This is a genomic window from Rhizobium sp. N621 (assembly GCF_001664325.1).
GTDB lineage: Bacteria > Pseudomonadota > Alphaproteobacteria > Rhizobiales > Rhizobiaceae > Rhizobium > Rhizobium esperanzae.
The window spans coordinates 1-57,671 of sequence record NZ_CP013498.1 but is presented as its reverse complement, the minus strand read 5'-3'; the positions used below and the strand labels follow the sequence as shown (position 1 = coordinate 57,671).

The following is a 57,671-nucleotide window of genomic DNA, read 5'->3' as shown; positions in this document are numbered from 1 at the left end:
CCACCACGGCGAAAGGCGGCAATATCCCCTTGATTGTCATCAGCTAGACACCCCGTTTGCGGTACGATAGTGTGCCCTAACGGGAACATAGAAGACTGGGGAATTTCATTGGTATGGCGTCCGCTGCCGATTTGTTGCGTATTGAGAACCTCGATGTCTCTTTCTCCGTTTTCGGCGACCGGCTGCGCGTCGTAAAGGAAGCCAATCTTCGTATCCTTCCGGGCAAGGTCACCGCTCTCGTCGGTGAGTCCGGTTCCGGCAAATCGGTGATCAGCCAGGCCATCATGGGCATTCTGCCCAACCCCGCCAGGGCCTCGGGCAGCATCCTCTTCACCGACCCGCTCGACGGCAGCACGACCGATATCCTGTCGCTCTCGCGCGACAGCGAGGAGATGCGCGATCTGCGCGGCAAGCGCATGGCGACGATCTTCCAGGAGCCGATGACCTCGCTCTCGCCGCTGCACACTGTCGGCAACCAGATCAGCGAGGTGCTGCTGATCCATACCGAGACCGACAAGCAGGAGGCGCGTCAAAAGACTGAGGAAATGCTCGGCCTCGTCGGCTTCTCCAATCCGCACCGCACCTACGACATGTATCCGTTCGAGTTGTCGGGCGGCATGCGCCAGCGCGCCATGATTGCCATGGCGTTGATATGCAAGCCGGCGCTGCTGATCGCCGACGAGCCGACGACGGCGCTCGACGTAACGATCCAGGCGCAGATCCTGGAGTTGCTGCGCGATCTTCAGGCCAAGCTCGGCATGGCGATGCTGCTCATCACCCACGATCTCGGGATCGTCGCCAACATGGCCGACGAGGTGGTCGTCATCTATCACGGCGAGATCATGGAAGCCGGGCCGGTCGAGGCGATCTTCCGAAACCCGCAGCATCCCTATCTCAAGGCCCTGATGGCCGCCGTTCCGCATTTCGACATGAAACCCGGCGAGCGGCTGAAGGCGCTGCGCGACGTGCCGGTCAATCTCGAGACTCTCGTCGGCAAGAAGAAGCTGCTGCAGGCGGAGGCGCCGGGCACGCTGCTGTCGGTCACCAATCTCTCGAAGACCTACAAGACGCGCAAGCGCAGTCTCCTGGGCAAGCATGAGGCCACCGTCCTGCGCGCCGTCGACGATGTCAGCTTCGACATCCGCCGCGGCGAATGTCTCGGCCTGGTCGGCGAATCCGGCTGCGGCAAGACGACGCTCAGCAAGATCCTGATGCGCGCCATCACACCCGACAGCGGCGCGGTCGTGTTCAACGACGGCAAGGAGGTCATCGACGTGCTTGCCGTCAAGGGCGACGAGCTGCAGGACATGCGCACCAAGATCCAGATGGTGTTCCAGGATCCGGTCTCCTCGCTGTCGCCGCGCATGACGGTGCGCAACATCCTCAGCGAACCGCTGGAGATCCACGATCGCGGTGACAGTGATGAGCGCAAGCGCAAGGTCGAGGGGCTGATGGGAGCGATCGGCCTCGACAAGCGCTACCTCAGCCGTTACCCGCACAGCTTTTCCGGCGGCCAGCGCCAGCGCATCGGCATTGCCCGCGCGCTGGCGCTCGGCCCGAAACTCGTCATCCTCGACGAGCCGGTCTCGGCCCTCGACGTCTCGGTGCAGGCACAGATCCTCAACCTGCTCAAGGATCTGCAGAAGGAGCTGGGGCTGACCTACCTGTTCATCTCGCACAACCTCGCCGTCGTCGATTACATGGCCGACCGCATCGCCGTCATGTGCAAGGGCCGCATCGTCGAGATCGCGCCGCGCGAGATCATCCTGCGCGATCCGGTGCACCCCTATACGAAATCGCTTCTCGCCGCCGTTCCCTTCCCCGATCTCGATCGGCCGCTCGATTTCAAGGCGCTCCGGGAAAACGGCGCCGCCGACAAGCAGAATTGGGGCGTGACCTTCACCGCCGAACATGACGATGCTTCCGAGCTTGCCTATGCCGATCTCGGCGACGGCCATTTGGTGCGCGCCCGCAAGGGCGCTACGGCCAAGGAGTTGCGCTGATGGTGACGCGTCGCACCTTTCTGGGCGGCCTCGTCGGTGCGGCGATCGCGCCGGCGGTGCTTCGCGCCGAGCAGATAGTCGAGCCGGAATTCCTCAAGGAGAAGCTGGCATCAGGCAGCTTGCCTCCAATGGCCGAGCGCATTCCCGCCCGTCCGCGCATCGTCAACCTGAAGGAGATGGGGCTCGAACCCGGCGCCTATGGCGGCACGGTGCGCACCATCATCGGCAGCCAGCGCGACATCCGCTTCATGACGATCTACGGCTATGCCCGCCTGATCGGCTACGACAAGCACCTTCAGTTCCAGCCTGACATTCTCGCCGATTTCCGCTCCGAGGACGACACGGTCTTCACCTTCACGCTGCGCGAGGGCCATAAATGGTCGGACGGGGCGCCGTTCACGGCCGATGATTTCCGCTACTGGTGGGAAGACGTCATCCTCAACGACAAGCTGACACCCGGCGGCGGTGCGCTCGAGCTTCGTCCGCACGGCAGCCTGCCGCGCTTCGAGATGCTCGATCCGCTGACCGTACGTTACACCTGGGAAAAACCCAACCCGATGTTCCTGCCGGCCCTGGCAGGACCCATACCGCTCGTTATCGTCGGGCCGGCGCACTACCTCAAGCAGTTCCACAAGAAGTATCAGCCCGACCAGGCGAAGATGGAACAGATGATGCAGGCCAACCGCGCCAAGAAATGGCAGGACCTGCACATCAAGATGGCGCGCTCCTACCGTCCCGAGAATCCGAACCTGCCGACACTGGATCCCTGGCACAATACCACCGCATTGCCGGCCGAGCAGTTCGTCTTCGAGCGTAACCCGTTCTTCCATCGCGTCGACGAAAACGGCAGGCAGCTTCCCTATCTCGACCGTTTCGTCCTCAACGTCTCTTCCTCGTCGATCATCGCCGCCAAGGCGGGTGCGGGCGAGGCCGACCTGCAGGCGACCGGCATCGATTTCAACGACTACACCTTCCTGAAAGAGGCGGAGAAGCGCTTTCCGGTGAAGGTCAATCTCTGGAAGGTCGCACGCGGATCGCGCATCACACTGTTGCCGAATCTCAACTGCGCCGACGAGGTGTGGCGGGGCCTGTTCCGTGACGTGCGGCTGCGCCGGGCGCTGTCGCTGGCGATCAATCGGCACGAGATCAATATGGTCGCCTTCTATGGCTTGGGCACGCCGAGCGCCGATACCGTGCTGCCCGACAGCCCGCTCTTCAAGCAGGAATATGCCGACGCCTTCGTCAAATTCGATCCCGACGAGGCCAATCGCCTGCTCGACGAGCTCGGCCTGACCAGGCGCGGCGACGACGGCATAAGGCTGCTGCCGGACGGGCGGCGCGCCGAGATCACCGTCGAGACCGCCGGCGAAAGCAATCTCGATACCGACGTACTGGAACTGGTGCACGATCACTGGGCCGATATCGGCCTTGCGCTTTATACCCGCACCTCGCAGCGCGACGTCTTCCGCAACCGCGCCATGAGCGGCACGATCATGATGTCGATCTGGTACGGCCTCGACAATGGCGTGCCGACGGCCGACATGTCGCCGTCCGGTCTTGCGCCGACGCTCGACGATCAGCTGCAGTGGCCGCTCTGGGGCATGCATTATCTCTCCGCCGGCCAGGAAGGTGTCGCTCCCGACCTGCCGGAAGCGGCCGAACTGGTCGATCTGCTCGGCCAGTGGGGCTCGACGGCGAAGTTCGAGGAGCGTCAGGCGATCTGGCACCGAATGCTGTCGCTCTATACGCAGCAGGTCTTCTCGATCGGCCTCATCAACAGCACGCTGCAGCCGATCCTGCGCGCCGCCAAGCTGCAGAACCTGCCGGAGAAAGCGCTCTACGGCTTCGATCCCACCTCCTATCTCGGCGTCTATATGCCGGATGTTTTCTGGTACAAGGAGGCCTGAGGCGTGCTCAGATATATTCTCTGGCGCATCGCCGCCATGGTGCCGACGCTCTTCGTCATTTCGGCGCTTGTCTTCACCATCATCGAGCTGCCGCCCGGCGACTTCTTCGAGAGCCAGATCGCCGAGCTGCGCGCCTCCGGCGAGACAGCCAACCTCCAGGAAATCGAGGAGATGCGCCAGCAATACGGCTTCGACAAGCCGGAGATCGTGCGCTATTTCTACTGGGTCGGCGGCATGCTGCACGGCGATTTCGGCTATTCCTTCGAATACCAGCTGCCGGTCTCGGACGTGGTCGGCGAACGGCTGTGGCTGACGATCCTCGTCTCCTTCACGACGATCCTGCTCACCTGGCTGATCGCCTTTCCGATCGGCATCTATTCGGCGACGCATCAGTATAGCTGGGGCGATTACGGGCTGACCTTTCTCGGCCTGCTCGGCATCGCCATTCCGAACTTCATGCTGGCGCTGATCCTGATGTATTTCGCCAATGTCTGGTTCGGGCTGTCGATCGGCCACCTGATGGACCAGCAATATCTCAACGCGCCGATGAGTTGGGAAAAAGCGAAGTCGATCCTCGCCCATCTGTGGATCCCCGTCATCATCGTCGGCACGGCCGGCACGGCCGGGATGATCCGGCGGCTGCGGGCCAATCTTCTCGACGAGATGCAGAAGCAATATGTGACGACGGCCCGCGCCAAGGGCCTGCATCCGATGCGGGCGCTGGTCAAATATCCGCTGCGCATGGCGCTCAATTTCTTCATCGCCGACATCGGTTCGATCCTGCCGTCGATCATCTCGGGCGCCGAAATCGTCGCCATCGTCCTGTCGCTGGAGACGACCGGGCCGATGCTGATCAAGGCGCTGCAGAGCCAGGACATGTATCTCGCCGGCTCCTTCCTGATGTTCCTCGCCTTTCTCAATGTCATCGGCGTGCTGATTTCCGATATCGCCCTTGGCTTCCTCGATCCCCGTATCCGTCTGCAAGGCAGGAGCACCAAATAATGTCGCCCCTTCCCGCACCCGGCGCGCCACTTCCCCATTACGTCTCGACCGCGCCTTTCGATCCGCATGCGACCGAAACCATGACGGCGGCGCAATCGCGCATCCATCTCGCTTCGCAGAAGCAGCTGATGTGGTGGAAGTTCAAGCAGCACAGGCTGGCCTTGATCTCCGGCATCTTTCTTGCCGCCGTCTACCTGATGATCCTGATCGTCGAATTCCTTGCGCCCTATGGCCTGCACACCCGCAATGTCGATTTCATCCATGCGCCGCCGCAGCGCGTCCACTTCTTCGACAAGGGAGAGTTCGTCGGCCCCTTCGTCTACGGCCGCTCCATGACGCTCGATCTCGACACGCTGCATCGCGTCTATACCGACCGGCCGAACGACGTGCAGCCGATCCGCTTCTTCTGCCGCGGCGATTCCTATAAATTCTGGGGCCTCGTCGCCTCGAATTACCATCTCATCTGCCCGGCGATCGGCGGCCAGATGTTCCTGCTCGGCACCGACCGGCTCGGCCGCGACGTGCTGTCGCGCATCCTCTACGGCGCACGCATATCGCTGACGATCGGCCTGATCGGTATTTCGATCAGCTTCGTGCTCGGCATCGTCATCGGCGGCCTTGCCGGCTACTGGGGCGGCGTCTTCGACCTCATCGTCCAGCGCCTGATCGAGGTGCTGCAGTCGCTGCCGAGCCTGCCGCTGTGGATGGCGCTCGCCGCCATCATGCCGGTGACCTGGAGCCCGATCGTCATCTATTTCGGCATCACCGTCATCCTCGGCATCATCGACTGGACCGGGCTGGCGCGTGCCGTGCGCTCCAAGCTGCTGGCGCTGCGCGAGGAGGATTACGTCCAGGCCGCGCAGCTGATGGGCGCCAGCACGCCGCGCATCATCGGCCGCCATCTGGTGCCGGGCTTCATGTCGCATCTCATCGCTTCGGCGACGATTTCGATCCCCGGCATGATCCTCGGCGAGACCGCGCTCTCCTTCCTCGGCCTCGGTCTTCGGCCGCCGATCACCAGCTGGGGCATTCTGCTGACGGAGGCAAAAAGCGTCAGCGTCATCGCCTTCTATCCCTGGCTGCTCTTTCCGATCATTCCTGTTGTTCTTGTCATTTTGGCGTTCAACTTTCTGGGAGACGGCTTGCGCGATGCGGCAGATCCCTACAAATAGCGGGAAGCTCGGCGGCGCCTTCCGGCACCGCGCCCGCCTCTTGGCCTCCGGACGGTGGGGGTACTAATTCATGTTGTTCACCCCGGAGGGAACACCCATGGCCAGACGTCTCGAAGATGCTCGCATCCTCATGTACAGCCACGACACGTTCGGTCTCGGCCATCTCAGGCGCTGTCGCACCATCGCCCATGCGCTGGTCGAAGACTATCGCGGCCTCAACATCCTGATCATTTCGGGGGCGACGATCGCCGGCGCCTTCGATTACCGCGCCCGCGTCGATTTCGTGAAGATCCCGAGCGTCATCAAGCTGCGCAACGGCGAATATACGTCGCTCGCCAGCCATATCGATCTGCACGAGACGCTGAAGATGCGCGAATCGAGCATCCGCCATACGGCCGAGACTTTCCAGCCTGACATTTTCATCGTCGACAAAGAGCCGATGGGGTTGAAGGGCGAGGTCGAGGATACGCTCGCCTATCTCAAGGCCCGCGGCACCGTGCTGGTGCTGGGGCTGCGCGAAATCATGGACGCGCCGCATCTGCTCGAGGCCGAGTGGAAGAAGAACAGCGTCATGCAGAAGATCGACCAATATTACGACAGCGTCTGGGTCTACGGACCGCCGGATTTTTACGATCCGCTTGTTGGTCTCGACGTGCCGGCGAGCCTGCGCCGCAAGATGGATTTTGTCGGCTTCCTGCAGCGCAGCGTCTCCAAAGGCAAGAGCTCGATCAACGCCCGCAAGGATAATTACCTGCTGGTCACCACAGGCGGCGGCGGCGACGGCTCCGATCTCGTCCACGACGTCATGAACGCCTACGAGGCCGATCCGACGCTGACGCAGAAGGCGCTGGTCGTGCTCGGGCCCTATATGCCGGCCGCCGAGCGCGCCAAGCTGGTGCAGAAGGGCGAAGCCATTCCCTATATCGAGGTGATCGAATTCGACAATCACATGGAAGAGCTGATCGCCGACGCCACCGGCGTCGTCGCCATGGGCGGCTACAACACCTATTGCGAGATCCTCTCCTTCGACAAGCCGGCCCTTATCGTGCCTCGCGTCAAGCCGCGCGAGGAGCAGCTGCTGCGCGCAAAGCGGGCGAGCGAGCTCGGCCTCGTCGACATGCTGCTGCCGGAGCAATCGGTTGATCCCGCCATCATGGCCGCGGCGCTGAAGCGCCTGCCCTCCCGCCTGCCGCCGTCGAAAAGCGGCAGCAATATGCATCTCGAAGGGCTGGACCACATCTCGCAGACCGTCGGCCGATGGCTCGACGGCCGGGCCACCCACCTTGCCGTTGTCGGCGCAGAATAGGGCACAGAATTGCCGCCACGCCGCAAGATCCTCGTCGTGCTGAAAGGCTATCCCCGCCTTTCGGAAACCTTCATCGCCCAGGAACTGCTCGGCCTCGAAAGGGCCGGCTTCGACCTGACGCTGATTTCCATGCGCCGGCCGACCGACAAGAAGCGCCATCCCGTGCATGACGAGATCAAGGCGCGCGTCGTCTATCTGCCGGAATATCTGCACGAGGAACCGATCCGCGTGCTGAAAGGCCTCATCGCCGGCTTCGGCAAAACCGGCTTCAAGGCGCTGATGAAACGCTTCTTCGCCGACCTCAAGCGCGACCTCTCCCGCAACCGCTTCCGCCGCCTCGGCCAGGCGCTGGTACTGGCGCGCGAATGGCCGGATGGGGGCGAGTGGCTGCATGCCCATTTCATCCATACGCCGGCCTCGGTGACGGAATATACCAGCATCCTGACGGACACGCCCTGGACCTGTTCGGCCCATGCCAAGGACATCTGGACCTCGCCCGACTGGGAACTGAAGGAGAAGCTGGAGAGCGCCAGCTGGACCGTCACCTGCACCCGGACCGGCTACGAGCACATGCGCATGCTGACATCGCGCAAGCAGGCCGTCCATTTGAGCTATCACGGCCTCGATCTCGCCCGCTTCGGCCATTTTTCCGGCGCGCGTTCCGAGAGAACCGGCAACGACCCGGCTGATCCGGTCTTCATCCTCAGCGTCGGCCGCGCCGTCGAGAAGAAGGGCTATGACGTGTTGTTGCGGGCGCTGGCGCTGCTGCCCGCCGATCTCCATTGGCGCCTGGAGCATATCGGCGGCGGCGGCGAGCTTGCGACGCTGAAGGCGCTCGCCGCCGAGCTCGGCCTCTCCGGCCGCATCGTCTGGAAGGGCGCCATGGCGCAGGAAGACGTGCTCGATCACTACCGCCGCGCCGATCTCTTTGCGCTCGCCTGCCGCATCGCCGCCAACGGCGACCGCGACGGCCTGCCGAACGTGTTGGTCGAGGCCTCGAGCCAGCGCCTCGTCTGTATCTCCACGACAGTATCCGGCGTGCCGGAACTGCTGACGGACGGCGAGAACGGCCTCGTCGTGCCGCCGGAGGATCCGGCGCTGCTCGCCCGGGCGCTGGAGGCGGCGATCCGCGATCCGGCGCTGCGCCAGCGCCTCGGCGACGCCGCCGAAACGCGGGTGCGCGACGAGTTCGACTATCATTCCAGCATCAGACAGCTCACCGGCCTGTTCGAGGCCGAATGGCAGAAGGCCTCATGACGGCACCGCGCATCTTCTTCTACGTCCAGCATCTGCTCGGCATCGGCCACATCGCCCGCGCCAGCCGCATCGCCAATGCACTGGTCAGGGACGGCTTCGACGTCACCGTCGTGACCGGCGGCCTGCCGGTGCCGGGCTTTCCCGGCGAGGGTGTGAAGACTTTTGCCCTGCCGGCGGTCGTCGCCAGCAATGCCGGTTTCTCCGGCCTCGCCGATGCCGATGGCCGGCCGGCCGGCGAAGATTTCCTCGCCGACCGCCGGCAATTGCTGCTCGACGCCTTCCATGCAGCAAAACCCGATGTCGTCATCATCGAGGCCTTCCCCTTCGGCCGGCGGCAGATGCGCTTCGAACTCCTGCCCCTGCTTCAAGCGATCGAAGCGGCCGAACCGCGGCCAAAACTCGTAAGCTCGGTGCGCGACATCCTGCAGGAAAACCGCAAGGCCGGCCGCGACGCCGAAACGGTGGCGCTGGTCAGGGATCATTTCGACGCCGTGCTCGTCCATGGCGATCCCGGCTTCGTCAGGCTCGAGGATACGTTCCCGCAGACGCCAGAGATCGCCGACAGGCTGCGTTATACCGGCCTCGTCGCGCCGCCGCCGGCGCCCGAACCGACGGAAACCTTCGACATCATCGCATCGGCCGGCGGTGGCGCGGTCGGCGCCGAGCTGATCGGCGCGGCGAAGGAGGCCGCGGCGCTGCTGCCCGGCAATCTTCGCTGGCTGCTGATCTCAGGCCCCAACCTGCCGGAAGGCGATTTCGCCCGGTTGTCGCGGGACGCAGCCCCGAATGTGACGCTGGTGCGCTTCCGCAAGGATTTTCCCTCGCTCTTGCGTGGCGCCAGAGTATCGATCTCGCAGGCCGGCTACAACACGGTCGGTGACCTCTTGCGCACCGAGTGCAGGCCGATCCTCATCCCCTTCGTCGCTGGCGGCGAGACCGAACAGACGGTGCGCGCCGAACGGCTGCAGGCGCTGGGTCTTGCCGATATCCTGCCGGAACAAGGGCTGACCTCGACCCATGTGAAAGAGGCTGTCGAAAAGGCGCTGGCAGCGCCTCGGCAGGAGCCGGTCTCGCTCGATCTCGAAGGGGCGGAGAAGACGGCCGCCATCATTCGCTCGATGATTGCCGAATCGCTCGCCTAATTTAAAAATCCTGTGATATAAGCAGAGTTCGGGCGAGAATCGGCCTTTCTGCAGCCGGTCCCTGCGCCTTGTTTTCATTGCGATATCGGCGGTCCGGCTGCATGGTCCTGTTCTCGACAATTCCTGCCCTCCCCGCGCCCGGATCGCGCCTTCGGAATTTCCCAGCACGCTGACGGTTAGCCATGGAAAAGAGCCTCGCCCGCTATATCTGGAAGAACACGCGGCTGCAGCAGCTGTGGATCCTGGCTGTCGTCGCGGCCTCGATGGTCCCCTATTTCCTGTCCTTCGATTTGCCGAAGCAGATCGTCAACGGACCGATCCAGGGCGACGGCTTTGAAGGCCCCGGCGCAACCCAGACCTTCATGCACATCGCCTATGACATTCCGCTGATCGGCCATGTCGAATTCTTCAAGGGCGTGCAGCTCGACCGCTTCCAGATGCTGATGGCGCTCAGTCTGGTATTCCTGGCGCTGGTGGTGCTGAACGGGCTCTTCAAGTTCTACATCAACACCTATAAGGGCCGGCTCGGCGAACGCATGCTTCGGCGCATCCGCTTCGAGCTGATCGACCGGGTCCTGCGGTTTCCGCCGGCCCATTTCAAGCGGGTGAAATCGGCCGAGATCGCCACCATGATCAAGGACGAGGTGGAGCCGATGGGCGGCTTCACCGGCGACGCCTTCGTCTCGCCCGCCCTGCTCGGCGGCCAGGCGATCACCGCGCTCGCCTTCATCATCGTGCAGAATTTCTGGCTCGGCATGATCGCCGCCGCCATCGTCGGCGTCCAGGCGGTCGTCATTCCCCGCATGCGCAAACGCCTGCTGGATCTCGGCCGCCAGCGGCAGCTGACGGCGCGCGAGCTTTCCGGCCGCGTCGGCGAAATCGTCGACGGCATCGGCACGATCCACGGCAACGACACATCCAACCTCGAACGCGCCGATATCGCCTGGCGGCTCGGCCGCATCTTCTCGATCCGCTACGACCTTTACCAGTGGAAGTTCCTGGTGAAGTTCATCAATAACTTTCTCGCCCAGGTCACCCCCTTCCTGTTCTACGCGATCGGCGGTTATCTCGCGCTGCAGGGCCGGCTCGACATCGGCCAGCTCGTCGCCGTCATATCAGCCTACAAGGACCTGCCCGGGCCACTGAAGGAGCTGATCGACTGGGACCAGATGCGCCAGGACGTGCAGGTGAAGTATCAGCAGGTCTACGAGCAGTTCAACGTCGAGCCCTTGATCGAGAGCCACATCCAGGAATTGGCGACCGCACCCGTGGGTGCACTGACCAGCGCACTCCTTGTCACCAATCTGACGCTCTCCGACGATAGCGGCGCCCGCCTCGTCGACCACGTCTCGGTCGAAATCAAGCCGAACGAGACAGTTGCGATCGTCGGTCCGAACGGCAGCGGCGCCGAAGCCTTCGCCGAAGCGCTCGGCCGCATGATCTGGCCCGACTCCGGCCGCATCACCATCGACGGACGCGACCTGCTCGAGCTGCCGGAATCGATCACCGGCCGCCGCATCTCCTATGCCTCGGCCGACACCTTCTTCTTCCATGGCACGCTCGCGAGCAACCTGCTCTACGGCCTCAAGCACGCGCCGATGATCGACGCCGTCTACGACGAGAAGGAAGCGCAGGAGTATAAATGGCACTCCATCGAGGCGGTGAAGGCCGGCAACCCGACGCTCGACCTCAACAGCGACTGGGTGGATTACCAGGCGGCCGGCGCCAACGGACCGGATGATCTCCTGAAAGCGATCCGGCCGGTGCTCGACGCCGTGCTGATCTCGCAGGATATCCTCGACCTGGCGCTGCGCTCGAACGTCAATACCGAGGTGCATGTGGCGGTCAGCGACCATGTCGTGGCGCTGCGCGCCTCGCTGCGCGACCGGCTGCGCGACGAAGGTCTGGACGGCATCGTCGTGCCTTTCGATTTCGACGCCTACAACGCCCAGGCGACGGTCGGTGAGAACCTGCTCTTCGGCACGATGAAGCGGCCGCTGATGACCAATCGCCGGCTTGCCGCCCATCCCTATTTCCAGCAGCTGTTCCGCGAGACGGGCCTCAGCACCGATCTCTACGCCATGGGCCTCGAGATCGCCGAGAACGCCGTCGAACTCTTCCACGACCTGCCGCCGGATCATCCTTTCTTCCAGCAGCTGACCTTCATGACGGCGGACGACATTCCGACCTATCAGGCGCTGTTGCAGAAGCTGCAAAGCCGACGTTTCGAGGACGCCACACCCGAGGAGCGCTCCGCCATTATCCGGCTGAGCTTCGCCTATATCGAGCCGCGCCATCGCTTCGGCCTTTTGACCAACGAGCTGATGGACAAGATCGTCAGCGCCCGCAAGCAGTTCCATGCGCATATTCCGGCCGATCTCGCCGAGCTGATCGAGCGCTACGACGCCGAGCGCTTCACCCCATCGGCCAGCCTGATGGACAATGTGCTCTTCGGCCGCATCGCCTATCAGCAGGCCGACGCCTCCGACCGCATCCGCGCCATCATGGGCGAGCTCTTCGACGCGCTCGACCTTTATGACGATGTCCTGTCGATCGGCCTCGAATTCGACGTCGGCTCCGGCGGCAAGCGGCTGACCATGGTGCAGCGCCAGAAGCTGAACCTTGCCCGCGCTCTTCTGAAGCGTTCGGATTATTTCGTCTTCAACCGGCCGCTGTCCGCACTCGATCAGCGCGTTCAGGATCAAATCACCCGCAATATCATCGAAGACTTGCACAAGGAAGGTGAGCGCCCGGCGATCATCTGGGTGCTTTCGAATGCGCGACTTGCCGAGATGTTCGACCGGATTCTGCTCTTCGACCGCGGCGGGCTGGCGGAAGCCGGGAACTATCCGGAACTTTCCGAGAAAAACGGTATGTTCAAGGAACTGTTATCGTAATATTCTATTGGGGCGGCGATGGTAGGCGTTCCCGGGGGAACGCCCGGAATTGAGGCGCCTGGTTCCAAGAACCCTGCGTCAGGGGATTGAAACGCTCATGCTGTTGAGAGACGAAGTCGAAATGCTGCGCCGGGTGCCGATCTTTTCGAGGATTGCACCAGCGAAACTCAAGCTTTTGGCCTTCACCTCCGACCGTATGACCTACAAGGCCGGTCAGGATCTCTTCCATCAAGGTGATGTCGGCGACGCCGCCTATGTCATCCTTTCCGGCAGCGCCGATATCATCGTCTCCTCGCCGGCCGGCGAGATCAAGGTCGCCGATGTCGAACTCAATTCCATCGTCGGCGAAATCGCCATTCTCTGCGATGTCTCACGCACGGCAACGGTTCGCGCCACCTCGCCGCTTGAGGTGCTGCGCATCAGCAAGGAGCACTTCCTGAAGCTGCTCAGCGACTTCCCCGAAATGGCCGTCGAAATCATGCGCGTGCTCGCCGACCGCCTGAACCACACCACCGCGGAGCTGACCGCGGCGCGGGCGGCGAAGCAGCCGCAGATGGCGCAGTAAGGTTCTCAGTTGAGGATCTGGGCAGCAGCGCGATGAAGGGCGCACGGGCCTTCGTCCACAGGTGATGAAACCCCGCGCCCGTTCCCCGTCGACCGAAGATCAAGCTATCGCCTATCGCGCAAATGGCCGTCGGTTCGTCGATTTCGCGGATTGCGGCATCCACTCAGAACAAACCAGCACCATTCGCCCCCAACGATTACAGATCCGGCGGCCGGCCGGCGCCGGCCGAAGCGCCGCAATATGCGCTATGCAAAGAGGAAAGAGTCTTCGATGAACACGGCGATATCGGCCCGTAACGGCGATTCGGATGCAAGCGCCTCGATGCGGTAAAAATCGTGTTGCTTGCCAGCATAGGTTTTCCAGCGCTGGGGAACAGCGTGGTTCCAGCTTTCAGGCGGCCGATATGGATCAAGCTCTCCCCAGACTACCATTGTGGGTATATTCAATGGAGACGATTCGAAGCGCAATCTGGTTGACGACACGCAGATCAGAGCCTGAAGCTCCATGCCCTCTTTGACCGCATTCCACAAAGCGGTTCCACCGGCGCTGAAACCAATCCCCAAGCACCTGTGTCCGCCAACCTCGCGAAGTGCCCGAACCGCATGCCGCATGCCATCTTCGTTGAAAAGATGGTCGTGAAGCTCGTCTCCGCGCAGGCCAGGTCGACCGCTCAGCTCGGCCAGTTGTAATAGACGATGCTTAGAGCACCTGCCATCCAATCGTTCGTCGAAGGTTTCGGGAAAGCCGTGGATATCGCTAACAACCAACAAGTCTTGCATCAATTCGGCGGTGCCGTTCTTCGATACGATAAAGAATGAGACAGCACGCCGGACTTGCCGGCGTGCTGCTGTGGTTCGACCTATTCGCGCTGTTCCAGCGCCTTGCTGAAGGCCAGCGCCGCCAGCGTGCAGATGGCGCCGGAGAGCAGGTAGTAGCCGACGAAGGTCAGGCCGAAGCGGCTGGAGAGGCTGAGCGCCACCAGCGGTGCGAAGCCGGCGCCGATCAGCCAGGCGAGGTCCGAGGTGAAGGCAGCACCGGTATAGCGATAGCCGCGGCCGAAGCGCGACGAGATCGAACCGGTCGCCTGGCCGAAGGAGAGGCCGAGCACGCCGAAGCCGATGATGACGAAGGCATCGTGGCCGTTATTGCCGGATGCGATCAGGATGGGCCCGACAAAACTGAAGACGGCGATGATGACGGCGCAGATCGCGAGCTGGGCGCGCCGGCCGATGCGGTCGGCGATCAGGCCCGAGGCGATGATGGCGAAGACGCCGACCACGGCGCCGACCACCTGCACCACCATGAAGGTGCCGATCGGCTGGTTGCCGTAAAGGCTCATCCAGCCGAGCGGGAAGATGGTCACCAGGTGGAACATGGCGAAGCTCGCGAGCGGCACGAAGGCGCCGATCAGGATGTCGCGGCCGTGAACGCGCAGCACCTGGAGGATCGGTGCGGCCTCCAACTCATGTTGCTCGAGCAGCGTGCCGAATTCCTTGGTCATGACCAGGCGCAGACGCGCAAACAGCGCCACGACATTGATCGCGAAGGCGACGAAGAAGGGATAGCGCCAGCCCCAGGAAAGGAAATCCTCGCTGGAAAGGTTGGCGACGAAATAACCGAAGAGCGTGCTTGCCAGCGCAAAGCCGATCGGCGCGCCGAGCTGTGGGATCATCGCGTACCAGCCACGGTGATTGGGCGGCGCGTTAAGTGCGAGGAGCGACGCCAGGCCGTCCCAGGCGCCGCCGAGCGCGAAGCCCTGGCCGAGACGGAAGAGCGCCAAAAGGGCGATCGACCAGGCGCCGATCTCCGCGTAACCCGGCAGGAAAGCGATCGAGGCGGTCGAGCCGCCGAGCAGGAAGAGCGCGATCGTCAGCTTCGTGCCGCGCCCATACATTCGGTCGATGGTCATGAAGACGACGGAGCCGACGGGACGGGCGAGGAAAGCGAGCGAGAAGATGGCGAAGGAGTAGAGCGTGCCGGTCAGCCTGTCGGGCGCGAAAGGAAAGACGAGCTGCGGAAAGACCAGGACCGAGGCGAGGCCGTAGACGAAGAAATCGAAGAATTCCGACATGCGGCCGATCACCACGCCGATGGCGATGCTGCCCGGTGACACCGGCTTGTCGTCGTGAATGCGCCGTGCGTCGCGTTCAAGCGACGACGACGACGGTCCGTAATGCGATGCTGTTGCCATAAAACGCCTCCTCGTTAAGGCGCTTCCGGCAAGGCGCCTCAGGTCTGATCTTGATCAAACCGGCAGGCTTATCAAGTCCGTGAGACCGAAATAGTTCATCATCACGGCTCAAATGAAGCGCGGACGGAAAAAATGCGTGATCCGGAGGGTGATTTTCCCCTGCAAATGCTGGCCTGACCGGCAGTTGCGGATATATTGGACTGAAATATGCGCAGGCCTAAAATCCTTCTATATTTCATCAGGATTTCAAAGCACTAGCGCCCGATGATTTTGCCGCAGTGCGGCATGTTTGCTGCACTGCGACCTTCCGCCTCATGTCGCTATCCGGTTCAGTGCTTTAGTCGCGGACAAAACGAAACAACAAGAGCTTAGAGACGTGCCAAAACTCATGAAGTTTTCCCGCCTTCTATCCGTCTTGCCGCTGCTTTTCCTGGCAGGATGCAACATGGTGGTCATGGCGCCTTCCGGCGACATCGCCGCGCAACAGCGCGATCTGATCGTCATCTCGACGGTGCTGATGCTTCTGATCATCGTTCCGGTGATCTTCCTGACGCTGCTCTTCGCCTGGCGCTACCGCCGCTCCAACACGGCCGCGACTTACGCGCCGGAATGGCATCATTCGACCCGCCTCGAAATCGTTATCTGGGCGGCACCGCTGGCGATCATCATTGCGCTCGGCGCCGTCACCTGGATTTCCACGCATAAGCTCGATCCCTACCGCCCGCTCGACCGGCTCGATGCCGAGCGCGCACTCCCGGCCGATACCAAGCCGCTGACCGTCGAGGTCGTGGCGCTCGACTGGAAATGGCTGTTCTTCTATCCCGAACTCGGCATTGCCACCGTCAACGAGCTCGCCGCGCCCGTCGACATGCCGGTCAATTTCAAAATCACCTCCTCCTCGGTGATGAACTCCTTCTACATCCCCGCCCTTGCCGGTCAGATCTACGCCATGCCCGGCATGGAGACAAAGCTGCACGCCGTTATCAATCAGGAAGGCGAATATGAAGGCTTCTCCGCCAATTACAGCGGCGCCGGCTTCTCGCATATGCGCTTCAAGTTCCATGGCCTCACCCGCGAAGGCTTCGACGCCTGGGTGGCCAAGGTCAAGCAGCAGGGCACGATGCTCAACCGCGACGCCTATCTGAAGCTCGAGAAGCCGAGCGAGAAGGAGCCGGTGCGCTACTATGCCGGCGCCGACGCCGATCTCTACGACGCCATCCTCAACATGTGCGCCACGCCGGGCAAGATGTGCATGAACGAGATGATGCATATCGACATGACGGGCGGCGGCGGCAAGGAAAGCGCCGAAAACCGCGAGAAGCTGCAATACGACAACCGCCATGCCGGCGAAGACGTCGTCGAGCCTGGGGCTACCGTGCCGGCAACGGGCGTTCCGGCACAGGTCGAGCCGCCCAAGAACACCGATGGCAACGGCATGCAGCATGACATGCCCGGAATGGACAGCACGCCCGGCACGGACATGCGGCATGACGGTCATTCCATGCCCGGCACGGGCAACGGCCCGGCGCCGGCGCAGCTCAACAACAACAATTAACCTGGCGCTTTGCGTCGCAAGACATAATGAACGGGTTGTTCCATGTTTTCCAATCCTGACCTCCTGAAGTTGATCTTCGGCCGGTTGACCCTCGACGCCATCCCCTATCACGAGCCGATCCTGGTCGTGACCTTCATCGGCGTCGTCATCGGCGGTCTCGCCGTGTTTGGCGCCATCACCTATTTCAAGTTCTGGGGCTCGCTCTGGCACGACTGGATCTGCAGCGTCGATCACAAGAAGATCGGCATCATGTATGTGATCCTCGCCGTCATCATGCTGCTGCGCGGCTTTTCCGACGCGATCCTGATGCGCGTCCAGCAGGCGATCGCCTTCAACGGTTCGGAGGGCTACCTGCCGCCGCACCATTACGACCAGATCTTCACCGCCCACGGCGTCATCATGATCTTCTTCGTGGCGATGCCCTTCGTCACCGGCCTGATGAACTTCGTGGTGCCGCTGCAGATCGGGGCGCGCGACGTCTCCTTCCCCTTCCTCAACAACTTCTCGTTCTGGATGACCACCGCCGGCGCCATCATCATCATGCTGTCGCTGTTCATCGGCGAATTCGCCCAGACCGGCTGGCTCGCTTATCCGCCGCTGTCGGGGGCCGCCTACAGTCCGGGTGTCGGCGTCGACTATTATATCTGGGGCCTGCAGGTGGCCGGTGTCGGAACAACGCTGTCCGGCATCAACCTGATCGCCACCATCGTCAAGATGCGCGCGCCCGGCATGACCTTCATGAAGATGCCGGTCTTCACCTGGACGGCGCTCTGCACCAACGTGCTGATCGTCGCCTCCTTCCCGATCCTGACGGCAACGCTCGCGCTGCTGTCGCTCGACCGCTATGCCGGGACGAATTTCTTCACCAACGACCTCGGCGGCAATCCGATGATGTACATCAACCTCATCTGGATCTGGGGCCATCCGGAGGTCTACATCCTGGTGCTGCCGGCCTTTGGCATCTTCTCGGAAGTGGTCGCGACCTTTTCCGGCAAACGACTGTTCGGCTACGCCTCGATGGTCTACGCCACCTGCGTGATCATGATCCTGTCCTACATCGTCTGGCTGCATCACTTCTTCACCATGGGTTCGGGTGCTTCCGTCAACTCCTTCTTCGGCATCACCACGATGATCATCTCCATCCCCACGGGAGCGAAGATCTTCAACTGGCTCTTCACCATGTATCGCGGCCGCATCCGCTACGAGGTGCCGATGCTGTGGACGGTCGGCTTCATGGTGACTTTCGTTATCGGCGGCATGACCGGCGTCATGCTGGCCGTGCCGCCGGCCGACTTCGTGCTGCACAATTCGCTGTTCCTCATCGCCCATTTCCACAACGTCATCATCGGCGGCGTTCTGTTCGGCATGTTCGCCGGCGTGAACTACTGGTTCCCGAAGGCCTTCGGCTTCAAGCTCGATCCCTTCTGGGGCAAGACGAGCTTCTGGTTCTGGCAGATCGGCTTCTGGTTCGCCTTCATGCCGCTCTACGTGCTTGGCCTGATGGGCGTCACCCGCCGTATGAGCCAATTCGAGGACCCGTCGCTGCGGATCTGGTTCATCATTGCCGCCTTCGGCGTCGGCCTGATCGCGCTCGGCATCGCCGCCTTCCTGATCCAGATCGTCGTCAGCTTCATGAAACGCGAGGAATTGCGCGACGACAGCGGCGATCCCTGGGATGCCCGGACGCTGGAATGGTCGACCTCCTCGCCGCCACCGGACTACAACTTCGCCTTCACGCCCGTGGTCCACGACCATGACAGCTGGTACGACATGAAAAGGCGCGGCTACGAACGCCCCCTCGGCGGGTTCAAGCCGATCCACATGCCGAAGAATACCGGCACCGGCGCCATCCTGTCGGCGATCAGCGTCGCGCTTGCCTTCGGCCTGATCTGGTACATGTGGTGGCTGGTGATCCTCTCCGCCGTCGCACTGCTGGTGGTGGCGATCGGCCATACCTTCAACTACAAACGCGACTTCTACATCCCCGCCGGCAGGGTGACCGAAACGGAAGGCAAGCGCACGGCGCTGCTTGCCGAGCAGGTGTAATGACCATGAGCGATCAAACCATCGACACGGCGGAAAAGCCTGAATTCTATCTGACGGAAGACCATCATCCGGAAGGGAGCACCAATCTCGGCTTCTGGCTCTATCTGATGAGCGACTGCCTGATCTTCGCGGTGCTGTTTGCCACGCACGGCGTGCTCGGCCGCAACTATGCCGCCGGCCCGTCGCCGGCCGATCTCTTCGATCTGCCGATCGTCGCCCTCAACACCTCGATGCTGCTGTTCTCCTCGATCACCTACGGCTTCGCCATGCTGCAGATGGAGCGGAACGCCAAGGCGGAAACGCTGTTCTGGCTCGCCGTCACCGGTCTGTTCGGCGCGGCCTTCATCGGGCTCGAACTCTACGAGTTCATCCACCTGATCCACGAGGGCGCCGGGCCGACGCGCAGCGCCTTCCTTTCCTCCTTCTTCACGCTCGTCGGCACCCACGGGCTGCACGTCACCTTCGGTATCATCTGGCTGATCACGCTGATGGTGCAGGTGTCGATGCACGGGCTGGTCGAGGCCAACCGCCGCCGCCTGATGTGCCTTTCAATGTTCTGGCACTTCCTCGACGTCGTCTGGATCGGCGTCTTTTCCTTCGTCTATCTGCTCGGAGTTCTCGGATGAGTTCGCAAGCACCGACCCATGAGGATGCCCACGAGGCGCATCACGGCCACAGCCACGGCCACCAGGCCGGCCACGGCACGTTCCGCAGTTATATGGTGGGCTTCGCGCTCTCCGTCATCCTGACCGCCATTCCCTTCTGGCTTGTCATGTCAGGCGTCTTCGCCAGCCCGGCGCTGACGGCGGTGCTGGTGATGGGTATCGGCGCCATCCAGATCGTCGTCCACATGGTCTTCTTCCTGCACATGAACCCCAGGAGCGAAGGCGGCTGGACGATGATGGCGCTGATCTTCACCCTCATCATCGTCGCCATCGCGCTCTCCGGTTCGCTCTGGGTCATGCATCATCTCAACTCCAATATGATGCCGATGAGCCCTGAGATGATGAAGAACATGCCGTAACGGCAAACGAAGGGGCGGCCGCAGCGCCGCCCTGAGACCAATGAGCGAAGCCCCCACGGATAAATCGGAAAGACGGCATTTCCGGGCAAAACGCGCGCTCTTCGCCGTCTGTCTGACGCTGCTTGCCGCCATGCTCTTTGGTCTCGGCACCTGGCAGGTTCAACGCCTGGGCTGGAAGCGCGCTCTCATCGCCCGCGTCGACCAGCGCGTGCACGCGGCCGCCGTGCCGGCCCCGGCGCGCCCCGACTGGGACAAGGTCAATGCCGCAGAAGGCGAATATCGACGGGTGAGCGTCGAGGGAATGCTGGCAAACGACAAGGAAACGCTGGTCTACGCCTCGACCGTGCTCGGTCCGGGTTATTGGGTGATGACGCCGCTAATGCTCGCCGACGGCACCGCCATCCTCGTCAATCGCGGCTTCGTGCCGACGGACAGGCGCGACCCCGCCTCGCGCCGCGACGGTCAGATATCAGGCCCGATCGAGATCACCGGGCTCATGCGGATGACGGAGCCGAAGGGATCGCTGCTCCAATCCAATGACGTCGCCGCCGACCGCTGGTATTCGCGCGATGTCGCAGCGATCGCGCAAAAGCGCGGCCTCGGCGCGGTCGCGCCCTATTTCATCGATGCCGACGCCGCTGCAAATCCCGGCGGCCTGCCCGTCGGCGGCCTCACCGTCATCCGTTTTCCCAACAACCATCTCGTCTATGCGATCACCTGGTACGGACTGGCGGTGATGGTGCTGGCGTTGCTGATGTTTATTCTTCGCGGCAAGATCGGAACAAGGCGCCGAGACTAGAGCGGTCGCTTGCTTCATTCGAGCGCACCGGCAAGCAGCAGTTGCACACCGATGGCTTGCGCGCGCCGGATTAATCTCTTGTAAAGCGATGTCCGATACTGCTTGCCTGAACAGAACATTTCAAAGTTGTACATGAGCCGGCCGGATTACATCCCCAGTCTCGATGGTCTGCGCGGTATCGCCGCGCTTCTGGTCGTGCAGGCGCATATCGGGCTCATCTTTCCGAATACAGTCTTGCGTGACATGACGATGGGCAGCGAAGCCGTCGGCCTGTTCTTCGCCCTCAGCGGCTTTCTGATGGCCCATCTCTACGGCTCGCGACCGGTGACCAAGGAAACCGTCCTGGATTTTCTTGTAAGCCGCTTTGCCCGTATCTATCCGGTCTATCTGGCTGCTGTCCTGCTTGTGGCGATGCTGTCCGGAATGCGAAGTCTAAACTTCGTTCAGCCGATCATCGGCGGCACGGAATTTCTCCGCCACGTCTTTCTTCTGGGCTCGAGCGGGGTTTTCTGGTCAATTCCACCCGAAATTCAGTTCTATCTGTTCTTCCCGATCCTTTGGCTCTGCTTGACCCGCCCGCAGCGCTATAGCGGTGTGATCGTAGGCTTGGCGGTGCTGCTCGTGGTGGATGGTCTGCTTGAACTGCCGGGACCAGGCATACTGCTTCTTTCCAAGTTCCCCTATTTTCTGTTCGGCGCCCTTGCCGGAGCGATGCATTCCTGCTGGGACAGGTGGAGGCCATCCGCCTCCACAGGCGCTTTCACGCTATTCCTTCTGGCGGCGTTCTTTGTTTACAGGCATGTCTTGCCTGGTTTCTCCCCTGAATTCTGGAGCCTGCAAAGCGCGGCCGCCGCAGCCGTGATTGTGGCGCTCGTCGCTCGGCAGCCTCCCATCGCAGCCGATGTTCTGGCAGCGGCACCCGTGCGGTTCTTCGGCGCAATCAGCTTTTCGCTCTATCTTTTCCACGTCCCGATCATGTTCCTTGTACGCCGGGCTTTCGAGGCGCTGATGCCGGAACCGGTGCTCATCATGGTGGCGCTTTTTGTTGCGACGGCAGGAGCATGGTTCATTCACGAGACGATAGAAGTTCCGAGCCGACGCCTGCTCGTCGGCTTGTGGCGGCATTATCGGTGGCGCGCAGCCGCGCGCGAAACTCCGGCTGAGACGATTGAGCAGGCGATCCTCGACCTGCAAGAGACCGAAAAGCGCCTGCTGGACGGCACAACTCCGGCCACGACGGGTAAGCAGCAAATTCCGACGACCTCAGAACTCGGAGCCGACCACGCGGTCATCCAAGATAATGGCGACGAGAAGCTTCGCGCCTAGACTAGACCGGTTAACAAGCGATCCGGCTGATCGCTTCGGCCAACTGCGCCTGCGAGAAGGGCTTGCCGAGGCGGGGCAGATTGGCCGCGCCGGCGCCATCGGGCAGATCGGCGTAACCCGTGGCGAGAATGATCGGCATCTCAGGCCACTCGCTGCGGATCGCCTCGGCGAGCTGCGCTCCCGTCATCCGCGGCATGGCGTGATCGCAGATGACCAGATCGACCGGCTCCTTGCGTAGAATGTCGAGCGCCTCCGGACCGGCCATCGCCTCGAAAACGGTGTGGCCGAGATCCTCCAGCATCAGCGTCGTATTCATCAGCACCAGGCCGTCGTCATCGACGGCGACAATGCGCAGCCCCTGCGGTGCGTTATCTGGCTTTTGCGGCATGTCGGCCGGTGCTTCGGCAGTCTGTTCGGCAATGACGACCGGAAACCATAGCTCGGCCGTCGTGCCTTCGCCCAGCGTGCTCTTCAGGATGAGCCGGCCGCCGGACTGGCTTGCGAGACCCTGGACCATGGAAAGGCCAAGACCGGTGCCCTTGCCGACCCCCTTGGTGGTGAAGAACGGCGTGACCGCCTGCTCCAGCGTCTTTGCATCCATGCCCTCGCCTTCATCGATCACCGCGATTCGGATGTAGCGGCCGGCCGACAGCGGCCCCTTGCCTGCGGTTATCGTTTCCTCGGATGCGCGAAGCATGATACGGCCGCCGGAAGGCATGGCGTCGCGCGCGTTGACGACGAGATTGAGGATCGCCATCTCGAGCTGGTTGGGGTCGGTGAGGATTGTCGGCAGCCTGACCGGGAAGGAGGTCTGGATCGTGGTGAGGGGGCCGAGCGACCGGCTCAGAATGTCCATCATGCCGCGCACCAGGCCCGAGACGTCGATCGGCTCCAGGTGCAGCTCCTGCCGGCGGGAGAAGGCCAGCATGCGCTGCGTCAAGGCAGCACCCCGCTGGGCGCCCTGCATGGCATTGTCGACCAGCGACGTCAGCGAGCGGTCCTGCGGCATGCGCTTCTTCAGGAGTTCGAGACTGCCGAGCACGGCCATCAGCAGATTGTTGAAATCATGGGCGATACCGCCGGTCAATTGGCCGATCGCCTCCATCTTCTGCGATTGGAAAAGCTCTTCGCGCGCCTGCTCCAACGCCCGCTGCGTTTCCATTTTTTCGGTGATGTCGCGGGTGATCTTGGCGAAACCGAGTACTTCGCCGTCTTCGTCGCGGATAGCGTCGACGACGACGCTCGCCCAGAAGCGACTGCCATCCTTGCGGACACGCCAGCCCTCCCTTTCGAACCGGCCTTCGGCGCGCGCGACCCGGAGCGCCTTCTCCGGCAGGCCGGCCGCGCGATCCTCGGGTGTATAAAAGGTCGAGAAATGCCGGCCGATGATTTCATCAGGCCGATAACCCTTGATACGCTCGGCGCCGAAATTCCAACTGCTGACATTGCCGTCAGGATCGAGCATGTAGATCGCATAGTCCGAAACGCCCTGAACCAGACGGCGAAATTGCTCCTCACTCTGGCGGATCGCCTGTTCGGCGGCCCTGCGTTCGGTCAGATCGCGGGTGATCTTGGCAAAGCCGACAAGTTCGCCGGAGGGATGGCGGATCGGATCGATGACCACATGCGCCCAGAAGCGGCTGCCGTCCTTGCGCCGGCGCCAGCCCTCCCCCTCGTACCGGCCCTCTTCCACCGCCATGGCGAGGGCGCGCTCGGGAATGCCCGCGGCGCGATCCTCGTCCACATAGAAACGGGAAAAGTGCTCGCCGAGAATTTCCGAGGGCTTGTAACCTTTGAAACGTTGAGCGCCGGTATTCCAGCTGGTGACGATGCCTTCCGGGCTCAGCATGTAGATGGCATAGTCGGTGATGGCATCGACCAGAAGACGAAAGCGTCCCTCTTCATCAAGAGACGTATCATATCGATCCAGCACTTCCATCTGCCCCTCTCGGTTACCAGCGCTTTTAACGCGGCACCGAACAGATGGTTCCGAAAATATCACACTTTTCAGACTGCCCTGACCTGTGGATGGAACCGCTCACCGATACGCTCGGCAGCGGCATAGGCCTGCGAGACGATCTCCGGCACGAGATCGATATCGGGGAGACTGCCGAGGCCGAGCGGACCGACGGCAAAAAGTCCGGCAACCGTCGAACCGTCCTCCAGGAAGGGCTCGCCGCGCGCATTGACCGCCAGTCCGAGCGAAAGTTCGTCCGGCATGGCGAGATCGGCGGAAAACAGGCTCTGCATCAGCGGCGCTGAAAGATCCGGCGCCTGGCAGCGGCAATCGATGATGCGCTCGGCATGGATGACCTCTTCGACAGAGGAGCCGGCCGGCGTGAAGAACAGGCCGCTCAGCCCCTGGCGGCCGGCCCGGCCGCGGCGCAGCACCGTGCGACCTTCGACGAGCTCGCGTTTCAGGCGCAGGTGCATGGCCTCCGGCAGGCGATTGCGGTGGCTGTCGTAGATCGCCCGCAAATGGCGGTTGAACTGATGTTTGTCGCGGGCCGGCAGCGATCTCCACAGAGAGCGCGCATGTTTCCTCAGCCCGTTCATCACCGATTGCCAGCTTTGCCCCTCTTCTTCCGCCTCGCGGCAAGCCTGGCGGATGAAGCGCACGATGTCGGGCAGGCTTTCCGGCAGCGCTTCGGCCGGAAACACCGGATCGGCGGAATTCGGCGTATGGCTCTGCGGCAGGAAACCGCGCCGGGAAATGATCGTCACCTGGCCGGCATAACCGGAATCGCGCAGCTGCAGCAACTGGTCGACGACGCGAATGCCGCTGCCGAGCAACACGGCATGCGGCCGCGCGACGAGGCGCTGGGCCCTGACCGGCGACGCGCCCGGCTCCTCGGCATCCGGATCGCCCAGGCCATAGCCGGTCGCAAGAATCACCGTATCGAACAGTGGATTGGCCGGATTGGCGCTTTCGAGCAGGAAGCGGTTGCCATGGCTCCGGCGGATCGCCACCACGGGATCGTTGCAGACCTGAACGGTGATGTCCCGGCGCGCGGCGAGCGCTTCCGAAAAGCGCTGGTAGACGTAATCGCTGAAGATCTCCTTCGGCACGAAGATCTGCCGGAAACCGGGAATGGCGGCCGGCACGGCGGCGCGGAAAGCGGCGTTGCTACAGAGCCAGTCGTTGAAATCGTCGCTGTCGCCGACCGAAACCGAGAGATCACGCACGCGGGTGTTGAGGATCGTCGAGGCGCGGGCCGAGGCCAGCGCCTGGCCGCCGCTGACCGACGAATTCGGATCGAACAGCTGAAGATGGAAGGGTGCGCGCACCGTCTTCATCAGCGCAATGGCCGTCATCATTCCGGAGAAGCCGCGCCCGACAATCGCTATGCGCGGCACGGCCGAGATCTGTGCCGCCGCCTTGGCCCTTGCGGAAAAAAGTCCCTGAACCGTCATCGCAACTCCTTTGCGCTTCATCCGCAGCCTGGGGTCGATCGAGGTTTCAACGCATAAACAGCGGATCACGCGTTGATGAGGGTCACGCGGCCATTCACGCCGCAGCTCGGGTCCAACCGGGGAACCCGCCAAAAAAGAGGGGCCGATCTCTCGGCGATAGTCTATCAAACTGGTCGTGTATGAAAGCGCTAAACGGCACCCCTGGCAAGAGCTTTATTATCTCTTGTTCTAAACCATTGATCAGATTTTAGATTTTGTGCGACGCGCCAGCGGTCGCCTTCAGCCGCCCTCGCCCGGATATTGCTTCGCCTTCAGCAGGCCCGCCAGATGCGCCGTGTTGCGCGCCAGCATATCGACGGCTTTCGTCACGACCTTCGGCACCTTGTCGAGATCGACGAAATTGGTAGAGCCCATCGCCTCTCCGACCCAGTAGGCGACGGCATTCGCCGGAATGGTGAAGCCGACATCGTTCAGTGCCTGGTAGAGTTCGGCCGACACGTGATGGGCGCCGTCCTCGTTGCCGACGACGGCGACGGCCGCGACCCTGCCGTAAGACACCATACGGCCCTGATCGTCCGTCTCGTCGAGAAAGGCGTCCATGCGCTCGAGCACCCGCTTGCAGACGCTGGAGGGCTGGCCGAGCCAGATCGGCGTCGCCACCAACAGAATATCGGCGGCGAGCACCTTGGCGCGAATGTCGGGCCAGTCATCGCCGGCGCCTTCTTCCGACGTGACGCCCGGCTTGATGTTGAAATCGGCAAGCCGCAGCACTTCGGTCGTAACACCGAATTCAGCCATCGCCTTGTCGATGAGAGTGATCATCCGCTCGGTCGACGACGGATCCTTGGCGTCGCTCGCCTTCAGCGTCGCGTTGAGAGCAAGGGCTTTCAGCGGCATGGGTCTCTCCGTAGCGGTTGCCTGACGGGGGTCTGCTGCTGCAACCCACCCGCGCGCCGATTGTTCCCGCAGGGACGCGCGGGGAGCCTCACGTAAAAATAACCAGTTGGTGAATTCTTTACTTGAACGCCCAGTTGGAATCGGCAAAAATGACGGTGCTATCAATCCCTTCATGGATTTGCCGTCTTTTCGGGCCAGCGTCCGAGCACCACATCTATTGGAAAAATACCGTGAGCAGCGATGCGTCAACACGCGCGACGAAGCCTTCGGCTTCGATGGCGCTTGCAACTGCGGCAGGCTGGGGCAGAGGCCTCTATACACTGGTGCGCATCACCGTGATGGCCTTCCGCCACCCCTGGCAGGCCGGCTTTGCGATCGGCGCCACCCTCATCGCCTCCACCTTCCAGTTGATGATTCCCCGGCTTCTCGGCCGGGCCGTCGACCACACGCAGATGGCAATGGGCGGCGGCGCGGCCGGCCAGGCGGCGCAGGACGCGCTTCTGACCACGGCGCTGCTCTTGCTCGGCGCCAGCGTGCTGCGCGGCCTCTTCACCATGGTGCAGAACTATTTCAGTGAATCCGTCGGCCACCACATGGGCTACGAGCTGCGGTTGGCCTGCTACGAGAAGATCCAGCGCCTCTCCTTCAGCTTTCACGACACGGTCCATTCCGGCGATCTGATTACCGTCGGCCTGCTCGATCTCGAAGGCGTGCGCATGTATTTTTCGACAGCGCTGGTCCGCATGATCCTGCTGTCGGTCCTGATCGGCATCGGCGCCTATATGCTGCTGTCGACCGATGTCGTGCTCGGCCTGCTGGCGCTCTCCTTCGTGCCTTTCGTCGGCTGGCGTTCCTCGGCGACGCAGCTCAGGCTGCGCGCCACCTGGCTCGACCTGCAGGAGCGGCTTTCGGTGCTGACCCGGATCATGGAGGAGAATCTCGGCGGCATTCGCGTCGTGCGCGCCTTTGCCGCCCAGGAGCACGAACTGACGAAATTCGAGGCGGCATCGAAAAACGCGCTCGCGCTCGCCCATCAGCGCGTCGGCATCCGTGTCGTCAACACCAGCGCCATGACCTTCTCCTTCTTCGCCGCGATGGGTCTGGTGCTCTGGGTCGGCGGCGGCAAGGTGATGGCGGGCGAGATCACCGTCGGCACGCTCGCCTCGTTCCTGACCTTCATGACCATCCTGCAGATGCCGGTGCGCCAGCTCGGCCTGATGGTCAATGCCTTTGCCCGCGCCTCCACCTGCGGCTCGCGGCTCTTCAACCTGCTCGACCTCGACATCGCGATCAAGGATGCGCCGGATGCCAAAGAATTGGCGGTATCGGAGGGCGTGCTGCGCTTCGAGAATGTCAGCTTCGCCTATCCCGGCTCGGAAAAGCGCACCGTGCTCCACGACGTCTCCTTCGAAGCCCGGCGCGGTCAGACGATCGGCATCGTCGGCCCTCCCGGCAGCGGCAAGTCGACGATCGCCCATCTGATCCCGCGCTTCTACGATGTGACCGGCGGCAGGATCACCATCGACGGACAGGACATCCGCAAGGCGACGTTGCAGTCGCTGCGCCGTTCCGTTGCCGTCGTGCAGCAGGACTCCTTTCTGTTCACGACGACGATCGAGAACAACATCGCCTATGGCGATCCCTGGGCAAAGGAAAGCCGCATCGAACGCGCCAGCGAAAGCGCTCAGCTGCACAACTACGTGCTCGGCCTTCCCACCGGCTACGGCACCGTCGTCGGTGAGCGCGGCGTGTCGCTCTCCGGCGGTCAGCGGCAGCGGCTGTCGATCGCCCGGGCGCTGATGCTGAGGCCGGCGGTGATGGTGTTCGATGATTCGACGGCGGCAATCGACGCGGCCACCGAGCAGCGCATCCGCAGCGCCATGCGCCGCTATGCCGCCGACCGCGTGACCATCATCGTTGCCCACCGCCTGAGTTCGCTGATGCATGCCGACCTGATCCTGTTCGTCGAAGACGGAAGGATCGTCGAGCGCGGTACCCATCAGGCGCTGCTTTCGCTCGGCGGGCGCTACAAGGCGCTCTACGAGCTGCAGGTGCGGCCGGGCGACGAGGTGTTGAGCGCGTAGTTCCCCTCTTCTCCCCGCTGGAGAGAAGTGCCGAGCAAAGCGAGGCGATGAGGGGGCGAGGCGCGGTAGCGAAGGGCAAACGGAGGGCGTGCCGTGCGGCCCCCTCATCCGCCCTTCGGGCACCTTCTCCCCGCTGGGGAGAAGCGGACAAAGAATTCACGCGCGGACCACCTCAAGTGATGGCTGCAGGAGGAACGACGATGGCCGAGGAACTGGAAACCGAGCGTCCCGACATTCGCGAGGATGGACGCCGCCCGCCGCGGGCGGTGGTCGGCTCGCATCGCGTCGAGGAGGAGATGTTCGGCAGGGCCTTCGACGGCAACATCATCAAGCGGATCTGGGCTTTCGTTCGCCCCTACCGCACCCAGGTCCTCTGGGCTGTTGTCGCCGTGCTGACCTTCACAACGATGCAGTTGCTGATCCCGCTGATCATCCGTTACGCCATCGATCACGGCATGTCGCCGGCCGGCAATCATGCGGCGCTGATCTGGGCAATCGCGGCCTTTGCCGTCGCCATATCAATCAATTATGCGGCAAGCTACGCCCAGGAGACGCTGGTCGGCAATGTCGCGGAAGAGGTGCTGTTCGACATCCGCAAGGCGATGTTTTCGCATCTCCAGCGGGTTTCGCTCTCCTTCATGGACAAGACCGAAGTGGGGCGGCTGATGTCGCGCCTGCAAGGCGACGTCAACTCGATGCAGGAATTCCTCGAAAGCTCGGTGCTGTCGGTCGGCGACATCGTCCTGCTCTTCGGCATCGTCTTCGTCATGCTCTATCTCGATTTCAAGCTGGGGCTGCTGACGCTTTCGGTGCTGCCGGTGCTGTTCGTCGTCCGCCTCTTCTGGCTGCCGCTCGCCCGCAAGTCCTTCATGGCCGCGCACGAGACCAATTCGGTTGCGGCAGGCGCGCTCGCCGAAGCGATCCACGGCGTGCGCGCCGTCCAGAGCATGGACCGCCAGGGCGTCAACTTCACGCTCTATGACGACAAGGCACGTGCCAATCTCAAGACGCATCTGACGGCGGCGCGTTACGCGCAGGTGATGGTGCCGATCGTCGACAGCCTCACCGGCGTCGCAATGGCGCTTGTCATCGTCGTCGGCGGCGCCCGCGTTCTCAACCAAGCGCTCGATGTCGGCGTGCTCGTCGCCTTCCTGTTCTACATCCAGCGCTTCTTCGATCCGATCCGTTCGCTGACCCTGCAATATTCGGTGATGCAGCGCGCCATGGCGTCGGGCCAGCGGTTAACCGAAGTGCTCGACGTGCCCGTCGACATCAAGGATGCGCCTGACGCCAAGACATTGTCGCGCGACATGGACGGTTCGGTCGAATTCAAGGATGTCGTCTTCGGCTACAATCCCAAGCATCCGGTGCTGAAACATGTGAACTTCAAGGTCAACCCGGGCGAGACGGTGGCCCTGGTCGGGCCGACGGGGTCGGGCAAATCGAGCTGCATGTCGCTGATCCATCGCTTTTACGACGTGCAACAGGGCCAGGTGCTGGTCGGCGGCCACGACGTGCGCAACCTGATGCAGGATTCGCTCGGAGCGCAGATCGCGATGGTGCTGCAGGAGCCCTTCCTCTTTACCGGCACCGTCTTCGAAAACATCCGCTATCACAAGCTGGAAGCGACCCGCGAGCAGGTGATCGAGGCGGCGAAAGCCGTCGGCGCGCATGATTTCGTCATGCGCCTGCCCGATGGCTATGACAGCATTCTCGGCGAGCGCGGCGGCAATCTCTCGCTCGGCCAGCGCCAGCTTTTGAGCTTTGCCCGCGCCCTTGTGGCGGATGCGAAGATCCTGGTGCTCGACGAGGCGACCGCCAACATCGACAGCTATACCGAGATGCTGATCCAGAAGGCGCTGGTAAAGCTGCTCGAAAACCGCACCGGCCTCGTCATCGCCCATCGCCTGGCGACGATCCGCGAAGCCGACCGCATCATCGTGCTGCAGAACGGCGAGATCATCGAAAGCGGCGACCACCGCCAGCTGATGAAGAACGGCAAGCTCTATTCCCGGCTCTATAACCTCAACTACGCCTCGTTCGACGATATTCCCGAGGACGTGCTGGAAGAGACGACGGCGGCGCAGTCGGCGACTTGATGGCGCCTATGACTTGGATTAACCACTTGTCGCAAAGTTTGAACGAACAAACGCGTTGCTGCCGCATTTCCCTTTTATCCGGGGCAAATGCCACTGAGGAGAATGTCATGAAGAGAATCATTAGCAGCCTGTTGATCGCGACGGCCCTTGTTGGATCGGCTATCCAGCCTGCTGCCGCGCGTGACCACCATCACCACAACAATACTGGCCGAGTCATCGCCGGCGGCGTTGCCGCAGGTGTGGTGGGCGGCCTGATCGGCGGCGCGATCGCCAATAGCGGCCCGCGCTACTACGTCGATGGCCCTCGCTATGTCGAGCCGGCGCCGAGGTGCTGGTATGAGGACCGCGACGTCCGCAACCGCTATGACGGCTATTACCATACCGAAACCGTGCGGGTCTGCGAATAGCCCTGAATTGTTGCGGCGGCGTTGGTTTTAATCGCCCCCGGTTTGTCTCCAGCCGAGGCTGCCTCCCGCAGCCTCGGTTTTTTTATTCAATATCAGCGACATCCCTCCAAGAGATGAGCCCCATCCGGCTGCTGCGCACCCCTCCCCAACCCCTCCCCTCACGGGGGAGGGGCTAACACACTGCGCCAACTGCGCAGACGTCAGCCTTTCTGCGGATGCAAAGGGTGAAGCGGATGCGAGGGCACGCCAGCCGGCATGCGGGCGAGAGCACCTTCGCAAAAAAATCCCGCTCATCCCCCCGCCTGTCATCCGGCTGTCAGAGACAAGCAATAGCTGACAGCCGATGAATGATGGCCCCGTGACCGACGGCAGGATGCCGAAAAAAGAGCGCATGCGTTTCGTCAGCGCCGAGCAGGTGGCGCAGCTGGCGGGCGTTTCGCGTTCCGCCGTGTCTCGCACATTCACGCCAGGTGCAAGCGTTGCGCCTGCAACGCGCGAAAAGGTGCTGCGGGCGGCTGAAGAGCTCGGTTATCACGTCAACGATCTGGCGCGCGGCGTGCTTGCCAATCAGAGCCGCCTCGTCGGCATCGTCGCCACACGGCCGGAAGTGGGTTTTCGCGCGCATCTGGCCGCCGCCCTTGCCAAAGCCCTGATCCGGCGCGGCAGCATTCCGATCCTCATCAACACCGGCCAGACGGAAGAGGAGCTGCTCGCCGCCCAGAAGATGCTGATCGGCCACCGCGCCGAGGCGATCATCATCCTGTCCGGCTCGCCGCCGGCGAGTTTCCTCGAACTCGCCCAGCGCAACGGCCAGCCGCTCGTCGTCATCGGCCGTTCGGAGCCCGACGCCGATCATGTGCGCGCCGGCAATTCCGAAGCCTCGCGCATGGCGGCGACGGCCTTTTACAAAGGCGGCAGGCGTCGGCTGGCGGTGATCGGCTCCAACTCGGGAACGCCTGCGATCGTCGAGCGCGAAAGCGCCTTCGTTTCGGCAGCCGAGTCGCTCGGTGCATCCGCTGTCGTCGCACGCGGCGGCGATTCGGATTATCAGGGCGGCGTCACCGCCGGCCGCGCCCTCTTCTCCGAAAGAATAAAGCCGGACGCCATCTTCTGCGCCAACGACCTGATCGCCTTCGGATTGATGGACGTCGCGCGCCTGGAAGCGCGGCTGCGCATTCCGGAGGATGTCGCCGTCATCGGTTTCGACGACGTGCCCGAATCCGCCTGGCTGAGCTACCAGCTGACCACCTTCCGCCAGGACCCGCTTGTTATGGCACAGCGCGCCGTCGATCTGATGGAGCGGCGGCTCGAAAATCCGGACTCGCCCCCGGCTTACGAACGCGTCATCCCGGAACTCATCATCCGGCAGAGCTTCAAGCCTTAGCTTTTCGCAGGCGCCATCCTGTGGCAAGAAGGATCTGGCAATCGAGGCGTTACGTCCTTTGCGCGTTTCCATCGCGCGGCGTCGTCAGGGAGGAAGATCGCTGCAGATGAAAGGAATTCGCCAGCTCGCCGAGCATCTCGACATTTCGATCGGAACGGTGTCGCGGGCGCTGAACGGCAAGCCGGATGTCAATGAAGACACGCGCCGGCGCGTGCTCGCCGCCGCCGAAGAGCTCGGTTATGTCGCCAACCAGTCGGGCCGCAGCCTGCGCCAGGGCATGACCAATGTCATCGGGCTGATGCTCGAGGTCAGTCGCGAAACGGTCGAAAACAGCGACGACTTCTTCCTCGGCGTCACCGACGGGCTGCAGAGCGTCTTTTCCCGTCACAAGCTCGATCTGGTCATGCTGCCCTGCCCCGACGACGAGGATCCGCACGAATATCTGAAGCGTATGGTGGCGCGCCGCCTTGTCGACGCACTGATCATCTCGGCGACGCGGCGCACCGACCGGCGCATCGAGCTTCTGGAAAAGGCCCGCATCCCCTTCGTGGCGCTCGGCCGCAGTGCGTCCGGCGGCAGCTATACCTGGATGGACCTCGATTTCGAAGGTGTAGCGGCACGCGGCGTCGACCGGCTCGTCGCCAAGGGCCACCGGCGGATTGCCGTGGCGGCCCCCTCCTCCGACATCAATCTCGGCTATATCTTCCTCGACAGTTACCGTCAGGCGCTGAAACGCCACAATATTCCCTTCGATCCCGCCCTCGTCATCCGTGTGAAATCGAGCGAACAGGGCGGCTATCAGGCCGGCCACGAGCTGCTGATGATCGAAGACCGGCCGACGGCGATCATCCTGATCCACGAGCTCATGGCGATCGGGCTTTATCGCAGGCTGGCCGAGGCCGGCATCGTGCCCGGCCGCGACCTCGCCGTCGTCGGCTTCCGCGAAGAGTCGCGCACCCATTTCCTGCAGCCGACGCTGACCTCCTTCCGCATGTCGCTGCGCGATCTCGGCGCCCAGCTCGGCGAAACCCTGCTCGCCACCATGCCGGCCTATGCCGATCATTACCCGCAGGGCGCCCGAAGCAGGATCTGGCCGATGGAGCTCGTTCCGGGCGAAAGCGACGCCTTCACGCTCACGGCTTGAAGCACACTGCTCAGACCCGGCTTGGTGCCGCCGAAGCTTCGCGGCTCGACAATTGACGCGTCATCGCGCCAACACCGGCTGCCTCACCAAGGCAGCGTCCCCTCGGCATTCGAGAAGGTACCCGTGGGGCTGTCCGATCCGAGCAGTGCGACTCGCACCGGTTCACGCGCAGCGTCCTCGACCGGGCCGCCATATTCGCTCATGTCCGTGGCGGTAAGGCCCGGGCAGACAGCGTGAACCTTGATGTGAGTGCCTTCGAGTTCAATCGCCAGCGCTTGCGTGATCGCATTCAGGGCGCTTTTCGAGGTCGTATAAGCGCTCGCATATTGGCGCAGGGGGTTCGAAAAATTGCTGTTCAGCGTCAACGAGCCGGTGGAGCTGGATATGTTGATGATTTTTGCCGCCGGCGCCGCGCGAAGGAGCGGCAGCATCGCCTGGGTGACGGCAAGGACGCCAAAGACGTTGGTCGCGAACACCGTCCGGAGTTCGTCGAGCTTGACGACAGACATTCGCGTCTCGGTGACGATCTGGGCATTGCTCCGTCCCGCCGCACCGCCATGTCCGACGCCCGCATTGTTGACGAGAACATCGAGCCGGCCATAGGTCTCGCGGATGCGCGCTGCCGCCTGGGCGATCGAGGCTCCATCGGTAACGTCCAGCTGAATTGTGCGGGCGTCGGGTCCCACGCCGCGAACGACGTTTTCGCCCGCTTCAAATCGTCGCGAACCCAAAAGCACTGTGAAGCCCTGCTGTGCGAGATCTTTCGCGATCTGAAGGCCGATTCCTTTGTTTGCTCCCGTGACGAGCGCAACTGGTTGGTGATGCATGTTTCATTCTCCTTGGGACTTGGCAGAGACGATCCTTCATGCGATATACGGAACGATCGTCCGCTTAGCCATATACGGAACCACGTTCCGTTTATCAAGGGGTAGAATTTGTCCGGGGATACAAAATTGCCGAGCGATGCTGAGATGGCGGCGACCGGCCGGCGTCGGAGGGCTGATGCGCAACGCAACATCGGCTCGCTTGTTCAAACGGCATCGGAGGTATTCGCCGAGTCAGGGTTGGACGTGCCGATACGCGAAATCGCGGACAGGGCGGGCGTTGGCGTCGGCACGCTTTACCGCCATTTTCCGACACGGTCCGACCTGGTCGTCGCGGTCTTTCGCAAAGAGGTCGACGAGGCCGTCGAGGCGGCGTCGGTGCTGGCCGCCGAGCGCCCGCCGGGCGAGGCGCTCGAGCGCTGGGTCGAGGGCTATGTCGATTTTATCGCAGCGCATCGTGGGCTGGCAGCAGCCTTCAATTCGGGCGATCCGGCTCTTGAAGGGCTGCCCGCCTATTTTTTGGAGCGGCTGGGCCCGCTGGTGCAGACGCTGCTGGATGCGGCAGCCGCCGGTGGTCAAATACGGGCTGGCGTGAAGGCGCACGAACTTCTCCACGGTGTCGGCATGTTATGCGTGCCGCCCAACTGCGGTGAACCGACCGAGCCGCGGCGGATGGTGGGCTTGTTCATGGACGGATTGCGCTATGCCGCCGCAAAGCCGGCATAGCTGAAGCGACGCCATGATGCAGAGCAGTGAGGAGCCGCAGCCGGGTGACCGGTGCGGCCCGTCACGATCATTCGGCGGCGACGGCGGCGGCACGGCGGCCGATCGTGGCCTGCGTCAGCACGAAGGCCAGGAAGGCGCAGACGGCGATGCCGGCGGCCATCGGAACGGCGGTGCCGTCGAAGAACAGGCTCGAGATCACCATGGCGACGGCGGCGATGACGAAATGCAGCGTGCCCATCAGCGACGAGGCGGTGCCGGCGATTGCGCCGTGATCCTCAAGCGCCAGCACCGCGCTCGTCGGGATGACGAGGCCGAGGAAGCCGTAGCCGATGAACAGGAGGCTCGCCATGACAGGCAGCTGATTGAAGCCTGCGGCCATCACCACCGCCATGACGACCATGGCTAGCGCAAAGGCGCTGACGGCAAGCCGCATGACGCGCACCAGGCCGAAACGCTCGCCGAGCCAGCCCGTTGCCTGCGACACCGCGAAGAAGGACACGGCATTGATCGAGAAGGCGAAGCTGTATTCGGTCGGCGTCAGCCCGTAATGCTGGATCAGCACGAAGGGCGAGTTGGCGAGATAGACGAGGAAGCTCGAAATGCCGAGGCCGCCGATGAAAGTCAGCGTCAGGAAATTGCGGTCGGCGAGCAGCAGGCGATAGGCCTTCATGGCGCTGCCGAGGCCGCTGCCATTGCGCTCCTCGGCCGGGCGGGTTTCCTCGAGCTGGGTGGAAAGCAGGAGGAGGCCGATCACCGCGGCACCGGTCACGGCCCAGAATACGCCGCGCCAGCCGGTGAGCTCGATGACGGCGCTGCCCGTCAGCGGCGCCAGGATCGGCGAGATCGAGAAGACCAGCATCAGCAGCGACATCAGCCGCGCGGCCTGGACGCCGGTATGGATGTCGCGGACGATGGCGCGGGGGATGACCATGCCGGCGGCACCGCCGATGCCCTGGACGAAGCGGAAGGCGATCAGCGTTTCGATATCGGTCGCAAATGCGCAGCCGATCGACGCGACGGCGAAGAGACCGATACCGAGATAGAGCGGCAGTTTGCGGCCCCACATGTCCGACAGCGGCCCGTAGACGAGCTGCGCAAGCGCAAAGGAGATGAAGAAAGCGAGCAGGGTCAGTTGGGTGACGCTGTTATCGGCATGCAGGTCCTGGCCGATGGAGGGCAGCGCAGGCAGATACATGTCGATGGCAAAAGGACCGATGGCCGACAACAGGCCGAGAATGAGGGCAATGCGAAAGAAGGAAGCCGTCATAATGGTGATCTTTCGTAAAAGCGCAGCGGAGGCGCCGGATCGTCGCTCCGCACTCTTTGGAATCGACGCATCGTGCTCTCCGAAAATCAGTCCGATTTTCGCGCCGATGCGCTGGGTTCAATGATGATCGTTCGCGCGAAGACGAAGTTGGGAGCTCATATCTCCAGCGGCGGAACCAAGGGTGTCAATAAATTTGGACACGCCTGTAAAACTAGACGCCATTGTCTAAACCGTCAAGACGTCTTATCTTCGCTCCATGAAAGACAGCGTGACACCGGCAGGCCGGATGGCGGGGCATACGCAGCGTGGACAATGCGCCAAGCGTATGTCGATCCTCGATGCCGCCGCCGACGTCTTCTGCCGCAAGGGTTTTGCAGCCGCCAGCATCGACGAGATCGCCGCCGTTGCCTGTGTCTCCCGCCAGACGATCTACAATCATTATCGGGAAAAGGAGACGCTGTTCGTCGCCGTCGTCGAGGACGTGATGAACCGCGCCAACGCCACGCTCTTTTCCGTGCTGTCGACCTTTCCTGACAGCGCCGACGATCTGGAGGACGGTCTGACGGCGTTTGCGGTGCGCCTCAACAAAAACTGCATCTGCAATCATGACGGAAAATTCCTGCGCAAACTGGTGCAGACGGAGGGTGAGCGATATCCGCACCTCTTCGAAAGCTGGCGCCAGCAGGGGCCGGGCAAGCTGACCACTGCGCTTTCCGCGCTTCTCGCGCGCCTTGCCCACAGTCAAGCGCTTGCTATCGATGATTTCGACGTCGCCGCCCGGCAGTTCGTGGCGCTCGCCAATGCCGACCTGCAGATGATGACGCTGTTCGGCGGCACACCCACCAATGAAGAACTGGAAAAGGCGGCGCGCAATGCCGTGCGGACCTTTCTCAAGGCCTATGGCAACCCGAAGGCCGAAAAGGGCGCCGGAGAGCCGCAGCTCGCGGCCATGTCCGGCTGATCTCCCCTGCGATCACGCAAAAACCGTCATCTGCGCCGGCACGACCGCGAAGCGGCCGACACGGCGCGCGGCCAGATATTTCAGCAGCTGTTCGACAAGCGAAGGCATGACCGGCTTCTGGACGACGCCGACCGCTCCCTTGACGCCGCCGGCGACGGTCTCGGGATTGCCGGTCATGAACACGACGGCGAGACCATGCTCTTCCGCCAGCCGCCTGCCGAGATCAGGCCCGGTCCGGCCATCGGCGAGATTGACGTCGACGAAGGCGATATCGGCGGACGGCGCCAGCCGCAGCGCCTGTTCGCGATTATTCGCAAGGCCTGCGACCTGCATGCCGATACCTTCCACCGTCGCGCCGAGATCAAGCGCGATCAGGAATTCATCTTCGACGATCAATACTCTCTGCTTCATGAGATCATCTCGTTGGCAGCGCCGCACGACATTGGTGGCCATGATCTGTCCTCTTGTTACGCACATACTTCGAAAGAAGGAGCCGCTCGACAGTCGTCCCTGCCGAAACTCATTGTCGTAACGGGAAACCTGACGATATGTTCCGCGGTGGAACGCGATTTTCGCCATTTAACCTATTGTTAACGTTGATAAATCCTTAACACGAAGCCGACAAGGCAAAAATCCGCCGCTCAATCACGTTGAATTTCAACCGCCTACTTCTGGATGAGAGCGGGCAATGATACGATCGAATCATCCATGGGGCTCGGCGATTGAGGATCACGTTGCGAACCAAACTTATCGTCCTGATCATCGTGGCCGTCAGCCTTTTCGCCTATACCAAAGTGATGGCCAGGATCGGCTCGGGCTCGCCGCCCGCGAATGCACCGCCGGTGCAGCGCGCGGACCTCATTCGCGTTTATAAGTCCGAACGCCGCATGGTCCTTTTCAGGGGAGACGCTCCGATCTCGACGTATCAGATTTCGCTTGGAAGTGCCGCCGATGCGGGCCCCAAACAACGCGAAGGCGACGAGAAAACACCGGAAGGGCGTTATGAAATAGACTGGCGCAATCCAAAATCCGTGGCCCATCTCAGCCTGCACATTTCCTATCCGAATCCGAAAGAGCAGCATGAGGCTGACGTAGGCGGCTATCCGCCCGGCGGCGGCATCATGATCCACGGGCTGCCCAATGGCTGGGGCCTGCTCGGAGGAATCCATCGCCTGTGGGATTGGACGGATGGCTGTATCGCGGTCACCGATGCGGAGATGCGCGATGTCTGGGCCCGCGTTCCCGACCATACGCCCATCGACATCATGCCTTAAGCGAGTGCGACCAGTCCACCGGCATCAACCCCGAGACCGACAGGCTCAAATCAGCCCTTGGTCTTCCCGACGAGCATCGGCTGGCTGCGGTAGTCGGCGGGAAACAGCGACTTCAAATTCTCGATCTTCGGCAGGTCGTTGTAGACGATATAGGGATAGGTCGGATTGCGCGTCAGGAAATCCTGATGATAGGCCTCGGCGGGATAGAAGCCGCGCGCATCCGATACCTTGGTGACGATCGGCTTCGGGAAGACGTGCGCCTTGTCGAGCTGATCGATGTAGCGCTCGGCCACCTCTCGCTGCTCGGCAGCGGTGACGAACAGCGCCGAGCGGTACTGGGTGCCGCGATCCGGTCCCTGGAAATTCAGCTGCGTCGGGTTGTGCGCCACTGAGAAGAAGATCTGCAGCAACCTGCCGTAGGTCACCTTTTTCGGATCGAACCTGACCTCGACGGCTTCGGCGTGACCGGTCGAGCCGGTGCTGACCGTTTCGTATTGCGCCGTTTCAGCCTCGCCGCCGGCATAACCGGAGACGGCGTTCTCGACGCCGTTCACATGCTGGAAAACACCCTGGACGCCCCAGAAACAGCCGCCGGCGAAAATGGCGGTCTCGGTGCCGGACCCGGCGGTCTCGTCAATGGCCGGCGGCGGTATCACAACCGCTTCCTCGGCCGCACCGGCAGCACCGGCGCCGAGTGTGAGAATGGTGGCGGCAAAAACCCCGGCAAGGCTATTGCGGCGGCGCGACGACATCGACATTGCACGACCTCCTGACGATCGCTCAAATCCTTGCTCATCCTTGCAAAAGCGGCAAATCACAAGGCGTTCACTCACGCCGATGTGACAACCAGATGAAAGCGTGTGTTTGGAGATGAAACACCGCTCAAGTTGAGTTGACAATCGCATGAGGAGTGAGGAGAGTGCCGCCGATCAGAGCCAGCATTCCGGGGGGAACCTATGTCCGTGCGCTCTTTCTTTGCTTTCGCCATCATCGCGTTTTTTTCCGCCATTGCCATCGGCCTTCCAGCCGCCGCTGCGGAGACCAAGCGTGACATCCAGACGATAAAAGACGCCGATTTCTTCGGCTTCGATCTTCGCACCGAGCAGAACGTCTCGCTCGACCAGTGCAAGACCTCCTGCATCGGCGACAAGAGCTGCAAGGCCTTCACCTACAATCCCAAGGTGAAATGGTGCTTCCTGAAATCAGATTTCAAGACGATGAACGCCTTCCCCGGCGCCATCGCCGGCAAGATCGTCGAGACATCAGGCAAGCAGGAGCCGGATCTCGGCGCCGCACCGCGCCTGACCTTCCTGAGCAACGACCTCGTCCAGCAGGCGCATGACTTCAAAGACAATCTCGCGCTTGCCGACGACCAGCAGGGCCAGGGCGTCGACAGCCTGACGGCCAACGCCCGCATCGACCTCACCGGCAACAATCTGGCCGAGGCGCTGAAGTCCTTCCATGGCGCGCTGTCGATCACCCCTGACGACGCCGATCTCTGGCTCGAAACCGCCCGCGCCGCCGCTTCGCTCGGCAGCGCCGAGACCAACACATCAGGCCAGGCCGTACTCGACGCGCTGAACGGCTACGAGCTGACGCGCACCAAGCCGAAGCGCGCCGAGGCGCTCGCCGTTCTCGCCGACGCCCTGGACCGAAACGCCAATTACCGTCCGGCTCTCGACGCCTACAAGGCGAGCCTGGCGCTGGTTGCCTCCGAGGATGTGCAGGCGGCCTACCTGCAGCTGAAATCGACGCAGGGCTTCCGCATCACCGAACATACGGTCGACGCCGACAGCGCCACGCCGCGCGCCTGCGCCACCTTCTCCGAGGCGCTGATCAAAACCACCGACTACACGCCTTTCGTGACGCTGAACGGCGAAGCGCCAAAGGCGGTCGAAACCAAGGACAAGCAGATTTGCGTCGAGGGCCTGACGCATGGCCAGACCTACAAGATCGCCTTCCGCACCGGCCTGCCGTCATCGGTCGACGAGACGCTCGACGCGCCTGTTACCATCGACGTCTATATCAAGGACCGCAGCCAGATGGTGCGTTTCACCGGCGATAGCTTCGTGCTGCCCTCGACGGCGCGCCGCGGCATTCCGATCGTCTCGGTCAATCTGACCTCGGCCAACCTCAAGCTCTACCGCATCGGCGACCGCGCCATCGCGCCGCTCTTGACCAACTCGCAGTTCCTGACCCAGCTCGACGGCTACAGCGCCCAGAACATCGAGGATCAAAGCGGCGAACTCGTGTGGCAGGGTTCGATCGACATCGCCAACGAGCTCAACAAGGACATCATCACCAGCTTCCCCGTCGATGAGGCGCTGCCCGAGCGCAAGCCCGGCATCTATGTGATGACGGCGACGGCGCCGAACGGCCCGGCGCAGGAGTGGGATTCGCAGGCGACGCAATGGTTCCTGGTCTCCGATATCGGCATCAGCACCTATGCCGGCACCGACGGTCTCAACGTCTTCACCCGCTCGCTCGCCTCGGCCAAGCCGATAGCAGGCGTCGAATTGCAGCTGCTTGCCAAGAACAATGAGGTGCTCGGCACGGCAACGACCGACGAAAACGGCCGCGCGACCTTCACCGCCGGCCTGATCCGCGGCACGGCGGCGCTGACGCCCGCCGTCATTACCGCCAAGAACGGCGCGTCGGATTATGTCTTCCTCGATATGACACGCGCCGGCTTCGATCTCTCCGACCGCGGCGTCACCGGCCGGGCCTCACCCGGCGCGATCGACGTGCTGACCTTTACCGAACGCGGCATCTATCGCGCCGGCGAAACGGTGCATGCGCAGGCGCTTGCCCGCGATACCGACGGCAATGCCATCGAGAACCTGCCGCTGACCTTCATCTTCAGCCGGCCGGATGGCGTCGAAGACCGCCGGATCGTCAGCCAGACCAGCAATCTCGGCGGTTATTCCGTCGATTTCGCCACCCAGGAAAACGCCATGCGCGGCACCTGGACGATGAACATCTATACCGATCCGAAGGGCAGCGCGATCGCCAGCAAGAGTTTCCTGGTCGACGATTTCGTGCCCGATCGTACCGACATGGAGATCAAGACCGAGGCCAAGGAGATCGGCCCGGACACGCCGGCGAACATCACCATCTCAGGCAAATATCTCTATGGCGCTCCGGCCGTCGGCCTGACGCTCGAGGGCGACGTCGTCGTCAAGCCGACGCGTGAGAGCACCGCCTATAAGGGATTCTTCTTCGGCCTTGCCGACGAGGAGGCGAACGAGGATTCGCGTCTGCCGATCGAGGGGCTGCCCGCACTCGACGAAAATGGCGAAGCTTCGACCGACCTCACCGTCGGCGAGCTGCCGGCAACGACGCAGCTGCTCAACGCCACCGTTTATATACGCATGCAGGAAGCGGGTGGGCGCGCCATCGAGCGTTCGCTTGTCCTTCCGGTGAAGAGCGAGCGCGCTTCGATCGGCATCAAGCCGGAATTTTCCGACGAGCTGCCCGAGAATTCCGTCGCCAACTTCACGGTGATCGGCGTCAATGCCGAGGGACACAAGCAGGAGACGAAGGGCCTGCGCTGGAAATTCTACAGCCTCAACCGCGAATACCAATGGTATCGCGAGGGAACGGCTTGGAAATACGAGCCGGTTTATACCGCCGAGCAGGTTTCCAACGGCAGCGTCGACGCGACGATGGATGGCGGCAAGATTTCCGTGCCGGTGACCTGGGGCCGCTACCGCCTCGAAGTGGAAAGCCCTGACGCCGACGGCCCGACCTCCAGTGTCGAATTCGACGCCGGCTGGTTCGTCGCCTCGACGTCGACCGAAACGCCGGACGGCCTGGAAATCGCCCTCGATAAGGATAGCTACAAGATCGGCGAAACCGCCAAGCTGAAAATCACGTCGCGCTACGGCGGCGAACTGATGGTGACGGCCGGAACAGAAAAGCTCGTTGCCGTAGAGAACGCCACGATCGGCGAGACAGGCGGCGAGATCGACATCCCGGTCACGGCGGACTGGGGCGCCGGCGCCTATGTCACGGCAACACTCTTCCGCCCGGGCGACGCGCAGGACAGCCATATGCCGATGCGCTCGATCGGCATCAAGTGGCTGAAGGTCGACCCCGAACAGCGCGCGCTTGATGTGAAGCTCGATACGCCGGAAAAGATGCTGCCGCGCCGACCGCTTGATATCAGCCTGCAGGTGACGGGCGCCGGCGCCAACGAGGATGCCTATGTGACGGTTGCCGCCGTCGATGTCGGCATTCTCAACCTGACGCGTTACGAACCGCCGAACCCGGAAGACTGGTATTTCGGCCAGCGTCAGCTCGGTCTCGAGATCCGCGATCTCTATGGCCGGCTGATCGACGGCTCGCTGGGTGCGACCGGCAAGCTCAGGACCGGCGGCGACGGCGGCGCCATTGCGCTGCAGGCAAGCCCGCCGACGCAGAAGCTCGTCGCCTTCTTCTCCGGTCCGGTGAAGCTCGACGCCGAAGGCAAGGCCAAGGTCTCCTTCGACATTCCGCAGTTCAACGGCACGGCGCGCGTCATGGCGGTCGCCTGGTCGAAATCAGGTGTCGGCCACGGCATCAAGGACGTCATCATCCGCGATCCCGTGGTCGTGACAGCGAGCCTGCCGAAATTCCTCGCCCCTGGCGACAAGGCCAATCTGCGCCTCGACATCGCCAATACCGATGCGCCGGCCGGCGACTACAAGCTGCAGCTGACCGGCAATGACGCGGTCGGCATCGAAGCAGCATCCGCCGCGCAGACGATCCGCCTCGAAGCCGGGGCGAAATCCGAACTGACGCTTTCGCTCATCGGCAAACAGCCGGGCGCCGGCAGTGTCTCGATCAACCTGTCCGACGCCTCCGGCCTTTCACTTGACCAGACCGTCGATGTGCCGGTTCGTCCGGCATCCCTGCCGATCACCCAACGCCGGGTGCTGGCGCTGAAGCCGGCGGCCAAGCTGACGGTCGACAAGAACCTGTTGGCCGACAGCGTGCTGCCCGGCGCCTCGATCAGCGTCAACGTCACTCGTTCGGCGGCATTCGACATTCCGGCGCTGCTGATGACGCTCGACCGTTATCCCTTCGGCTGCGCCGAGCAGACCACCAGCCGGGCGCTGCCGCTGCTCTACTTCGCCGAAGTGGCGAAGCAGGCCGGCATCGAAAACGACGACGACGTGCACAAGCGCGTGCAGGACGCGATCTACCGGGTACTCTCCTACCAGGCCTCGGCCGGCAGCTTCGGCCTCTGGGGGCCGGATTCGGGCGACGTCTGGCTCGATTCCTACGTCACCGATTTCCTGACGCGTGCCCGCGAAATGAAATATGACGTGCCGGAACGGGCCTTCGTGCAGGCCCTCGAAAACCTGCAGAATACGCTCTCCTACACCACCGACATCAAGGGCCAGGGCGACCAGATCGCCTATGCCATCTATGTGCTCGCCCGCAACAAGAAGGCGGCGATCAGCGATCTGCGTTATTACGCCGATACGATGATCAACGACTTCCCGACGCCGCTTGCCAAGGCGCATATCGCCGCTGCACTGGCGCTTTATGGCGACGCCCAGCGTTCGAAGAACATTTTCATCGACGCGCTGCAGATGTCGCAGCAATCGATGGTGTCGCGCGTCAACCTCTCACGCACCGACTACGGCACGATCCTGCGCGACGGTGCGGCGATCCTGGCGCTCGCCGCCGAAAGCCGACCGGTACCGCCTGTCGTCCCGGATCTCGCCAAGGCCGTCGCCAAGGAATGGGGCCGCAGCAAATACAAGAGCACCCAGGAAGAGGCCTGGATGCTACTTGCCGCGCGCGCCCTCCAGGGCGGTGATGACGGTCTGAAGATCGATGTCAACGGCGCGGCGCATAGCGGCGCCTATATGGCGCGCATGACCGGCGATGCGCTCGCCGATCATCCGCTGACGCTGACCAACCAGACGAATGACGCGGTCTCGGCTGTCGTCACCACCGTTGCCGCCCCTACCGTGCCGCTGCCGGCCGGCGGCGACGGCTTCCTCATCGAGCGCAGCTATTACACGCTCGACGGCGAGGAGGCCAATGTCAGTGAGGCAAAGCAGAACGAGCGTTATGTGGTCGTCATCCACGTGCGCGAAACCAATGACTGGCAGTCGCGCATCGTCATCACCGACCTTCTGCCGGCCGGCTTCGAGATCGACAATCCGAACCTCGTCGACAGCGCCCAGATGACGAATTTCGACTGGATCGGCGAAATATCAGCCGCCCATACGGAATTCCGCTTCGACCGCTTCGTCGCCGCCTTCAACCGCGCACCGGGCGACGAGCGTGAATTCAACGTCGCCTATGTCGTACGCGCCGTCACCCCTGGCACCTACGACCATCCGGCCGCAAGCGTCGAGGACATGTACCGGCCGGAGCTTTCGGCCCGCACGGCGACCGGCAAGATGGAGGTCGTAGCAGCACAATAATGAGGCTGTGGCACAAGTTCGCGATCGGCTCCGCCGCCGGCATCCTGCTTGCCGGCGCGGCTCTCTTCGCGCTCGACGCCGCCGACCGGGCCTTTCCGCCGCCGCTCGACAAGGCTGATGTGGTTTCACCCGAGGTGCTGGATGCCGATGGGCAGCTGCTGCGCGCCTTCGCCACGCCAGAAGGCCGTTGGCGGCTGAAGACTGTGGTCGCCGATGTCGATCCGCAATTCCTGCGCATGCTTGTTGCCTATGAGGATCAGCGTTTCTACGATCACGGCGGCATCGATCTTTGGGCGCTCGGGCGGGCCAGCCTGCAATTCGTCCGCAATGGCCGCATCGTCTCCGGCGCCTCGACGCTGTCGATGCAGGTGGCCCGGCTGATCGAGCCGCGCGCCGAACGTTCGTTTTCGGCAAAACTTCTGCAGCTCGCACGCGCCGTGCAGATCGAACGGCGGCTGTCGAAGGAAGAGATCCTCGACCTCTATCTCACACACGCGCCCTATGGCGGCAACCTCGAGGGCGTGCGCGCCGCAAGCCTTGCCTATTTCGGCAAGGAGCCGCGCCGCCTGACGGTGGCCGAGGCGGCGCTGCTGGTCGCCCTGCCGCAATTGCCGGAACGGCGTCGGCCGGACCGCAATCTGAAGGCGGCGCAGGAGGCGCGCAAACGCGTGCTCGATCGCGTCGCAGTGGCCGAGGCCGTCGGCGATGGCGAGGCGGAACGAGCCGAAGCTGTCGCCATTCCGCCGCGACGCCTGCAATTGCCTGCCTTTGCCGCCCATCTCGGCGAAGCCGCATTGCGCAAGGAGCCTCTGGTCCTCAAGCATCGGACGACGTTGAAGAAGCAGGTGCAACAGGGGCTGGAATCCGTGGCGCGCGCAGCGGCGACGAAACTCGGGCCGAAACTTTCGCTCGCCATGGTGATGGCGGATGCGCAGACTGGGGCGATCGTCGGCGAAGTCGGCTCGGCCGATTATTTCGATGCCAGCCGCTCCGGCTGGATCGACATGACGCGCGTCAACCGTTCGCCGGGCTCGACGCTGAAGCCTTTCATCTACGGTCTCGCTTTCGAGCAGGGCCTGGTCTCCCAGGAGACGATCATTGAAGACCGGCCCGCCGATTTCTTCGGCTACCGGCCGCGCAATTTCGACATGAGCTATCAGGGCGATGTCACCGTCCGCGAGGCCTTGCAGCTCTCCTTGAACGTGCCGGCCGTCAAGCTGCTCGACGCCGTCGGGCCGTCGCGCCTGCTGGTGCGCTTCCGCCGCGCCGAGGTGCGCCCGGCCCTGCCGCCGAATGAAACGCCCGGACTGGCGATCGGTCTCGGCGGCGTCGGCCTCACGCTGAAGGATCTGGTGCAGCTTTATACCGCGCTCGCCAATCGCGGCCAGCCGGCAAGGCTCGGCGACGGTGTCACCGGCACGCCGGGCAAAATCGAGGGCGAACCGCTGCTGGAGCCGATCGCCGTCTGGAACGTCGCCGATATTCTCTCCGGCGTCATTCCCCCCGCCGGCGCGCCGCAGCGCGGCATCGCCTATAAGACCGGCACGAGCTACGGCTATCGCGACGCCTGGTCGGTCGGCTATGACGGCCGTTACGTGCTCGGCGTCTGGGTCGGCCGGCCTGATAACAGCGCCGTGCCCGGTCTGACCGGCTATGGCACCGCCGCGCCGATCCTGTTCGAGGCTTTCGCTAAATCCGGCATCGCCACGACGCCCCTACCCCGCCCGCCGGCGGGAGCCGTGCGCATCGCCCAGTCCGAATTGCCGATCAGCCAGCGGCGTTTTGCGCTCAACGCCAGCGGCCTGCTCGTCGCCTCCGGCCGCGAGCCCGCGCCGCAGATCGTCTATCCGCCCGAGGGCGCCCATATCGATCTCGGCGCAAAGGGGGGCGATCTGTCGCCGCTGCTGTTGAAGCTGCAGGGCGGCCGCGCCCCCTTCCGCTGGCTTGCCAACGGCAAGCCATTGCCCGATCTCTCGCGCCGGCGCACCCAGCAATGGCTGCCCGACGGCGGCGGCTATTCGAAACTGACCGTCATCGATTCAGCCGGACGCGCCGCAAGTGTCGGCGTTTTCATCGATTGAGGCACCAGCCCAGATCATGGGTGTATCGGTGGGCTGGCAGGTCTATGACATTACGCGCGACCCCTTCGATCTCGGCATGGTGGGTCTCATGCTGTTCCTGCCCGCCTTCCTGCTCGTGCTGGTGACCGGCACCGTTGCCGACCGTTTCAACGTGTCCTGATCATGACGGGCTGCATTGTCGGCGAAGGCCTATGCGCGCTGGCCCTGCTTATATTCACCACGACGGGGAAGCAGACGGTGGTGCCGATCTTCGATCTTTTTGCCATGCTGCTCGGCGGAGTCTCGGCCTTGCTGCCCGTTTATGCACGCGACATTCTCGCCGTCGGCCCGTGGGGGCTCGGCCTTCTGCGCGCAGCGCCCGGCATCGGATCGATCCTGGTGGCGGCCTTCCTGCTGCGTCATCCCGTGAAAGACCACGCCGGCGTGATCATGTTCGTCTGCGTCACCCTGGTGGGTTTCTTCATCGCCGTGTTTGGCGCCTCGACGGCAGTCTGGCTGTCGGTGCTGGCGCTTGGCCTGAGGGGCGGTTTCGACATGGTAAGCGTCTATGTGCGCGAGACGCTGATCCAGATCTGGACGCCGGATGCCGTGGGTGGCCGCGTCAATGCGGTGAACATGGTTTTCGTCGGCGCCTCCAACGAGCTTGGCGAATTCCGGGCCGGCATCTCGGCCTGGGCCTTTGGCGTCGTTCCGGCGGTGATAATCGGCGGCGCGGCGACGATCGGAGTGTCGGTTCTGTGGTGGTGTTGGTTTCCGCAATTGCGCAAGACGAGACATTTGCAGGCTCCAGACGCGCGGCGCTGTGATGGAACCAAAGACCGGACACAACCGTTGGAAAGGGTCTCCCTCCAACGTCAGACGGCCTCATGATTCTTCCGACAGCGACCTACCGGATACAGTTCCGCAACGGCATGACTTTCGATCGTGCCTGCGACCTCGTTCCCTATCTCAAGACGCTCGGCATCAGCCACCTCTACGCCTCACCAATCTTCACCGCCGTTAGCGGCTCGACTCACGGCTATGACGTCACCGACGCCAATGAGATCGATCCGGCGCTTGGCGGCCGTGCGGGGTTCGACCGGCTGGCGGAAAGCCTCGCCTCGGCGGGCATGGGATTGGTTCTCGACATCGTTCCGAACCATATGGCCGCTTCGCCTGAGAATGACCGGTGGCGGGACGTGCTGGCCCTCGGCCCGCAGAGCGCTTATGCCCGCCATTTCGACATCGACTGGAGCGAACCGCTGACCCTGCCGCAGCTCGGCCAGGATTTCGAAGAGGCGCTGGCTTCAGGCGAACTGCGCCTCGCAGTCGACGAGACGCACGGCAGCTTCGCCTTGGCCTATTTTCAGACGCTGTTGCCAGTCAAACCCAGCAGTTACGGCGTGGTCGCAAACCGGCTCGACGATCCGGTCGCAACGCGAATGGCAGAGGCCGCGGCCGCGACGTCAGGCGAGGACTTCGCCCGCGCGTTGCGCGACATTCTCTTCGAGGGCGGCGATCGGGCGCTCCTTCGGGAGAAGCTCGAAGACGTCTCGTCCGATCGCGAATTCCTCAAGAGCCTGCATGACGAGCAGCATTGGCGGCTGATCCATTGGAAAGAAGCGGCGCGGCATCTGAGTTACCGCCGCTTTTTCGAGGTGACCGGACTGGTCGGCACCCGCGTCGAGGATCCCTTGGTGTTCGAAGACATGCACCGGCTGGTGCTCGAACTCGTGCGCCATGGCAAGGTGCAGGGCCTGCGCATCGACCATGTCGACGGGCTCGCCGAACCCAAGGCCTATCTCGACAGGCTGAGGGCAGCAGTCGGGGCCGACACCTATATCGTTGTCGAAAAGATCCTCGGGGCGGGCGAGATCCTGCCGGAGAGCTGGCCGGTCGCCGGCACCACCGGATATGAATTCATCGCGGCGCTGAGCGAGCTCTTCATCGACGCCGGCGGCCTGCGGATATTGGACGATGCCTATCGCGGCCTCGTCGGCGAGGCGGGCAATCTCGAAGAGGGCCGGCGGCTTGCCAAGCGACAGATGGTCGAGCGCAATTTCGCTGGCGAGACCGGCAGGCTGGTTGCGATGGCGGCGGGCATCTTTCCCGAAATAAACCGGGAAGAGATCGCCACCGCCGTGCGCGAGCTGCTGATCGCATTCCCCGTCTACCGCACCTATGGCGACGGCGGTCCGCTGAGCTGGCAGGATTCGGCCGTCCTTGCCGCGACCGCATCACAGGTCATGGCTGGGCTCGACGATCGGCGCGCGCTCGACCACGTGCTGAAGCTTCTTGAAGGCAAGATCGAAGGCGATACGGCGCATGAATTCCGGATCCGCTTTCAGCAGCTGAGCGGGCCGGTCATGGCGAAGGCGACAGAGGATACGCTGTTCTACCGCTATAACAGGCTGCTTGCCGCAAACGAGGTCGGCGGCGAACCAGGCAAGACGCCCGAGGGGCCGGACGGGTTCCATCGTCGCATGGCCGAGCGGGCGCGGCTGCAGCCGCATGGGCTTTCGGCCAGCGCCACCCACGACACCAAACGCGGCGAGGATGCGCGCGCGCGGCTCTATGTGCTGAGCGAGGGTGCGGATGTTTTTGCCCAGGCGGTGGCGCGTTGGCGTGACATGAATAGGCCGTGGCTGAAGGATCTGCCCGACGTTGCAGCACCCGAGCCGAATACTGAATGGATGCTGTATCAAGCGCTCGCAGGCGTCTGGCCGGAGGATTTCGACAGAGGACAGGTAGAAGACCTTCGCGCACGCTTTACCGATTACGCGGTCAAGGCGGTGCGCGAGGCGAAATTGCGCAGCGCCTGGACCGAACAGGAGGGTGCCTACGAGGAGGCGATCACAGTCTATGCGGCGGCGCTGGTGTCGCCGGACAATGACGCCTTTCTGGACGATTTCGAAAGGGTGCTGCAGCCCTTCATTGCGGCCGGCTACGTCAACAGTCTGTCACAGACATTGCTCAAGCTGATGGCGCCTGGAATTCCCGACATTTACCAGGGCGCGGAAGTTTTCGACTTCAGTCTTGTCGATCCCGACAATCGCCGGCCGGTCGATCATGCCAAGCTGAAGGCCTGGCTTGATGAAGCCGGACCGATCGCCAAGCTTCAGGCGGCGGCCTTGAAGCAGCGGATCGTAACAATTGGGCTGCAGCTGCGTCAGCGGCAGCCGGTTCTCTTTGCCAAAGGCGATTATCTGCCGTTGAAGACGACTGGCTGCCGCCGGAATCACGTGCTGGCTTTCGCCCGCGTGCGCAACAGCGAATTCGCGATTACCGTCGTACCGCGGCTGATGTTCGGCTGGCTCGATCCCGGCGTGCTTTTTGCCGGTCCGGAGTTCTGGGAAGACACGGCGATCGCGGTGCCCTCCCCTCTTCATGGGTTGAAGGCGGATCTCGTGACGGGAAAAACAATCGAGCCGGGAGGCAGCATTTCGGTCGCTACACTGCTCGGGAGCCAGCCGCTCGGGCTGATCAGCCCGATCTGAGGATCGGGCGCGATTTGAGGATCGGGCGATGCCGCCGTCGCGCTGCGCAACGCGGCGTTTTCGAAAAATTCGATGTCGTCGAAATTAGCGCTTGACCTTCCAGTTGCTGGAAGGTGGATAAGCCTCTCCAACTGCCCTTGAGGGCAAAGGAGATAGTCATGGATACCAAACACGACCACCATCACCACAGCCACGGCGACGGTCACTGCCATTGCGGCCATGATCATCAGGAGAAGGCCGCCGAAGCGGTGATCCGTGATCCCGTCTGCGGCATGACGGTCGATCCGCAAGCCGGCAAACCCTCGTTCGAACACATGGGTCGTGTCTATCATTTCTGCTCCGAGAGCTGCCGGATGAAGTTTGCGGCTCAGCCGCAGGATTACCTGACGGCGAAGGATCCCGTCTGCGGCATGGCCGTTGATCGTTCGACGGCAAAATACTTCATGAAACTCGAGGGCGAGAAATTCTACTTCTGCTCGGCCGCTTGCCAAACAAAGTTCGAGGCCGACCCCTCGGCCTATCGCAACGGCGCCCGTCCGGCGGCAAAGCCGGCGCCGAAGGGTACGCTTTATACCTGCCCGATGCATCCGGAAGTCGTCAGCGACCGGCCCGGCGATTGCCCGAAATGCGGCATGGCGCTGGAGCCGATGGGCATTCCGCCGGCCGACGAAGGAGCGAATCCGGAACTTGTCGATTTCGTCAGACGGCTTTGGGTCAGCGCCATCCTTGCCCTGCCGCTGCTGGCGCTCGGGATGGGACCGATGCTCGGCCTGCCGCTCCGGGAAGCGATCGGCGAACCGCTGGCGACCTATATTGAGCTAGTGCTGGCAACGCCGGTCGTGCTGTGGGCCGCGCTGCCGTTCTTCCGCCGCGCCTGGGCGTCTGTCGTCAACCGAAGCCCGAACATGTGGACGCTGATCGGCCTCGGCGTCGGCACCGCCTATGTCTACAGCGTCGTCGCCACGCTTGCGCCCGGTCTTTTCCCGATGAGCTTTCGCGGCCATGGCGCCACCGTGCCTGTCTATTTCGAGGCGGCCGCCGTCATCGTCGCCCTGGTCTTCGTCGGCCAGGTGCTGGAATTGAAGGCACGCGAGCGGACCGGCTCGGCAATCCGCGCTCTGCTCGACCTCGCGCCGAAGACGGCGCGGCGCATTGACGCCGATGGCAATGAGAGGGACGTGCCGGTAGAGGAGATTCAGACCGGCGACCGGCTGCGGGTGCGCCCGGGCGAGCGCGTACCGGTGGATGGTTCCGTCCTCGAGGGCCAGTCGACCGTCGACGAATCGATGATATCGGGCGAGCCTCTGCCCGTCGAGAAGGCGACGGGCGACGGGTTGACCGGCGGCACGATCAACAAGAACGGCTCCCTCGTCATGTCGGCCGAGAAAGTCGGCGCAGACACGGTGCTGTCGCGCATCGTCGACATGGTCGCCAAGGCGCAGCGTTCGCGGGCGCCGATTCAGGGCGCCGTCGACCGGGTGTCGGCCGTCTTCGTGCCCGCCGTCGTCGCCATAGCCATCCTTGCCTTCGTCGTCTGGGCCGCGATCGGGCCGGAGCCAAGCCTGGCAAATGCGCTGCTTGCCGCCGTCGCCGTTCTGATCATCGCCTGCCCCTGTGCGCTCGGCCTTGCGACGCCGATGTCGATTATGATCGCGACCGGGCGCGGCGCTGGTGAAGGCGTGCTGATCAAGGACGCCGAAGCGCTGGAGCGCTTTTCCAAGGTCGACACGCTGATCGTCGATAAGACCGGCACGCTGACCGAAGGCAAGCCTGTGCTCACCGACATCGTCGCCGTCGGCGGCGTCGAGGAGAACCGGCTGCTGTCGCTGGCCGCGAGCCTTGAGCGCGGCTCCGAGCATCCGCTGGCCGAAGCGATCGTTGCCGGCGCCGAAGAGCGCAGTGCCGCCTTCGTGGAGGTGAGCGGCTTCGAGGCGAAGACCGGCAAAGGGGTCCAGGGCATAGCGCACGGTACAAGCGTGGCGCTCGGCAATGCGGCGCTGCTCGCCGATCTCGGCGTCGATCCGTCGGCGCTGTCGGAGAAGACCGAAGCCCTGCGCGGCGATGGCAAGACGGTGATGTTCGTGACGCTCGACGGCAAGCTTGCCGGTCTCGTCGCCGTCGCCGACCGGATCAAGCCGACGACGTCAGCCGCCATCAAAGCGCTGCACGACAGCGGGCTGAAGATCATCATGGCGACCGGCGACAACGAGCGCACGGCGCGTGCGGTGGCGAAAAGCCTCGGCATCGACGAGGTCCGCGCCGACGTGCTGCCGGAAGGCAAGAAGGCGCTGATCGACGAACTGCGCGCCAAAGGCGCGGTGATCGCCATGGCCGGCGACGGGGTCAACGACGCCCCGGCACTTGCGACCGCCGATGTCGGCATCGCCATGGGCACCGGCGCCGATGTTGCAATGGAAAGCGCCGGCATTACCTTGGTCAAAGGCGATCTCAACGGGATCGTCAGGGCGCGGCGGCTGGCGGAGGCGACGATGCGCAATATCCGCCAGAATCTCGGCTTCGCCTTCGGCTATAATGCGCTCGGCGTGCCGGTCGCCGCCGGGATCCTCTATCCCGTTTTCGGCTTGCTGCTCTCGCCGATGATCGCTGCGGCGGCGATGAGCCTCTCGTCTGTATCGGTGATATCAAATGCGCTGAGACTGCGCTTTGCAAAATTATAGGAGACGGCCATGAATATCGGCGAAGCATCTGAGCGCTCCGGCCTGCCTTCGAAGACCATCCGCTACTACGAGGATATCGGCCTGATCCGCCCCGAAAGGGGCGGAAACGGCTATCGCGACTATGCTGCGGCCGATGTTCACAAGCTGCGCTTCCTGCAGCGTTCGCGCGGTCTCGGCTTTTCGGTCGAGGAATGCCGGCAATTGCTGGCGCTTTATGAGGACAAAGCCCGGGCGAGCGCCGACGTCAGGGACATTGCCGAGACGAAACTCGGGGAGATCGACCGCAAGATTCGCGAACTGACGGAACTTCGCCGCACTCTCGAGCATCTCGTGCATGCCTGCCATGGCAACGACCGGCCGGACTGTCCGATTCTCGAAGAGCTCTCGGACGGTCGCTGACCGCTTTAGAAAAGCCGGAGAGACTAGCTGAACGTCCTGAAGGGAGCCTGCGCGGCGGGTTCGTCCTCGTCGCCGTCATCAAGCACGCCTTCATCGAGACGATGCTTGATCGCAAGCGCGTAGATCACGTCGAGAATATTGCGGTCCCTGAGATGAGGATCGGTCAGAGCGAGAAGCGAAGCCCTGACGATCTTCTTGCTGGTGGCTTTCGAGCATCGCGCCTTGACGAAATCATAGAGTGCCTCACCCGTCAGCCCTTCCATGGCGCCGTCCACGAGAGCTTCGTAGACCCGCTTCTTTTCCTTCATTCTTTATCTTCCCCTGCAAATCAGCGGCGTGATGATCTGTCATGTAATTGTCATAAACAATCGCCGATTTAAGGCGTACATGCGCTGGCGGATGGTATTTCCCCGGTTCGTCGACGGCGATGTCCGGCGGGCATGATTTTTTTATGCCGCCGGGAATAAAATCCGCCGCGCTTGCGTATACTCAAGCATGGAACGCAAAGACCGCCCCTTCGATGTCATCGGACAGCTTGCAGCGCTGAGGCGCTACGCTCGCGCGCTGGTGCGCAACTCGGATGAGGCGGAGGATCTGGTGCATGATGCCCTGGTGCGCGCCTTCGAGAAGAGAAAGAGCTTCCGAAGCGGCGGCAATCTGCGCACCTGGCTGCTTTCCATCCTGCACAATGCCCATATCGATCGTCTTCGCCGGAATCGGTCGCTGACGCGTCGCCACGACGAAGCGGCTGTCGAAGCCGAGCAGTCGCTGCCGGCCGGCCAGGAACATGCCGTGCGCCTGCAGCAGGTGCGCGACGCCTTCTTCGACCTGCCGGAGGAGCAGCGCGAGGCGCTGCATCTCGTTGCCATCGAAGACCTTTCCTATCAGGAAGCCGCCAATGCGCTCGGTATTCCGATTGGCACGCTGATGTCTCGCATCTCGCGCGCCCGGGCGCAGCTGCGCGAATTCGAGGAAAAGACGCCGCGCATTTCGCATCTCAAGTTAATCGGAGGGAGCGGCAATGAAAGCAGTTGATCCGATCATCGATGCCGATCTCGATGCCTATGTGGATGGCGAGCTCGGTGTCGCCCGCCGTATTCAGGTCGAGTCCTATCTCTCGGAGAACCCGGCGATTGCCGCCAAGGTGATGGCCGACCTCAGCATGAAGGGCGAGCTGCGTCTGGCGCTTGCCGGCGAAAACGCCTTCGGCCATCCCGAGACCCGCGATGCCGCCCGCCGGCTGGAGCGCGGCCTTTCCTATGGTCGCATCCTCCAGTCCATGCAGCGCATCGCCGCCGTCGGCATTCTGCTGACCGCCGGCTGGGTGGCGCATAATTCCTTCGGCGCCTTTTCGGCCACCGAAGTGGCGGCTTCCGTTCCGGCGCCTGCTTATGTCGAGGATGCCGTCCGCGCCTATCAGACCGCGGCCCTGCGCGCCTCGATGCCTTCGCAGACCCCGACCAGCTATAGCGCCGAGGACATACGCGCCGCGACCGCGATCGTCATGCCCGAACTGCCGAAAGACTGGAAGATCGCCGACGTCCAGATATTCCCGTCCGAATTCGGCCCGAGCATCGAGATGGCGATCACGGTGGCCGATGGAAAGCGGCTTTCGCTTTTCGCCGTCCGGCCGGGAGCCTTCGAGGTCCGGCCGGTCAGCCATCTCGCACTCGAAAAAGCAGAAGCCGCCTATTGGCAGATCGGCGAGGTCGCCTATGCGCTGATCGCCGACGATAGCGGACTCAATCTCGATCAGGCGGCCGAACGGCTCGCCCGTTCGCTCTACTAGTTCAAACCGAGGAGATCAGCATGAACCCGATCAATCCCCGATACGGAGCCGTCGCCGGCTCACAGGCCCTCTTCGACGAGGGTCTGCGTCAGCATATGCTGCGCGTCTACAATTATATGGGCCTCGGCCTGGTCATAACGGGCATCGTTGCCTTCATCGTCGGCTCGACGCCGGCGCTCTATGTCCCGATCTTCGGCTCGCCGCTGAAATGGGTGGTGATGCTGGCGCCGCTCGCCTTCGTCTTCTTCTTCTCCTTCCGCATCCAGACGATGTCGGCGAGCACCGCCCAGATCACCTTCTGGGCCTTCTGCGCCGTGATGGGCCTGTCGCTTGCCTCCGTCTTCCTGGTCTTCACCAAGACGAGCATCGCCCAGACCTTTTTCATCACCGCGGCGATGTTCGGCTCCACCAGCCTTTACGGCTACACGACCAGGCGTGACCTCTCGAAGATGGGCTCGTTCCTGATGATGGGCCTCTTCGGCATCATCATCGCCGCCATCGTCAACATCTTCCTGGGCTCGAGTGCGCTGCAGTTCGCCATCTCGGTGATTGGTATCGTCGTCTTCGTCGGCCTGACCGCCTACGACACGCAGAACATCAAGGAACAATATTCGGAAAACTACGATCAGGAATCGAACCAGAAGCTTGCCGTTTTCGGTGCGCTCTCGCTCTACCTGAACTTCGTCAACATCTTCCAGCTTCTGCTCAACTTCACCGGCGAGCGGGAATAGGACCGCGCTTCTGGGGGCAATGGAAGCGCAAGGGCGCCCGGCCTGCAATCTGTGACAGGATGGCAGACCGGGCGCTCACTCTCAAAGGACACGGCCGGACGTCGAACCGGCCGTGTTTTTTATTTCAGATGATGCCCCAGGCGCGATAGCGGCCGCGGCCGGTGATTTCACGAATGCCGATCTCATTGACGAGGTTCAGCGCGCCGCGCGGCGTGATGCGCAGATGACGGGCGATCATCGCCGCCGACACCATCGGCCGCGACAGGACGAAATCGGCAAGCTCCGGCAGGCTGCTGTTCGAGCGACGGCCGCGAAAGCGCAGCTCCATTTGCGTGCGGGCCAGCGACAACCGGTCGATTTCCTTGAGGCCGGCCGCCGCAGCCAATTGCATCGCTTCGAGAAAAGCTTGCAGCCGCGTCGCCCGGTCACGGGCCCGACGCCGCTCGTGGCGCACCAATTTCAGCCCGCCGTAAAAGGAAAAGAGATGCGAAGCGACCTTACCGCGGGCGCGCAGGTAGCTTCCGACCAGAAGCCCGCCGAGCCAATGCTGACGCCGCAACGGCTCGATCCTGTCCCAGGCTTCGAACAGGATGACGGCGCCGAGAATCGGCGGCAGGCGGTCGGCCAAGGGCAGCAGGCCGCGCCACTCCGCGAGCCGCTGTTCCTCGTCCCACTCCTCGTCGCCGAGCAGGCCGAGCGGATCCTCGTTGCGCTTGGCCGGGGATATCGCGGCTGTCTCGGCCGGCGCTTTCCCAGTATGGATGTCGATGAGCTTCTGCGAGCGGGCAAGAAGCGCGTCGATCTCTGCCATCTCGGCAGCAAGCGGCGCATCTTCATCGTCGCCCTCGTCGTCGGCCCCGACAACCGTCAGGCCTTTGGCTTCCTGAGCGGTACCTTCCCCCTCCCCCATGGTCGCGGTCAACGTTGCAAGGCCGGAGGCGCCGAGCGCCCAGGATGGTTCGCCGTTCCAGATGCGCCGACGAGTCCGCAGCACCGAATGGGCAATCGTCAGTTCGTGGCTGGGGGCGCGGCTATCCATATGCGCGTCGTGCAAAACGAGATCCTCGACGTGGACCAGCTCGCCGGCGACCCATAGCGCCCCCGCGGCATCGAAGAAATGGCTGCGTTCGGCAAAGCCCTCCCCCACCGGCGAGCGCAACACCCGCTCGTCCAGTCGCGCCACCGCATCCTCCGCCGCAGCAAGGAATGGGAGCAGTGTCTGAAGCATCGCACCATCGATATCGTAGCGCATTGTTAAGCTTTACGGTTTTTCACAAATGGAAGCAAAACACCCGTTTCCTTCCGCCATCTATGACATGGTTAACGGTTTGTTTCAAGAAAGCGCGTGAAGGAAGCGAAGAAGATAGCCGATCCGCACTCCCTTTAACCGCTGCGACTGGCGCGAAGCTTTTGGGCTGT

General features: G+C 62.9%; 42 protein-coding genes and 1 pseudogene. 32 read left to right on the top strand and 11 right to left on the bottom strand.

The features are described 5' to 3' along the window. Positions 1–113 precede the first annotated feature (113 nt). The 9 genes from AMK00_RS24870 (at position 114) to AMK00_RS24830 (ending at position 13,251) form a co-directional block, all read left to right on the top strand. Positions 114–2,003, top strand: a complete 1,890-nt coding sequence (locus tag AMK00_RS24870) for an ABC transporter ATP-binding protein (RefSeq protein ID WP_064808084.1) — start codon at positions 114–116, stop codon at positions 2,001–2,003. After that, the gene (locus AMK00_RS24865; protein WP_064812045.1) at positions 2,003–3,910 is read left to right on the top strand and encodes an ABC transporter substrate-binding protein; all 1,908 of its coding nucleotides are present in this window, start codon (positions 2,003–2,005) and stop codon (positions 3,908–3,910) included. Before AMK00_RS24870 ends, AMK00_RS24865 begins: the two co-directional genes overlap by 1 nt. A gap of 3 nt (positions 3,911–3,913) precedes the next feature. Continuing rightward, on the top strand, positions 3,914–4,912 hold the full coding sequence (locus AMK00_RS24860; RefSeq protein WP_011427898.1) for an ABC transporter permease: 999 nt from the start codon (positions 3,914–3,916) through the stop codon (positions 4,910–4,912). Continuing rightward, entirely contained in the window at positions 4,912–6,084 is a 1,173-nt protein-coding gene (locus AMK00_RS24855; protein WP_064812044.1) for an ABC transporter permease, read from the top strand. The genes AMK00_RS24860 and AMK00_RS24855 overlap by 1 nt, the downstream gene beginning before the upstream one ends. Positions 6,085–6,181: 97 nt before the next feature. Then, entirely contained in the window at positions 6,182–7,390 is a 1,209-nt protein-coding gene (locus AMK00_RS24850) for a glycosyltransferase family protein (protein ID WP_064808078.1), read from the top strand. Between the two features lie 9 nt (positions 7,391–7,399). Beyond that, positions 7,400–8,647 (top strand): glycosyltransferase, encoded by a 1,248-nt coding sequence (locus AMK00_RS24845; protein ID WP_064812043.1) that lies wholly within the window; start codon positions 7,400–7,402, stop codon positions 8,645–8,647. Further along, positions 8,644–9,789 (top strand): glycosyltransferase family protein, encoded by a 1,146-nt coding sequence (locus tag AMK00_RS24840; RefSeq protein WP_064812042.1) that lies wholly within the window; start codon positions 8,644–8,646, stop codon positions 9,787–9,789. The genes AMK00_RS24845 and AMK00_RS24840 overlap by 4 nt, the downstream gene beginning before the upstream one ends. 182 nt (positions 9,790–9,971) lie before the next feature. Continuing rightward, on the top strand, positions 9,972–12,686 hold the full coding sequence (locus AMK00_RS24835) for an ABC transporter ATP-binding protein (protein WP_064808074.1): 2,715 nt from the start codon (positions 9,972–9,974) through the stop codon (positions 12,684–12,686). Between the two features lie 97 nt (positions 12,687–12,783). Beyond that, on the top strand, positions 12,784–13,251 hold the full coding sequence (locus tag AMK00_RS24830) for a cyclic nucleotide-binding domain-containing protein (protein WP_004679746.1): 468 nt from the start codon (positions 12,784–12,786) through the stop codon (positions 13,249–13,251). 245 nt (positions 13,252–13,496) lie between these two features. Here AMK00_RS24830 and AMK00_RS31540 read toward each other — a convergent pair whose 3' ends face one another. After that, positions 13,497–14,030, bottom strand: a complete 534-nt coding sequence (locus AMK00_RS31540) for an alpha/beta hydrolase (RefSeq protein WP_082240382.1) — start codon at positions 14,028–14,030, stop codon at positions 13,497–13,499. Between the two features lie 80 nt (positions 14,031–14,110). Beyond that, the gene (locus AMK00_RS24825; RefSeq protein WP_064812041.1) at positions 14,111–15,442 is read right to left on the bottom strand and encodes an MFS transporter; all 1,332 of its coding nucleotides are present in this window, start codon (positions 15,440–15,442) and stop codon (positions 14,111–14,113) included. A gap of 376 nt (positions 15,443–15,818) precedes the next feature. On the opposite strand from AMK00_RS24825, the gene cyoA reads away from it, so the two are divergent. From cyoA to AMK00_RS24795, 6 genes are all read left to right on the top strand, one after another. Beyond that, positions 15,819–16,997: a ubiquinol oxidase subunit II gene (gene cyoA, locus AMK00_RS24820; protein WP_064812040.1), complete on the top strand. Its 1,179-nt coding sequence runs from the start codon at positions 15,819–15,821 to the stop codon at positions 16,995–16,997. A 42-nt stretch (positions 16,998–17,039) separates the two neighbouring features. After that, entirely contained in the window at positions 17,040–19,043 is a 2,004-nt protein-coding gene (cyoB, locus tag AMK00_RS24815) for a cytochrome o ubiquinol oxidase subunit I (RefSeq protein WP_064812039.1), read from the top strand. Positions 19,044–19,048: 5 nt separating this feature from the next. After that, positions 19,049–19,669, top strand: a complete 621-nt coding sequence (gene cyoC, locus AMK00_RS24810) for a cytochrome o ubiquinol oxidase subunit III (RefSeq protein ID WP_064812310.1) — start codon at positions 19,049–19,051, stop codon at positions 19,667–19,669. Further along, on the top strand, positions 19,666–20,067 hold the full coding sequence (cyoD, locus tag AMK00_RS24805; protein WP_064808064.1) for a cytochrome o ubiquinol oxidase subunit IV: 402 nt from the start codon (positions 19,666–19,668) through the stop codon (positions 20,065–20,067). Before cyoC ends, cyoD begins: the two co-directional genes overlap by 4 nt. 40 nt (positions 20,068–20,107) lie before the next feature. Then, complete coding sequence (locus AMK00_RS24800; RefSeq protein ID WP_064812038.1) at positions 20,108–20,866, top strand: SURF1 family protein; 759 nt, start codon at positions 20,108–20,110, stop codon at positions 20,864–20,866. A gap of 132 nt (positions 20,867–20,998) precedes the next feature. Then, entirely contained in the window at positions 20,999–22,192 is a 1,194-nt protein-coding gene (locus AMK00_RS24795) for an acyltransferase family protein (protein WP_064812037.1), read from the top strand. Positions 22,193–22,202: 10 nt separating this feature from the next. Here the strand turns inward: AMK00_RS24795 and AMK00_RS24790 are convergent, their stop codons facing one another. From AMK00_RS24790 to AMK00_RS24780, 3 genes are all read right to left on the bottom strand, one after another. Beyond that, complete coding sequence (locus AMK00_RS24790; protein ID WP_064812036.1) at positions 22,203–24,131, bottom strand: hybrid sensor histidine kinase/response regulator; 1,929 nt, start codon at positions 24,129–24,131, stop codon at positions 22,203–22,205. 68 nt (positions 24,132–24,199) lie between these two features. Continuing rightward, positions 24,200–25,606 (bottom strand): FAD/NAD(P)-binding protein, encoded by a 1,407-nt coding sequence (locus AMK00_RS24785; RefSeq protein ID WP_064808809.1) that lies wholly within the window; start codon positions 25,604–25,606, stop codon positions 24,200–24,202. Positions 25,607–25,885: 279 nt separating this feature from the next. Continuing rightward, the gene (locus AMK00_RS24780) at positions 25,886–26,503 is read right to left on the bottom strand and encodes a flavodoxin family protein (protein ID WP_064812035.1); all 618 of its coding nucleotides are present in this window, start codon (positions 26,501–26,503) and stop codon (positions 25,886–25,888) included. 275 nt (positions 26,504–26,778) lie between these two features. Here AMK00_RS24780 and AMK00_RS24775 point away from each other — a divergent pair, with 275 nt between their 5' ends. The 5 genes from AMK00_RS24775 to AMK00_RS24755 all read left to right on the top strand — a co-directional run bounded on the left by AMK00_RS24775 (position 26,779) and on the right by AMK00_RS24755 (position 33,621). Beyond that, positions 26,779–28,587 (top strand): ABC transporter ATP-binding protein, encoded by a 1,809-nt coding sequence (locus tag AMK00_RS24775; protein ID WP_064808807.1) that lies wholly within the window; start codon positions 26,779–26,781, stop codon positions 28,585–28,587. A gap of 200 nt (positions 28,588–28,787) precedes the next feature. Beyond that, positions 28,788–30,686: an ABC transporter ATP-binding protein gene (locus AMK00_RS24770; RefSeq protein WP_064812034.1), complete on the top strand. Its 1,899-nt coding sequence runs from the start codon at positions 28,788–28,790 to the stop codon at positions 30,684–30,686. A 107-nt stretch (positions 30,687–30,793) separates the two neighbouring features. Further along, positions 30,794–31,093, top strand: coding sequence for a hypothetical protein (locus tag AMK00_RS24765; RefSeq protein ID WP_064812033.1), 300 nt, complete (start codon positions 30,794–30,796; stop codon positions 31,091–31,093). A 343-nt stretch (positions 31,094–31,436) separates the two neighbouring features. Beyond that, positions 31,437–32,477: a LacI family DNA-binding transcriptional regulator gene (locus AMK00_RS24760; protein ID WP_064812032.1), complete on the top strand. Its 1,041-nt coding sequence runs from the start codon at positions 31,437–31,439 to the stop codon at positions 32,475–32,477. A gap of 106 nt (positions 32,478–32,583) precedes the next feature. Then, entirely contained in the window at positions 32,584–33,621 is a 1,038-nt protein-coding gene (locus AMK00_RS24755; RefSeq protein WP_064812031.1) for a LacI family DNA-binding transcriptional regulator, read from the top strand. A gap of 83 nt (positions 33,622–33,704) precedes the next feature. Here AMK00_RS24755 and AMK00_RS24750 read toward each other — a convergent pair whose 3' ends face one another. Continuing rightward, positions 33,705–34,448: an SDR family NAD(P)-dependent oxidoreductase gene (locus AMK00_RS24750; RefSeq protein WP_064812030.1), complete on the bottom strand. Its 744-nt coding sequence runs from the start codon at positions 34,446–34,448 to the stop codon at positions 33,705–33,707. 144 nt (positions 34,449–34,592) lie between these two features. On the opposite strand from AMK00_RS24750, the gene AMK00_RS24745 reads away from it, so the two are divergent. Next, positions 34,593–35,171 carry a TetR/AcrR family transcriptional regulator gene (locus tag AMK00_RS24745; RefSeq protein ID WP_064812309.1) on the top strand — a complete coding sequence of 193 codons (579 nt, stop codon included), beginning with the start codon at positions 34,593–34,595 and terminating at the stop codon, positions 35,169–35,171. A gap of 67 nt (positions 35,172–35,238) precedes the next feature. Here the strand turns inward: AMK00_RS24745 and AMK00_RS24740 are convergent, their stop codons facing one another. Continuing rightward, entirely contained in the window at positions 35,239–36,438 is a 1,200-nt protein-coding gene (locus AMK00_RS24740; RefSeq protein ID WP_064812029.1) for a multidrug effflux MFS transporter, read from the bottom strand. Between the two features lie 256 nt (positions 36,439–36,694). Between AMK00_RS24740 and AMK00_RS24735 the strand changes: the two genes are divergently transcribed. Next, a complete protein-coding gene (locus AMK00_RS24735; protein ID WP_064812028.1) occupies positions 36,695–37,399 on the top strand; it encodes a TetR/AcrR family transcriptional regulator in 705 nt (234 codons plus the stop codon). 12 nt (positions 37,400–37,411) lie between these two features. Here the strand turns inward: AMK00_RS24735 and AMK00_RS24730 are convergent, their stop codons facing one another. Next, positions 37,412–37,852, bottom strand: a complete 441-nt coding sequence (locus tag AMK00_RS24730; RefSeq protein ID WP_064812027.1) for a response regulator — start codon at positions 37,850–37,852, stop codon at positions 37,412–37,414. Between the two features lie 281 nt (positions 37,853–38,133). On the opposite strand from AMK00_RS24730, the gene AMK00_RS24725 reads away from it, so the two are divergent. Next, positions 38,134–38,673, top strand: a complete 540-nt coding sequence (locus AMK00_RS24725) for a L,D-transpeptidase family protein (RefSeq protein ID WP_064812026.1) — start codon at positions 38,134–38,136, stop codon at positions 38,671–38,673. A 50-nt stretch (positions 38,674–38,723) separates the two neighbouring features. Here the strand turns inward: AMK00_RS24725 and msrA are convergent, their stop codons facing one another. Beyond that, positions 38,724–39,431, bottom strand: a complete 708-nt coding sequence (gene msrA / locus AMK00_RS24720; RefSeq protein WP_064812025.1) for a peptide-methionine (S)-S-oxide reductase MsrA — start codon at positions 39,429–39,431, stop codon at positions 38,724–38,726. 198 nt (positions 39,432–39,629) lie between these two features. Here msrA and AMK00_RS24715 point away from each other — a divergent pair, with 198 nt between their 5' ends. The 6 genes and pseudogenes from AMK00_RS24715 (at position 39,630) to cueR (ending at position 53,732) form a co-directional block, all read left to right on the top strand. Next, entirely contained in the window at positions 39,630–45,098 is a 5,469-nt protein-coding gene (locus tag AMK00_RS24715) for an alpha-2-macroglobulin family protein (RefSeq protein ID WP_064812024.1), read from the top strand. Further along, the gene (gene pbpC / locus AMK00_RS24710; RefSeq protein WP_064808032.1) at positions 45,098–47,179 is read left to right on the top strand and encodes a penicillin-binding protein 1C; all 2,082 of its coding nucleotides are present in this window, start codon (positions 45,098–45,100) and stop codon (positions 47,177–47,179) included. Before AMK00_RS24715 ends, pbpC begins: the two co-directional genes overlap by 1 nt. 10 nt (positions 47,180–47,189) lie before the next feature. Next, positions 47,190–47,971 (top strand): annotated as a pseudogene (locus AMK00_RS24705) (MFS transporter); the annotation flags it as partial. A 74-nt stretch (positions 47,972–48,045) separates the two neighbouring features. Then, positions 48,046–50,655, top strand: a complete 2,610-nt coding sequence (treY, locus tag AMK00_RS24700) for a malto-oligosyltrehalose synthase (RefSeq protein ID WP_064812022.1) — start codon at positions 48,046–48,048, stop codon at positions 50,653–50,655. Positions 50,656–50,813: 158 nt separating this feature from the next. After that, on the top strand, positions 50,814–53,333 hold the full coding sequence (locus AMK00_RS24695; RefSeq protein WP_064812021.1) for a heavy metal translocating P-type ATPase: 2,520 nt from the start codon (positions 50,814–50,816) through the stop codon (positions 53,331–53,333). Between the two features lie 9 nt (positions 53,334–53,342). Further along, positions 53,343–53,732 carry a Cu(I)-responsive transcriptional regulator gene (cueR, locus tag AMK00_RS24690; protein ID WP_064808024.1) on the top strand — a complete coding sequence of 130 codons (390 nt, stop codon included), beginning with the start codon at positions 53,343–53,345 and terminating at the stop codon, positions 53,730–53,732. 23 nt (positions 53,733–53,755) lie between these two features. Here cueR and AMK00_RS24685 read toward each other — a convergent pair whose 3' ends face one another. Beyond that, a complete protein-coding gene (locus tag AMK00_RS24685) occupies positions 53,756–54,040 on the bottom strand; it encodes a hypothetical protein (RefSeq protein ID WP_064808022.1) in 285 nt (94 codons plus the stop codon). A gap of 187 nt (positions 54,041–54,227) precedes the next feature. Here AMK00_RS24685 and AMK00_RS24680 point away from each other — a divergent pair, with 187 nt between their 5' ends. Genes AMK00_RS24680 through AMK00_RS24670 form a run of 3 tightly spaced genes read left to right on the top strand, consistent with a single transcriptional unit; the run spans position 54,228 to position 56,252 of the window. Beyond that, positions 54,228–54,767 (top strand): sigma-70 family RNA polymerase sigma factor, encoded by a 540-nt coding sequence (locus AMK00_RS24680; RefSeq protein ID WP_064812020.1) that lies wholly within the window; start codon positions 54,228–54,230, stop codon positions 54,765–54,767. Continuing rightward, a complete protein-coding gene (locus AMK00_RS24675) occupies positions 54,754–55,521 on the top strand; it encodes an anti-sigma factor family protein (protein ID WP_064812019.1) in 768 nt (255 codons plus the stop codon). The genes AMK00_RS24680 and AMK00_RS24675 overlap by 14 nt, the downstream gene beginning before the upstream one ends. A 20-nt stretch (positions 55,522–55,541) precedes the next feature. Continuing rightward, on the top strand, positions 55,542–56,252 hold the full coding sequence (locus AMK00_RS24670) for a Bax inhibitor-1/YccA family protein (RefSeq protein WP_064808016.1): 711 nt from the start codon (positions 55,542–55,544) through the stop codon (positions 56,250–56,252). A gap of 124 nt (positions 56,253–56,376) precedes the next feature. Here AMK00_RS24670 and AMK00_RS24665 read toward each other — a convergent pair whose 3' ends face one another. Beyond that, positions 56,377–57,504 carry an RHE_PE00001 family protein gene (locus AMK00_RS24665; RefSeq protein ID WP_064812018.1) on the bottom strand — a complete coding sequence of 376 codons (1,128 nt, stop codon included), beginning with the start codon at positions 57,502–57,504 and terminating at the stop codon, positions 56,377–56,379. Positions 57,505–57,671: the final 167 nt, after the last annotated feature.

Coding starts and splice junctions, on each gene's coding strand:
- AMK00_RS24730 (WP_064812027.1), bottom strand. CDS start 37,852: ATGGCCACCAATGTCGTGCGGCGCTGCCAACGAGATGATCTCATGAAG.
- AMK00_RS24840 (WP_064812042.1), top strand. CDS start 8,644: ATGACGGCACCGCGCATCTTCTTCTACGTCCAGCATCTGCTCGGCATC.
- AMK00_RS24830 (WP_004679746.1), top strand. CDS start 12,784: ATGCTGTTGAGAGACGAAGTCGAAATGCTGCGCCGGGTGCCGATCTTT.
- AMK00_RS24680 (WP_064812020.1), top strand. CDS start 54,228: ATGGAACGCAAAGACCGCCCCTTCGATGTCATCGGACAGCTTGCAGCG.
- treY (WP_064812022.1), top strand. CDS start 48,046: ATGATTCTTCCGACAGCGACCTACCGGATACAGTTCCGCAACGGCATG.
- AMK00_RS24770 (WP_064812034.1), top strand. CDS start 28,788: ATGGCCGAGGAACTGGAAACCGAGCGTCCCGACATTCGCGAGGATGGA.
- AMK00_RS24870 (WP_064808084.1), top strand. CDS start 114: ATGGCGTCCGCTGCCGATTTGTTGCGTATTGAGAACCTCGATGTCTCT.
- AMK00_RS24790 (WP_064812036.1), bottom strand. CDS start 24,131: ATGGAAGTGCTGGATCGATATGATACGTCTCTTGATGAAGAGGGACGC.
- cyoC (WP_064812310.1), top strand. CDS start 19,049: ATGAGCGATCAAACCATCGACACGGCGGAAAAGCCTGAATTCTATCTG.
- AMK00_RS24755 (WP_064812031.1), top strand. CDS start 32,584: ATGAAAGGAATTCGCCAGCTCGCCGAGCATCTCGACATTTCGATCGGA.
- AMK00_RS24715 (WP_064812024.1), top strand. CDS start 39,630: ATGTCCGTGCGCTCTTTCTTTGCTTTCGCCATCATCGCGTTTTTTTCC.
- pbpC (WP_064808032.1), top strand. CDS start 45,098: ATGAGGCTGTGGCACAAGTTCGCGATCGGCTCCGCCGCCGGCATCCTG.
- AMK00_RS24735 (WP_064812028.1), top strand. CDS start 36,695: ATGAAAGACAGCGTGACACCGGCAGGCCGGATGGCGGGGCATACGCAG.
- AMK00_RS24750 (WP_064812030.1), bottom strand. CDS start 34,448: ATGCATCACCAACCAGTTGCGCTCGTCACGGGAGCAAACAAAGGAATC.
- AMK00_RS24795 (WP_064812037.1), top strand. CDS start 20,999: ATGAGCCGGCCGGATTACATCCCCAGTCTCGATGGTCTGCGCGGTATC.
- AMK00_RS31540 (WP_082240382.1), bottom strand. CDS start 14,030: ATGCAAGACTTGTTGGTTGTTAGCGATATCCACGGCTTTCCCGAAACC.
- AMK00_RS24745 (WP_064812309.1), top strand. CDS start 34,593: ATGGCGGCGACCGGCCGGCGTCGGAGGGCTGATGCGCAACGCAACATC.
- AMK00_RS24825 (WP_064812041.1), bottom strand. CDS start 15,442: ATGGCAACAGCATCGCATTACGGACCGTCGTCGTCGTCGCTTGAACGC.
- AMK00_RS24760 (WP_064812032.1), top strand. CDS start 31,437: ATGAATGATGGCCCCGTGACCGACGGCAGGATGCCGAAAAAAGAGCGC.
- AMK00_RS24685 (WP_064808022.1), bottom strand. CDS start 54,040: ATGAAGGAAAAGAAGCGGGTCTACGAAGCTCTCGTGGACGGCGCCATG.
- msrA (WP_064812025.1), bottom strand. CDS start 39,431: ATGTCGATGTCGTCGCGCCGCCGCAATAGCCTTGCCGGGGTTTTTGCC.
- AMK00_RS24865 (WP_064812045.1), top strand. CDS start 2,003: ATGGTGACGCGTCGCACCTTTCTGGGCGGCCTCGTCGGTGCGGCGATC.
- AMK00_RS24850 (WP_064808078.1), top strand. CDS start 6,182: ATGGCCAGACGTCTCGAAGATGCTCGCATCCTCATGTACAGCCACGAC.
- AMK00_RS24775 (WP_064808807.1), top strand. CDS start 26,779: ATGGCGCTTGCAACTGCGGCAGGCTGGGGCAGAGGCCTCTATACACTG.
- AMK00_RS24670 (WP_064808016.1), top strand. CDS start 55,542: ATGAACCCGATCAATCCCCGATACGGAGCCGTCGCCGGCTCACAGGCC.
- AMK00_RS24800 (WP_064812038.1), top strand. CDS start 20,108: ATGAGCGAAGCCCCCACGGATAAATCGGAAAGACGGCATTTCCGGGCA.
- cyoD (WP_064808064.1), top strand. CDS start 19,666: ATGAGTTCGCAAGCACCGACCCATGAGGATGCCCACGAGGCGCATCAC.
- AMK00_RS24785 (WP_064808809.1), bottom strand. CDS start 25,606: ATGACGGTTCAGGGACTTTTTTCCGCAAGGGCCAAGGCGGCGGCACAG.
- AMK00_RS24695 (WP_064812021.1), top strand. CDS start 50,814: ATGGATACCAAACACGACCACCATCACCACAGCCACGGCGACGGTCAC.
- cyoB (WP_064812039.1), top strand. CDS start 17,040: ATGTTTTCCAATCCTGACCTCCTGAAGTTGATCTTCGGCCGGTTGACC.
- AMK00_RS24665 (WP_064812018.1), bottom strand. CDS start 57,504: ATGCGCTACGATATCGATGGTGCGATGCTTCAGACACTGCTCCCATTC.
- AMK00_RS24675 (WP_064812019.1), top strand. CDS start 54,754: ATGAAAGCAGTTGATCCGATCATCGATGCCGATCTCGATGCCTATGTG.
- cueR (WP_064808024.1), top strand. CDS start 53,343: ATGAATATCGGCGAAGCATCTGAGCGCTCCGGCCTGCCTTCGAAGACC.
- AMK00_RS24780 (WP_064812035.1), bottom strand. CDS start 26,503: ATGCCGCTGAAAGCCCTTGCTCTCAACGCGACGCTGAAGGCGAGCGAC.
- AMK00_RS24835 (WP_064808074.1), top strand. CDS start 9,972: ATGGAAAAGAGCCTCGCCCGCTATATCTGGAAGAACACGCGGCTGCAG.
- AMK00_RS24765 (WP_064812033.1), top strand. CDS start 30,794: ATGAAGAGAATCATTAGCAGCCTGTTGATCGCGACGGCCCTTGTTGGA.
- AMK00_RS24855 (WP_064812044.1), top strand. CDS start 4,912: ATGTCGCCCCTTCCCGCACCCGGCGCGCCACTTCCCCATTACGTCTCG.
- AMK00_RS24740 (WP_064812029.1), bottom strand. CDS start 36,438: ATGACGGCTTCCTTCTTTCGCATTGCCCTCATTCTCGGCCTGTTGTCG.